This window comes from Peptoniphilus sp. oral taxon 386 str. F0131 (assembly GCF_000090945.1).
Classification (GTDB): domain Bacteria; phylum Bacillota; class Clostridia; order Tissierellales; family Peptoniphilaceae; genus Anaerosphaera; species Anaerosphaera mikwangii.
The window spans coordinates 766,711-818,037 of the sequence record NZ_GL349422.1 but is presented as its reverse complement, the minus strand read 5'-3'; the positions used below and the strand labels follow the sequence as shown (position 1 = coordinate 818,037).

The 51,327-nt window shown below is 31.8% G+C and carries 38 protein-coding genes and 1 pseudogene; 3 read left to right on the top strand and 36 right to left on the bottom strand.

The features are described from left to right. Positions 1 to 1,091: 1,091 nt before the first annotated feature. From ppsA to HMPREF0629_RS08180, 18 genes are all read right to left on the bottom strand, one after another. Positions 1,092 to 3,446 (bottom strand): phosphoenolpyruvate synthase, encoded by a 2,355-nt coding sequence (gene ppsA, locus HMPREF0629_RS03880; protein ID WP_009222061.1) that lies wholly within the window; start codon positions 3,444 to 3,446, stop codon positions 1,092 to 1,094. A 49-nt stretch (positions 3,447 to 3,495) separates the two neighbouring features. Next, positions 3,496 to 4,044 (bottom strand): class IV adenylate cyclase, encoded by a 549-nt coding sequence (locus HMPREF0629_RS03875; RefSeq protein ID WP_009222060.1) that lies wholly within the window; start codon positions 4,042 to 4,044, stop codon positions 3,496 to 3,498. Next, the gene (locus HMPREF0629_RS03870) at positions 4,041 to 4,724 is read right to left on the bottom strand and encodes a metallophosphoesterase (RefSeq protein WP_009222059.1); all 684 of its coding nucleotides are present in this window, start codon (positions 4,722 to 4,724) and stop codon (positions 4,041 to 4,043) included. Before HMPREF0629_RS03870 ends, HMPREF0629_RS03875 begins: the two co-directional genes overlap by 4 nt. Positions 4,725 to 4,726: 2 nt before the next feature. Beyond that, positions 4,727 to 7,045, bottom strand: coding sequence for an ATP-binding protein (locus HMPREF0629_RS03865; protein ID WP_009222058.1), 2,319 nt, complete (start codon positions 7,043 to 7,045; stop codon positions 4,727 to 4,729). After that, positions 7,035 to 8,075 carry a DNA repair exonuclease gene (locus HMPREF0629_RS03860; RefSeq protein ID WP_009222057.1) on the bottom strand — a complete coding sequence of 347 codons (1,041 nt, stop codon included), beginning with the start codon at positions 8,073 to 8,075 and terminating at the stop codon, positions 7,035 to 7,037. The genes HMPREF0629_RS03865 and HMPREF0629_RS03860 overlap by 11 nt, the downstream gene beginning before the upstream one ends. 484 nt (positions 8,076 to 8,559) lie before the next feature. Then, positions 8,560 to 11,667, bottom strand: coding sequence for a Cna B-type domain-containing protein (locus HMPREF0629_RS07835; protein WP_009222056.1), 3,108 nt, complete (start codon positions 11,665 to 11,667; stop codon positions 8,560 to 8,562). A 639-nt stretch (positions 11,668 to 12,306) separates the two neighbouring features. Then, a complete protein-coding gene (locus HMPREF0629_RS03840) occupies positions 12,307 to 13,686 on the bottom strand; it encodes an aldehyde dehydrogenase (protein ID WP_039856588.1) in 1,380 nt (459 codons plus the stop codon). Between the two features lie 255 nt (positions 13,687 to 13,941). Further along, a complete protein-coding gene (locus HMPREF0629_RS03835) occupies positions 13,942 to 14,238 on the bottom strand; it encodes a hypothetical protein (protein WP_009222054.1) in 297 nt (98 codons plus the stop codon). A 352-nt stretch (positions 14,239 to 14,590) separates the two neighbouring features. Then, positions 14,591 to 15,409, bottom strand: a complete 819-nt coding sequence (locus HMPREF0629_RS03830; protein ID WP_255263844.1) for a C1 family peptidase — start codon at positions 15,407 to 15,409, stop codon at positions 14,591 to 14,593. 153 nt (positions 15,410 to 15,562) lie between these two features. Further along, the gene (locus HMPREF0629_RS03825; protein WP_039856587.1) at positions 15,563 to 17,335 is read right to left on the bottom strand and encodes a DNA/RNA non-specific endonuclease; all 1,773 of its coding nucleotides are present in this window, start codon (positions 17,333 to 17,335) and stop codon (positions 15,563 to 15,565) included. A gap of 464 nt (positions 17,336 to 17,799) precedes the next feature. Next, the gene (locus tag HMPREF0629_RS03820; protein ID WP_009222051.1) at positions 17,800 to 18,210 is read right to left on the bottom strand and encodes a DUF6608 family protein; all 411 of its coding nucleotides are present in this window, start codon (positions 18,208 to 18,210) and stop codon (positions 17,800 to 17,802) included. A 45-nt stretch (positions 18,211 to 18,255) separates the two neighbouring features. Next, positions 18,256 to 19,014 carry an EFR1 family ferrodoxin gene (locus HMPREF0629_RS03815; protein ID WP_009222050.1) on the bottom strand — a complete coding sequence of 253 codons (759 nt, stop codon included), beginning with the start codon at positions 19,012 to 19,014 and terminating at the stop codon, positions 18,256 to 18,258. Continuing rightward, a complete protein-coding gene (locus tag HMPREF0629_RS03810) occupies positions 19,015 to 20,157 on the bottom strand; it encodes an alpha/beta fold hydrolase (RefSeq protein ID WP_009222049.1) in 1,143 nt (380 codons plus the stop codon). 62 nt (positions 20,158 to 20,219) lie between these two features. Then, on the bottom strand, positions 20,220 to 20,309 hold the full coding sequence (locus HMPREF0629_RS08135; protein ID WP_255263843.1) for a hypothetical protein: 90 nt from the start codon (positions 20,307 to 20,309) through the stop codon (positions 20,220 to 20,222). 449 nt (positions 20,310 to 20,758) lie between these two features. Then, a complete protein-coding gene (locus HMPREF0629_RS03805; RefSeq protein WP_009222048.1) occupies positions 20,759 to 21,265 on the bottom strand; it encodes a hypothetical protein in 507 nt (168 codons plus the stop codon). Between the two features lie 190 nt (positions 21,266 to 21,455). Beyond that, complete coding sequence (locus HMPREF0629_RS03800) at positions 21,456 to 22,442, bottom strand: hypothetical protein (protein ID WP_009222047.1); 987 nt, start codon at positions 22,440 to 22,442, stop codon at positions 21,456 to 21,458. Then, positions 22,426 to 23,229, bottom strand: coding sequence for a protein-ADP-ribose hydrolase (locus tag HMPREF0629_RS03795; protein ID WP_009222046.1), 804 nt, complete (start codon positions 23,227 to 23,229; stop codon positions 22,426 to 22,428). The genes HMPREF0629_RS03800 and HMPREF0629_RS03795 overlap by 17 nt, the downstream gene beginning before the upstream one ends. Positions 23,230 to 23,233: 4 nt before the next feature. Continuing rightward, entirely contained in the window at positions 23,234 to 23,308 is a 75-nt protein-coding gene (locus HMPREF0629_RS08180; protein WP_083763158.1) for a 4Fe-4S binding protein, read from the bottom strand. A gap of 236 nt (positions 23,309 to 23,544) precedes the next feature. Between HMPREF0629_RS08180 and HMPREF0629_RS08080 the strand changes: the two genes are divergently transcribed. Then, positions 23,545 to 23,700: a hypothetical protein gene (locus HMPREF0629_RS08080; protein ID WP_009222045.1), complete on the top strand. Its 156-nt coding sequence runs from the start codon at positions 23,545 to 23,547 to the stop codon at positions 23,698 to 23,700. Positions 23,701 to 23,852: 152 nt separating this feature from the next. Here HMPREF0629_RS08080 and HMPREF0629_RS03785 read toward each other — a convergent pair whose 3' ends face one another. From HMPREF0629_RS03785 to guaA, 10 genes and pseudogenes are all read right to left on the bottom strand, one after another. Next, positions 23,853 to 24,404: a flavin reductase gene (locus HMPREF0629_RS03785; RefSeq protein ID WP_039856583.1), complete on the bottom strand. Its 552-nt coding sequence runs from the start codon at positions 24,402 to 24,404 to the stop codon at positions 23,853 to 23,855. Positions 24,405 to 24,659: 255 nt separating this feature from the next. Next, positions 24,660 to 25,271 carry a hypothetical protein gene (locus HMPREF0629_RS03780; protein ID WP_009222043.1) on the bottom strand — a complete coding sequence of 204 codons (612 nt, stop codon included), beginning with the start codon at positions 25,269 to 25,271 and terminating at the stop codon, positions 24,660 to 24,662. Positions 25,272 to 25,437: 166 nt separating this feature from the next. Beyond that, positions 25,438 to 27,372, bottom strand: coding sequence for an AAA family ATPase (locus HMPREF0629_RS03775; protein ID WP_009222042.1), 1,935 nt, complete (start codon positions 27,370 to 27,372; stop codon positions 25,438 to 25,440). A gap of 288 nt (positions 27,373 to 27,660) precedes the next feature. Beyond that, positions 27,661 to 29,784 carry a hypothetical protein gene (locus HMPREF0629_RS07820; protein ID WP_050747991.1) on the bottom strand — a complete coding sequence of 708 codons (2,124 nt, stop codon included), beginning with the start codon at positions 29,782 to 29,784 and terminating at the stop codon, positions 27,661 to 27,663. Further along, entirely contained in the window at positions 29,781 to 31,421 is a 1,641-nt protein-coding gene (locus HMPREF0629_RS07815; RefSeq protein ID WP_050747990.1) for a hypothetical protein, read from the bottom strand. The genes HMPREF0629_RS07820 and HMPREF0629_RS07815 overlap by 4 nt, the downstream gene beginning before the upstream one ends. Positions 31,422 to 31,424: 3 nt before the next feature. Beyond that, entirely contained in the window at positions 31,425 to 34,034 is a 2,610-nt protein-coding gene (locus tag HMPREF0629_RS03765) for a DEAD/DEAH box helicase family protein (RefSeq protein ID WP_039856581.1), read from the bottom strand. Between the two features lies 1 nt (position 34,035). Then, positions 34,036 to 36,018 carry a site-specific DNA-methyltransferase gene (locus HMPREF0629_RS03760; protein WP_009222040.1) on the bottom strand — a complete coding sequence of 661 codons (1,983 nt, stop codon included), beginning with the start codon at positions 36,016 to 36,018 and terminating at the stop codon, positions 34,036 to 34,038. Next, a complete protein-coding gene (locus HMPREF0629_RS03755; RefSeq protein WP_009222039.1) occupies positions 36,019 to 36,237 on the bottom strand; it encodes a helix-turn-helix transcriptional regulator in 219 nt (72 codons plus the stop codon). 167 nt (positions 36,238 to 36,404) lie between these two features. Beyond that, positions 36,405 to 36,759, bottom strand: a pseudogene (gene mobC, locus HMPREF0629_RS03750) (plasmid mobilization relaxosome protein MobC). 504 nt (positions 36,760 to 37,263) lie between these two features. After that, the gene (guaA, locus tag HMPREF0629_RS03745) at positions 37,264 to 38,781 is read right to left on the bottom strand and encodes a glutamine-hydrolyzing GMP synthase (protein ID WP_009222038.1); all 1,518 of its coding nucleotides are present in this window, start codon (positions 38,779 to 38,781) and stop codon (positions 37,264 to 37,266) included. Between the two features lie 124 nt (positions 38,782 to 38,905). On the opposite strand from guaA, the gene HMPREF0629_RS03740 reads away from it, so the two are divergent. Then, positions 38,906 to 40,042 (top strand): YibE/F family protein, encoded by a 1,137-nt coding sequence (locus HMPREF0629_RS03740; RefSeq protein ID WP_009222037.1) that lies wholly within the window; start codon positions 38,906 to 38,908, stop codon positions 40,040 to 40,042. Positions 40,043 to 40,104: 62 nt separating this feature from the next. On the opposite strand, the gene tkt is transcribed toward HMPREF0629_RS03740, so the two are convergent. The 6 genes from tkt to HMPREF0629_RS03710 form a co-directional block, all read right to left on the bottom strand. Continuing rightward, entirely contained in the window at positions 40,105 to 42,054 is a 1,950-nt protein-coding gene (tkt, locus tag HMPREF0629_RS03735) for a transketolase (RefSeq protein ID WP_039856579.1), read from the bottom strand. 11 nt (positions 42,055 to 42,065) lie between these two features. Continuing rightward, complete coding sequence (locus HMPREF0629_RS03730; protein ID WP_039856577.1) at positions 42,066 to 42,821, bottom strand: WecB/TagA/CpsF family glycosyltransferase; 756 nt, start codon at positions 42,819 to 42,821, stop codon at positions 42,066 to 42,068. Positions 42,822 to 42,824: 3 nt separating this feature from the next. Next, positions 42,825 to 43,925, bottom strand: coding sequence for a polysaccharide pyruvyl transferase CsaB (csaB, locus tag HMPREF0629_RS03725; protein ID WP_039856575.1), 1,101 nt, complete (start codon positions 43,923 to 43,925; stop codon positions 42,825 to 42,827). Continuing rightward, positions 43,915 to 45,996, bottom strand: coding sequence for a DUF5693 family protein (locus tag HMPREF0629_RS03720; protein ID WP_009222035.1), 2,082 nt, complete (start codon positions 45,994 to 45,996; stop codon positions 43,915 to 43,917). The genes csaB and HMPREF0629_RS03720 overlap by 11 nt, the downstream gene beginning before the upstream one ends. Before the next feature lie 109 nt (positions 45,997 to 46,105). Continuing rightward, positions 46,106 to 46,450: a type II toxin-antitoxin system PemK/MazF family toxin gene (locus HMPREF0629_RS03715; protein WP_009222034.1), complete on the bottom strand. Its 345-nt coding sequence runs from the start codon at positions 46,448 to 46,450 to the stop codon at positions 46,106 to 46,108. 64 nt (positions 46,451 to 46,514) lie between these two features. After that, entirely contained in the window at positions 46,515 to 47,669 is a 1,155-nt protein-coding gene (locus tag HMPREF0629_RS03710; protein ID WP_009222033.1) for an NAD(P)H-hydrate dehydratase, read from the bottom strand. 315 nt (positions 47,670 to 47,984) lie between these two features. Here HMPREF0629_RS03710 and tyrS point away from each other — a divergent pair, with 315 nt between their 5' ends. Beyond that, positions 47,985 to 49,211, top strand: coding sequence for a tyrosine--tRNA ligase (tyrS, locus tag HMPREF0629_RS03705; protein WP_009222032.1), 1,227 nt, complete (start codon positions 47,985 to 47,987; stop codon positions 49,209 to 49,211). A gap of 156 nt (positions 49,212 to 49,367) precedes the next feature. Here the strand turns inward: tyrS and HMPREF0629_RS03700 are convergent, their stop codons facing one another. Both HMPREF0629_RS03700 and HMPREF0629_RS03695 read right to left on the bottom strand, forming a co-directional pair. Continuing rightward, positions 49,368 to 49,898: an isoprenylcysteine carboxylmethyltransferase family protein gene (locus HMPREF0629_RS03700; RefSeq protein WP_050747989.1), complete on the bottom strand. Its 531-nt coding sequence runs from the start codon at positions 49,896 to 49,898 to the stop codon at positions 49,368 to 49,370. A gap of 150 nt (positions 49,899 to 50,048) precedes the next feature. Continuing rightward, positions 50,049 to 51,296 carry a glycosyltransferase gene (locus HMPREF0629_RS03695; protein ID WP_009222030.1) on the bottom strand — a complete coding sequence of 416 codons (1,248 nt, stop codon included), beginning with the start codon at positions 51,294 to 51,296 and terminating at the stop codon, positions 50,049 to 50,051. Positions 51,297 to 51,327 lie beyond the last annotated feature (31 nt).

Here is a 51,327-nt window from a genome sequence, read left to right as displayed (position 1 = left end):
GTTGTTTTCCTTCTACCTTCTTAACTTCTTCTTTCTTTGTTTCTTCAGCGGCGAAGACACTTGTGAATGTTCCTAGTACCATTACTAATGCAAGTACTAGTGATAAAAATTTCTTGTTCATCTTGTCTTTCGACCTCCTTAAAAATTTTGTAGACCTACAAAAGTCTTAAACTTTTGTTTGCTGTTTGAACGAAACAGCTTAGAGGTAGGCAAGTAAACATTAATTTTTGCCAATTAATATTTAGTTGTCATTGTTCCTCTTTGTTATATTATACACTACTTGAAATAAAAGTAAAATTACAGTTGTATTACAAATTTATATCAATTTGGCAAAGTGATTCGTTGGCTGTTTTTCAATGTTTTCAGGTGTTTTTTCTGTTGTTTTATTGAAGTGTTTTTTACTTTTTTTGTCATCTTATAATACTTTTTTGTGTTGTTATTGTACCCCTCATGTCATCTCGACCGGAAATGAACGGAACAAAGTGGAGTGAATTGGAGTGGAGAGATCTCTTGTATTAGATACATTTGACTTGCTTCGCTCGCTCAGTATGACAAAAAAGTATCATCATTTATCATATTTACACTTCTTTTATTAATGTGAGGGGGCGAAGGGAATTGCGATTCTCCCTCATGCCCCCTCACGCTCCCCCATTACACCCTTAAAACGCTTTTGGGGTATTTTTTATAATACTCTTTTATTGAGATGAGATTTCTCCATTTCATGCCTGAAGGCATTCCAGTCGAAATGACAAGGGTAGTATGTCATCTCGACCGGAAATGAACGAAACAAAGTGGAGTGAATTGAAGTGGAGAGATCTCTTTTCTTTTGTCATTGTATGAGATTTCTCCATTTCGTCCTTTCAGGACTACAATCGAAATGACAAGGGAAAAAATGCTAACAGCATTACAGTCGAAATGACAGAAATATAATGACAACGTCGAAATAACAAAAAACAATGTCATCTCGACTAAACGCCGAAGGTGTGCATGGAGAGATCTCTTCAATTAAAATAACAAAGGAAATAATGATATTGAAATAAAAAAATAGCAAAAGCTGCTATATCAAAAGCTCTTGCTATTTTTTTATTTAATTACATATTTCTAAGTTTTTTTAATATCATTTTTTGTTCAACACTTGCTACAAGTCTTCTTGTGTATTCTACTGTGTCAGGATTTACACTCATTGATGTAACTCCACATTCAACTAAATATTCTGCAAGTTCCGGATATTGACTTGGTCCCTGTCCGCAAATTGAACAAGTTTTTCCTTTTTTGTTACAAGCGTCTATTAATATTTTAAGTGCTCTCTTAACCGGTTCGTTTCTTTCATCAAAGTAACCCATATTATTAAGCACTCCTGAATCTCTGTCTGCTCCCATTACAAGTTGTGTAAGGTCGTTTGAGCCTATTGAGAATCCGTCAACTAATTCTGCAAATTCTTCTGCTTGGAATACTACTGCAGGTACTTCCGCCATTATCCAAATTTTGAAGTTCTTTGATTGTTTTAATCCTTCGCTTGCCATTATTTCTTTTACTGTTACAAGTTCTTCGGGTGTTCTTACAAACGGCAACATTGCAATTACGTTTGTCAATCCGTATTCTTCTCTCACTTTTCTCATTGCTTTACATTCAAGTCTGAAGCCTTCTTCGTATTCCGGCGAAATGTATCTTGAAACTCCTCTCCAACCAATCATCGGATTTGCTTCTATAGGTTCTACTTCATCTCCGCCTTTTAATCCTCTGAATTCATTTGTTCTGAAGTCACTCATTCTAACTACAAGGCTTCTCGGATAAATTGCTTGTGCAACTTTTGATATTCCTTCTGCAAGTTTATCTATCATTAAATCGTGTTTGCCTGTTTTTACTAAATACATAGGGTGAGCGCCTATCATATTTGTAAATATAAATTCTGTTCTCATAAGTCCTATTCCGTCAAATGGAAGGTCCTTATATTTTTCAATCAACTCAGGTTCTCCAAGATTCATATAAATTTTTGTTGCTGTTACGGGTGCTACCAAGTTTCTTAAACTCATTGTCAAATCTTTTGTAACTTGTAATACTGATTGACCGCCTGTCGATTGTTTTTCTTCTTTATTTTCTTCTTTTAAAACGTATCCTTCGTAAACTACTCCTCTTGTGGCATCTACTGTAACTTCCATTTTATCTGTTAGTGTTTTTGTTGCATTTTTTGAGCCTACAATACATGGTATTTGTAATTCACGAGATACTATTGCAGCGTGGCATGTTCTTCCGCCTTCGTCTGTTACTACTCCTGCCGCTTTTCTCATTGCCGGTACCATGTCAGGGTTTGTCATTTCTGTTACAAGTATATCCCCTTCTTGAACTAAGTTTATTTCTGAAATATCTTTTATCAGTCTTACTTGTCCTCTGCCTATTCCCGGTGATGCAGGAAGTCCTTTTACTAACGGTTTTAAAACTTCTTTCTTTTCTTCTTTTAATGTTGTAATAGGTCTTGACTGTAAGAAGTAAAATTCTTTAGTGTCTCTGTCAAATCCCCATTCTGTATCTTGAACACTTCCATATAGTGTTTCTACTTTTATTCCTCTTTCAATTAGAGTTTTCAGCTCTTCATCTGTCAAACATTCTTTGTTTATATATTCTTCTCCAAGATGCTCTTTTACGTCTACTTGTTCTGTTCCGACTCCGATTGATTTTTTTATTACCATAAATTCTTTTGAGGCAATATTTTTTTCTACTATTTCTCCGGTCTTTTTATTTATTATATATTCATCAGGCGTTACTATTCCCGAAACTACAGCTTCTCCAAGTCCCCAGCTTGCGTTAATCATCATTTCGTCTTTGTTGTTATTTATCGGATTTGCTGTGAACATAACTCCTGATTTTTCAGAGTTTACCATTTTTTGTACTACTACCGACAATGATACGTTAAAGTGATCAAAATTTTGTTTTTGTCTGTAGTATATTGCTCTTGATGTCCAAAGTGATGCCCAGCAACTTCTAACGTGTTTTATAAGTTCTTCTTCGCCTCTGATATGAAGATATGTGTCTTGTTGCCCTGCAAATGATGCGTCCGGAAGATCTTCCGCTGTTGCTGATGATCTTACTGCCACTTCAGGATCTACTACATTTATACTTTGTGAAAATTCTCTGTATGCACTAACTATTTCTTCTTCTAATTTAGGGTATATTTTGCTTTCATTGATTTTCTTTTGAATTGCTTTGCTTACTTCTGTAAGAGAATCTACATTATCAACATCCAATGATTCCATCAAAAATTTAACTACTTCATCAAGTTCTGCGTATTCTATAAATTTATCATATCCTCCTGCTGTTACACAAAACCCCGGTGGAACAGGTAAATTCATATGAGTTAATTCACCAAGGTTGGCTCCTTTTCCTCCAACCAAAGATATATCTTCCTTGTTAATTTCGTTAAACCATTTAATATAAGTATATTGTGACATTTTAATCCCCCTTTACTTTGTAACTATTATATCATATTTATTTAATATGTCATACTATTTTTACAGATTTTTTTAATTCTGCAATGGACTTTGTAGATATAGCCTCTTTATCTATTCCGAGCTCATCTATTATACTATATAATTCCTGCTCATTTTTTGACTCTACTTCAATGAATGGATACGGATATGTGTTTTTATCCCATGTGTCAATATCAAATCTGTTATTTTTATACATATATGATACTCTATTTTTATATCCAATGTCATATATGTCATAGCCGAGCAATTTTAAAATGCTGATCATTTGCTCTTTATCCGTTATTTCAGATGTATGTTCTATATTTTCTCTAACACCTTTGTTTGTTATTTGTTCTTTAAATGTTATATAAATATTTTCTTCGTTGTTTAAAAGATTTTTTACATATCTTATTCTAAGATAACCTTTTGCATTATTTTTTATCGGGTTTACACTTGAGTCTATATTCAAATTTTCTTGATATTCTCTTGCTATCAAAGTTGCCCCTCTTTTTATAAGTTCTTTTTCAACTTCATATATATCAAGTCCAAGCAGTTTTACTTCTATTTCTCTTTCAATCATATTTTTAACTCCTGCACTTTAAAGTCTACATAGTCGCTGGAAACACAAATATATTCTACTCCGTTTATATTTCCCTCTACAACATATTTATGTCCATCTGCGTGAAGATGTCCATAGATGCAAATATCTATTCCGTATTCACTAAAAAGGTTTGAAAATTCATTTGTTGTAAAATCTTGATTAAACGGAGGATAATGTATCATCGCAATTTTTTTCTTTGCTCCGGTTCCGCTCTCAAGAGAATTTTTTATTCTGAGAACTTCTCTCTGATATATTTTTTCATCATTCTTACTGAAGTCCTGAAAATCTTTTGGCATCCAGCCTCTACTTCCAAATATTTCTATATCATTATAAACATAGCTGTTATTGTTTAAAAATTTTATAGTTTTTAATCCCAAGCTATTCATTTTACTTAATGAACCCCACCAATAGTCGTGGTTCCCCTTCGATATTATTTTATTTCCTGGAAGTGCGTCTATCTTTTGCAAGTCAGACAGTGCATCTTTTAATTTTAAGCCCCAACTTATATCTCCCGGCAATAATACCAAGTCATCATCAGATACTTTTTCTTTCCAATAGGAAATGATTTTGCCCTCATGATTTATCCATTTCTTTCCGAATATATCCATGGGCTTATCTCCTATCGGATCAAAATGTAAATCCCCTAATGCCCAAATCATAGTTACCTCATTTCTATATAATTATAGTTTGCTCCGATTTTATCAAGAGCGCTTTTTTCTCTATTTGTTGCAGAAAATATTACTATTTGTCTTTTTTTGCTTTCTTCTTCTATAAATTTTAATGTATTTAAAAATCTTTCATCATCATATTGAATAAATATATCATCTAAAAATAAAGGTGCATCTTTTATTATCATATCTAAAAGAGCAAGCCTGAAACAAAAATATAGCTGATCTAATGTTCCGTTGCTCAGATTTTTTGCATCTATATATGATTTTACGTCTTCATCAAAGACTTTTATATTAAATTCATAGTCAACAATTAGCTGCGTATATTTTTTATCGGTTATTAATTTTAAATAGTGTGCTATATTTTTTGTAAGCTGCGGCAAAATTTCAACTTTGCTTTTCTCTGAAAGTTCTTTTATTTTTTCTATCGCTCTTGTTATTGCATTTTTATGTTCCGTCTTTTCCGAAAGTTCTTCTTTTTTATAGTTCAAGTCCTCAACCAGCGACTGCTTTTCTTTTAATTTTTCTTCGCAAATTGAAATTTCCTTTTCAAGTTTAGCTTGTTCTATTTCCAATTCTTTAAGTTGGTCTTTATCTGCTTTAATTTCAATATCGCAGACATCTATGCCATGATTTAAACTTTCTAAATTGCGTCCTTTAAGAGTAAGCTCTATTATTTTATTAAGTCCCTGTATTTTTGTTTCTATAGATGATGAATCCATATTATTTTTAAATTTTTCTTTTAATTCTAAAATAGTAGATACGTTATTTTTTACACATATTCTTTGAATTTCAACTTCTATCTTTTCTATTTCATTTTTTAAAAATTCTATCTCTTTTTGTTTTTTAGCAGTTTCGGTTTTTTTCAGTTCTATCCTTATATTGTGTTTTTTTGCTTCATCCCATTTTGATGATATTTCATCTTCAAGGTTGGCTATATCATCTACATTGTACTTATCTAAAAATTTTTGGAATTCCACATCCATTTTTTTCTTTTCAGCAGTTTTTGCATCAGATAATTTATGGTATTCATCTATTCTGCTTTCTACTCTTTTGACAACATCTTTTGAAATTTTATACTCAGCTATTCTGAGATATGTGTATATTAAAATAAATATGCTGATTACATTGATATAATACTTTTTAAATATCAAAGATGATACCGCTATTAGACCTACTAAAAATAGTGAAAAAATTATTTTAGCTAAGTTTTTATTGGCTTTCGAAGTACTTACGATAATGTCTCTTGAGAGTATTTCCATTTCCTTTGAATAATTTATACTGTTTAATTCTAAAATTCTCTTATTTAATCTTTTTACTTCGTTATAATCCGATAAAAGCTGATTGTAATATCTCCCGTCTATACTTTTATCTCCTGTAACATCCTCAAACTGCAATTCCTTCAGCTTTTCTTTAAAGTTCTTTGATTTTTCGTCAATTTCAACTATTTTCTGATATTCTTCCGCACTAATACCTGAATTGTTTTTTTGGAGTTCTTTCAGGTGTTTTAACTCTTCTGTCATAGATATGATATTATTATAGTCTGCTTGTTCAGAAAGTTCTCTTTCTATGCTTATATTTTTCTTAGATGAATCTATTTCCCTATCAATCGATTTTTCTCTTTCTTTAAGCTTTAAGTATTCATCTTCTGCTCCGTCATACTCCAACAGTTTTGCATTTAATCGATTTACTTTAGAGTTTAATACACCAATCTCACTCTTAGAAATACTTTCCCTTCCAATAGTTTTTAATTTTTCTTCAAGAAGTGATATTGCAAGATTTGCATCATATTTTTCATCACCTGCATTAGCAAATTTTTCAAGTTCATTTCTTATTGATTCATAAGAATCGGAATTTATTTTTAAGTTCTTTTGTCCTATAAAAAATGTATTTGAAAAAACTTTGCTGTCAACATTGAAAAAATATGCTCCTGCCTGTTTTACCTTAGAAAATGTCGTAAACTCATCTCTATTTTCTAATTGTTCTCCTGTATTTAAGTTTAATACCGAAAGTTTCTCTTTGTTAAAATCTTTCTCTACAATATACTCGGTTTTAGTTTTGTCGTCATATAACTTTAAATAGCCTCTGTAATCATCACCAACCCAAGGCTTATATTTTTCTAAGTCTTCTTCAAAACTTCTTCTATTTTTTGACGGTTTTGCAAATCCATAAAGTATTCCGTTTATAAATGAAAATATAGTCGACTTTCCACTTTCATTCGGTCCCTCTATAAGATTTAATCCATCATTTAATTTTATTATATGTTTATGAAATTTTCCAAATTCTACTAATCCTATTTCTTTAATTTTCATTTCTCGCCGCCAAAAGTTCTCTAACACCATATTCAAGTGCAAGTTTATCCGATTGCATCTCCAATATAAATTTCCCCATCAAATTATTTCTATTATTTTCTAAAAGTTCCTCCATACTGTATTCAACATGAAGTTCATCTAAAAATTTTACATAAAAATAATTAATTGATGCTTCTAAATAACTAATCAAATACTCCGGAACACTAAAATATCCTTTCAATATAACCGTATTGAAATTATTTTCACTTCCGTTTAATAATTCTATTACTTTATTTTCTACATCTGTTACGCTCATTTCCATGTCTATATTAATTTCAAATTGTCTGTATTCTCTGATAGAGTTATCTATTTCTCTAACAGATATATTTTTTCCGGATATATCCGCAATTATAAATCCTCTCTTGCCGATGTCCTTAAAACTGAGAGGTTCAGGTGTTCCGCTATAATAACATCTCTCCGACATTTTTTGCATTACATGAATATGTCCAAGTGCTATATAATCAAATTTTGAAGCTTTAATAAAAGTATTATCTATTCCAAAATAGTTTTTATCATCTACCATGCCATGCAGCATAAGCAGATTTGTATAATTCAAATCAAGTTCCCAATCCAATTTTGTATCAAAATCAAACTGTCTGTCCCATGACCTTCCATATACCCTCAAATTCAAATGTGGAACTTCAAAATAATCCTCGTCCTTGAATATGTGAACTTTATCTGAAAAATTGACATTAAAAAACAAGGAATTATCACTTAAATAATCATGGTTGCCTGCAATTATAAATGTTTCTGTATTTTCCAACTTATCAAGTAATTTTTTAAACCTAAGCATATCTGTAGCGGTAAAAAAATCTCTCTCATACACATCTCCACAAATTAAAAGCACATCCACATTATTACCTATTGCATATTCAATTGTATTCTCAAAACTTTTCCAAAGCTCTTCACGTCTTAAAATAGCTATATCTTTCGGCAATTCACCTCTATAAAATCTACCTAAGTGAAGATCTGCAGTATGTAAAATTCTCATTTAATCACCAAAATAATTATAACATATTATATTAAATAAATTTTAAAAGTAATTAAGATAAGTAAATAAAATTTGTATTTAATTTTTATAGTTTTGCAGAATATAATACTTTCTTGTTATTTCGACATTATCATTGTTTTTTTGTCATTTTGACGTAAGAGATCTCTCCATGCACACCTTCGGTGTTTAGTCTAGATGACATTCTTTTTTTGTCATTTCGACTGGAATCCTGACAACCTACCACTCTTGTCATTTCGACTGAAGTCCCGAAGGGACGGAACGGAGAAATCTCATCTCAACTCAAGAGATCTCTCCACTACAATTCACTCCACTGCATTCCGTTCATTTTCGGTCGAGATGACATAAACATGGAAAAAGGAGGACTTATCCACTTTAATGAATAGTCCTCCAATTACAACAATGAAATTATTTTCTGTTATATGGTTTGTTTTAATTGTTTAAAAAGGATTTGTTATTTTCCCTTTTATTTTGATTGTTTTTTACTTCTGTATTCGATTAGTGCCAGTAATGTTCCTGCCGCTAACATCAATCCGATATATAGAGATATGTTTGTTATATCTCCCGTCTTTGGTATTGTCTTGTTTATGTTTACTTTCGGTTTGTTGTTTGGTGTGTCAGGTACTTTCTTTTCCGGTGTTATCGAATTGTTCGGTTTTTCAGGATTCTTTGGTGTAGGCTCTTTTGGTGTCGGATTGTTTGGTGTCGGTGTTGGAGGTGTTTGCGGGTCTTCTTTTTCATTGGTTATTGTGAAGCCGTCTCTCATGTTTCCTCCATAGACTACTTTGTATAGTTTTCCGTCAAATAAAATTGTATTGCCGTTTTCTCCAATTTCTTTAACTGTGTATCTGTAGTAGTCTGTGCTTCCAAGTCCGTTTGCCACGTCAAGGTTTTTGAATACTCCACTCCAGTTATTACTTGCACTTAGTTCAAGTGTTCTTCCTGTAGCTTTTCCGTCTTTGTATAGTTCTACTATAATTTTATTTGTTGGCGGAATGATTGGGCTTTCGTTACTGTTTACCCATAGCTTTGTTACCTTGACTTCTCTTGTAGGCGGTTCCATTGGTGTCCATGGTCTTTCTTTTTGATTAGTTATAGTGAATCCGTCTTTCATGTTTCCTGTATAACTTACGTTAAACCACTTACCGTCGAATTTTATTGAGCCTGCTGTTTCGCCTACTTCTTTAACTGTGTATTTATAGTAGTCTGTACTTCCAAGTCCGTTTGCTACTTCAAGTTTCTTAAATACTCCGCTCCAATTATTACTTTCGCTTAGTTCAAGTGTTTTTCCTGTAGCTTTTCCGTCTTTGTATAGTTCTACTATAATTTTATTTGTTGGCGGAACTATTGGGTTTCCGTTACTGTTTACCCATAGCTTTGTTACCTTGATATCTCTTGTTGGTGGTATCATCGGTGTCCATGGTTTAAGTTTCTTATTAGTTACAGTCAATCCTGTTTGTTGGTCTCCACCGTAAGTAACCTTGTACCAGTTGCCATCAAGTTGTATATTGTTTCCGTTTTCGCCTACTTCTTTAACTGTGTAAACATAATCAATTCCATTTTCATCTGTTTTATTAAGATTTGTCCAAATATGAGTTGTAGTTCCGTTTGTCAGTTCAACCGGAGCGCCTTCTTTTTGTCCATTTTTTAAAAGTTGTAATTTAATGGTAGGATAATTTTCTGTTATACCTTCCCATTTTTTCGTTACTTTTACTTCTATTTTATTTTGTGTATTCTTAATTATACAAGTTCCTATTGAATCTACTCCATAGCTAACTGTATATCCATTCGGTACGGTTTTTTCTACTACCCTGTACTCAATAAGTGAACCGTCCGGTGCATATTTATCCAAGTCTTTAAATGTATGTTTCCAATTTCCGGCTGCATTAAGCTCTTTTTCTTGAAGTACAGTTTCATCGCCAACTTTCTTAAGTTGTACAGTTACGGAATTTCCTACTGCACCGACCCATCTCTTTTCTACAGAAACATCGACTTTCTCTACATTTTTATTTGTGATTATAAAGCCGTTTTCCATTGAACCTGAAACAGATACTTCATATCCATTCGGTACAGTTTTTTCAACTACTTCGTATTTGATTTCTGTTCCATCATTTTCATATTTTGGTAAGTTTGTAAATGTATGTTTCCAGTTGTCGCTTGCTTTTAATTCATATTCTTGTAAAACATCGTTACTTCCAACTTTTTTAAGCTCTACAAGAACAGAATCTTTGGCAGGTCCAACCCATTTCTTTTCTACAGAAACTTCTACCTTTTCTTCAGGTTTATTTTCTATAGTTTTGAGTGCGATTTTGTTATCTCCAAAGTCACTAACTTTGACTTCAATAGGCTCTTTTAAACGTTGGTAACCTTTAGGAGCTTCGGTCTCAACAAGCTTGTACTCATCTTTGAGTAGATTTCCAATTTCACCACTTCCATTTGAATCTGTAGTAATTGTTCCGACTGTTTGATTGTTGCGAACACGAATAACATCAAACTTTGCACCTGCTAATGGTGTATTATCCTTACCTGTCTTTAGTATCTGGATTTTATATACATAGCCTTCGCCAGTACCGCCGGCATCTTTAATTTTATAAGTACTTTCTTGACTATAATTATCTTCGCCATATGTTAATTTTGCTGTGTTTTTAATTTCTTCACCAGCTACCGGTTCATAACCTAACTTAACTTTGTACAGAATTTGAAAGCCTCTTTTTTCATTTGATTCAGGATAATCTCCAATGTCAATTGTAAGTTTTTTACCGTCAAATTTAATTTTACCGGCATCCTTAAACTCTTGAGTAACATCTTTCTTGCCTCCAAGAACTACATAAGAGCCATGATTTTCCCATTTTCCATTCCATATTTCAAGACTATCTTGAATGAATGAAACATTTTCAGATTGAATTGTATCTTCAAACTTGGCTTTAACAAGAACTACATTGTCTTGGTTAATTCTTATATCATATTTCCCTTCAGTTTTATCACCCGTCATCCAACCTGCTTTACTAAATTGAGTATTAGTAAAATGTGGTGGATTATAGTCAACCTCACCCGCAGGAATAACTTTTCCATTAACAGTTAAAGTTACCGGAATCTTACCTGAACCCGTTTGTGTCTCAGCATTAACAGATACATTAAAATAAAATTCTCCTTGAACACCGGAATGTTCTTGTACATATTTAGTATATGTAAGGACTATTCTTCCGGGTTTTTCGTTATACAAAGTTGCATTGGCAATGACTTTACCATCTGCATCCTTTATCTGGAATGTGCTAGGTGCTGAAGTATTAAATCCTACAGGCAAAGTCATCGTAGTAGTATCACCCTCTTTTACTATATTGTCAGGCAATTTAAATTTCGCATATACCCTGAACGGTTGCCATGCTCCAATTTTTTCTCCCGGTTTAAATGGAACACCTTCTCCATTTGTAACCCTTGCCTCGGTGATTACATCTCCTTCTACTTCTTTTGCATATACCATACTGCCGGTTTGTGTCGGTACAAAAACTCCACACAGCATTAAAAAAACCAAGAAAAAAATTATTGTTTTTTGTAATTTTGTTTTCTGTCCCATTAATTTTTTATTCTCCTTCCTTGTTTTTTTTCAAAGTTCGCTATTTAATTTTGGAAATAGACTTAAATTTTAATTTACAGTTAATCTATAAATTAAATATTACCTCCTCATATCAAAAATCCATATTAAATCGCACAACAATTTTATTGTAGTCATAATATCATAAAATTACAGCAAAATCTATTATTATTTACACTTAAAGTATACTTTTTTACAGTAATCAAATATATGTTAAATACTTTTAAAAAGTTGATAGGATGAGAATGTCAAGAGATCTCTCCACTCCAATTCACTGCACTACGTTCCGTTCATTTCCGGTCGAGATGACAAAGCATTATAGAAAACAACCCAAAAGCATTTTAAGGGTGTAATGGGGAAGCGTGAGGGGACATGAAGGAGAATCGCAACTCCCTTCGCCCCCTCACAATAATAAAAGAAGTGTAAGTATGGTAAATGATGATATGAAAGAGATCTCTCCATGCACACCTCCGGTGTTTAGTCGAGATGACAGAAAAATATATCGAGATTACATTACCACCCTTGTCATTTCGACTGAAGTCCTGAAAGGACGAAATGGAGAAATCTCATCTCAATTCAAGAGATGACAGAGCAATATAAAAAACATCCATACATTATACATTACATCATACCTTTTATTTTTTTAAACTTTGCTTCATTAAACGGAGCGTATCTGAATGGTAAATCAAAGATTGTTTTATTCCTTACAACTCCTTTTTTATGGCTTAATATGTCAAATCCACTTTTTCCATGATAAGCCCCCATTCCACTGTAACCGACGCCACCAAATGGCATATGATGGTTTGCAGTCTGAAGAATTACATCATTCACGCATCCCCCTCCATAAGAAATACTGTGAATAATATAATCCGAATTTTTCTTTTCCTGTGAAAAAATATAGCATGCCAATGGCTTTTCTCGTTCTTTAATTATATGAATCACTTCGTTTATATCATCATACTCAATAACAGGCAGTAAAGGTCCGAATATCTCTTCCTTCATGATTTCATGGTTAAAATCCACATCGGGAAAAATAGTAGGTCCAATCTTTCGCTCTTTATCGTTTTTTTGACCGCCAATTACATTTTTCTCTGTTTTTATGAGATTCAATAGTCTCTCATAGTGACGTTCATTAATGATTCTCGGATATGTATCATTATTTACAGCATCAAAGTATCTTAATCCGATTTCTTCTTGCAAAGCTTTAATAAACACATCTTTTATGCTGCTATGCACCACAACATAGTCAATTGATACACATGTCTGTCCTGCATTTAATAATTTCCCCCATGCAATACGTTTTGCCGCAAGTTCGATATCTGCCGTCTCATCAATAATACATGGACTTTTCCCACCCAACTCTAAGGAAACAGGAATAAGATTATCACTTGCTGCACGCATTACAATTTTCCCCACTCTCGGACTTCCTGTAAAAAAGATGTAATCATACTTCTGATAAAGTACCTCATCATAATCAATATTTGCATCTACACAAAAAATATAGTTTTCTTCAAATGTTTCGTTAATAATTTTTTCAATAACCTTTGACGTATGGCTGCTCTCTTTTGAACATTTGATAACCGCACAATTTCCCGACACAATCGCAGCTACTAATGGTGCAATTGCCAGATTGAACGGATAATTCCATGGTGACATAATAAGTACAACACCATATGGTTCAGAATAAATATAATTTCTTGCCGGAAATGTACTGAGAGTTCCCTTTACTCTCTGTGGTCTACTCCATTTCTTCACATTTTTCAGTGCTTCATGTATTTCACCATATACCATTGCAATTTCCGTCATATACGCCTCCGCTTTAGATTTTGAAAGATCTTCATATAATGAGGAAAGGATAACTTCCTCATGGTCTTCGATTACCTTTTTCAACTTCTGCAACATCTCGATTCTATATGCAACAGGCTTTGTTGTATTGGTGTTAAAAAATTTTTTCTGTTTTTCAACAATATTTTTTAATTCTATATTTTTCTTTTCCATCATAGGTTATTTCTCCTCATTATATCTCTTTATTCTTTCACCTGCTTAAACGAATTATATCATATATTTTTCAAAAATGATTAGGTATAAAGATTTTCAAAGCGGATACATTTTCCGATTTATTGATGTTTATTTCAATTTTCTTTCCGCTTTTAAACAACAAAAACAGTAAATCAATTTGATTTACCGTTTCCTAAACTTACTATATTTATTAGGTTGTTCAGCTCTGCAAATTTGGATTTATTGATATAATTAATACTAAATTAAAGCCGAATAAAATGGAATCAGCAAATGAAGTAAAATTATCCACAATCCATAAATACCACCCATCAAAGCTCCGAGTGTCAACAATGAAATTACCATTAAATTCAAAATTATAGCCACAGCCTTATAAATCTTTGATTTAGACAAAATACAAACTATAATGCAACCGTAAAAGCCACACCACAGCCAGTTATACAAATGACCGACATTAATACCGTTAAAATCCATTAGAGTTACTATCGGTAAAATAGCACTGAGAATTATCCCGACATACTTACATCCTTTTTTCATACTCCTCCACCTCAAATTGAAATTTTTTTCTCTAAATATTTGCCGGTATTATATCATATTTCAGCTTCGTTTATAAGTTTAAACAAAAAATACGGACTTATTGTTTACTCTGTATGTTCAGAGCATATTACTTATAACTGTTTATTTTGAAACTCTATTGTATTCATAAAAGTATTTTTCTACAACATAATTTTTCGTAATAAAGTATGTGGTTTTTATTTTATGCATTTTTCGTACTCAAGTGTCTAAAACTATAACAAAAAATCTGCCGACTACACAAGCCGGCAGATTTTTACTTAACACTGTATACTTAATCTTATACTATTCGGTAAATATAGATATTTTATCTTTCTCAACATGATAGGCCGAATTGCTTAGTGTCTATCCATTCCATTGAAATAATAGACCAGAAATCTTCTGCAAGTCCGTCCAATATATAATCATATGGAATCCAGCCATAACCGTTTTGTCCCCAAGTTTTTCCCCATGAATTTCGTATCATCAAAGCTCCCTTTGTTTTCTCATTATTCTTTGTATTAATAATAACTTTATCATCATCATAGCCCACTGCCATCACAGCATGCCCCCATTCCGCCTGTTCATTTTTACAAGGATATGGAATTGAGCCCGGAGAATCCGAATTCTCAAAAGATGGAAAACCAAAAAATCCGAACACGGACGGAATACCTGCGGCTAAATATGTCTTTACATTTCTTAGAACATCTTTTTTCGACGTTCTTTTACCAAGCGGGTCATGACAGAAGTAATTAATAGCCGAGTAATGATTTGCAAGCGAATAGAGGAAAGCATCGGGTTCGCTGTCCCAATCCGGATTCACATTTTTTCCGTCAAATGTGTACGGAAAATATTTTTCATCAGGAACCCCAAACAATACGAGAGCACCCATCGCCGAACGAAGCCAAGCTCCCGAATCTCCAGTTGAAAGCATGAGCTTTCTCGTTGCTTTATATACGAATAACCTGGAACCTTCGATATGGGTTCCGTATGCTCTCTTTTGAAAATACTCCACCATGCCGACAACGGCGTTTGCCGTACAGGAACCTAAACTAAGCTGATCCTCCACAGGCGAGCACCATTCTCTAAGATCAACACTGTCGGGAAGGCTGTTTGCGATTTCCGTTTTGTTTGATCCGTTGATACCAAGTTTCATAGAAAGCTCGGATATAACAGGGTGTTCATTCGAGTAGTCTCTCATATCAGGAAGAGGAGGTAGCCAACCTGTAGTAAGCGGTTCACCGGCCTTATCGCCCATCATAAATCTTCTTTGTCTATAAAATACTTTCATAAATATAATTACCTCCTTTTAGAGCTTAATATGTTCCGGAGCTCTAATTGCCATACCTGATGATTCAATGTTTGCAATCGGATCATATTTTGACAGTTCACCAAAGTCCAATCCTGTAATTTCCTCTATGCGAGCAACGGGAACCTGATAGGTTTTGTATTCTCCATAGGCAAATTCAAGATTTTCAATCATATTTTTCTGAGTTTGAAGGTATGCAGTAGCAGACATCTCTCCATTGTCCTTAATCATAACCGCAACTTTCCAAAATTCTGCAGGTATCTTAAATTTTCCTCGATAGATCATATCGTCACTTCGAAATATCGGACCGGTGAAAACAGAGACCTTAAGGTTATGATTTTGCGCATTTTGCAAAATATAATTTTCTAAATCAAGCCAAATCTTTTGATTTAAGTTCTTGTGCTGAGGTGAGCTGTTTGTAAAATGAAAAGTGTCACTATTTGCCTGCATAGCATTATCTCCCCAAACCGGATCCAATCTTCTTACAAGGTGACCACGATCTAAATCATTTTTAGCATATAGTTCATCTCCATACTGAGCTTCTTTAGGAATTCTCGGATCGAAATTCCAACTATCTCCACTTCTTTTAATATTTTTAGCTTGATTTCCGTCTATATTTACAGCAGTGAAATAAGCAAGGCAACGCGAACGACACATTACAATTGAAAAATGTGTATAATCTAAAACATAGCTCCCATTGTTCATGCAGGAAACATCCTTCTTCATCTCGTCAGAGAGTTGCGGAAGTTCAACCCTGTGCTCCAATCCAAGAAACGTGCTGTCGTATCCCATATCTCTTTGAGAAGGAGCAGGTTTTGTAGAATCCGGCTCGCTGCAAATATCCAAGTTTGGGAAAATTTCCCTAATGAACATCTTTTCTTCTGCAGTAAAAGTGTCGAATTTCTTTGCAAAATAATTTGAAATGGAACTGATGCGAATTCCCTCATTTGCAATCCATGCATTCTTTTTATTAGGATTAGGCACTCCCGAATGATGAAGTGCTACAACAATCCATTGATCATTGAATACCGGAGACCCTGAGGATCCGGGTTCGGTATCGGTTAGATAGTGTATGAAGTCATCAAATATAGAACTGACCTTATTCTCACGGATGGTGACCGCCTTCGGTCCTCCGTTTGGATGTTGAATAATGGAAACATATTCTCCCTCAAGAACTTTTCCCTCTTCAGAAATAAGGTGAAGATGACCAAAATCTTTAGGACTTTTCTCGCTTGAAGGATTATCTTTAAGTGCAACCAATGTAAAATCAAGTTCCTCATCTGTAATAAAAAATTGTTCGGGGTTTAGGCGAAAAGAGCACGTAGTACAAGGCATAAAGTTCACATCATCTTGATAATTAAACTCAGCGAGGGAATTTAGAGCAGTTCTCATACTATCAATAACATGATTATTAGTCATCAGTACATTTTCCGAAACTAAAAATCCGGTTCCAGAACCAATAAAACTCCCTTTATCATCACGAATCTGAATGCGACATATAGAATCTCCGGAATTGATTCCCATCTGCAAGTAGGAAATTGGAAATAGATCACTTTTCCCCATAATCCGCTCCATAGCAATCGAATCATATTCATTAAGCACCTTTCTTCTTGATTTTAAAATATTATTCTTAATACTCAACTCTTCAATAGCAGTATCCCTTTTAGAATTATTTTCAACAAATCGCTTTAAAGCCTGCTCCTGAATTTGATTCTGTTTTGCTTCAAATCTTTCTTTAGAAATTTCCTTTTCTTCAATAATACCTCGCAACATAAAACCACTCCTTTCTTTTATGAACATTACTAAAAGTTAAAACAAACTTTCAATAATTTAAATAATATCTGTTTAAATTTTTACAATTTGAAAAATTCATATTGTCATATCACATAAATATTATATTTTTTAAAGATAAAATATAAATTTTTAATCAAACAATATTCCTCTTTCTATTATAATAATACTATATATTTTGCTTTATTGCAATAAACCATAAAACTTTTGAGTATAATTATTTACTTTTTTTCTCAATAATTTGATTTAATTCTACTTACAAATTATTCATATCCAAATAAAATAAACATAGAAAAAGCACATAGCTGAAAGATTTTAACCTTAAAACCATGTGCTTCGTTTACTATTCAATTATTATACAAATTAGTGTTTCTACAAATCTTCTCCAAAAAATGGCGGAAAACTTTCCAAACAATTTACTTAAATCCAACAATTCTCCTTCAAACCTACTTTTTCTCATTGTTCTTAGGCTTAATATAAGTTTTTATCCTTCCGGCTACTGAAACAGCCACATAACCCATCGTATAATTTATGAATATATCTCTATATGCAGAGGGTGCCAAAGGTTCCCTAAGTCCTGTCATCCAAACATATCCAAACACAAGCAGTAGTGTTGGAATATATACGGCAATAGCTTTAAACCAATAGTTTTTCAATTTCAAATTTTTAATCAACATGTATGCAAGAATCATGATAAATACAATAATTGCTCTATCCAATTCATGCCAATTACCATTAGGGTCTTCGTATTGCCCGTTCAAAATATATAATGCACTATTAGAAATAGTTGCAACTGTGTATAAAACAGAATAAATAAAAACCGCTTGCTTTAACCAATTATTCCATATAGATTTCATAATTCTATCTCCATAAATTCCAATTTGCTTTATTCTTTAGATTAATCATTTATATTTTTCATATCGACATTGTTCAATTACCTGATCTCCAAGCAATGTGATTGCTTTTTGAGGACATAAACTTATACATCGGTAACACATTGTACATTGTTCTCCTGAAACTGCCTTCTTATCTTTTATTTTAATATTTCCCATTGGACATTCTCTACTGCATAAACCGCAACCAATACATGCATCGCTTATTTTTAATTTATCAGTATATCCCAAAGTTTTATGATAAAACCATAATCTTTGTCCAAAGAGTCCCTTAATATGTGCTATGAACGATAGCCCCTCTTGAGGATATTTCCCACACCTGATTTGTTCTGCAACTTGTTCAATACGCTTATCTGCATTTTTAACAACTTGTCTGTTTTCTTCAATATCTTTTTTCAACAACTTACTATCACAAACAGAATCAGGCATTTTTATTTGTAAACCCCCAAGGATTTCTGCGCCATATTTCTTTAAAATTCTTGCTGTACACCCTGTTCCGTCACCGCTAAAAAGCCCCATTGTATTTACACAAAACACCTTTTTTCCTTTCCATAAAGAACTGTTTTTCTTAATAAAATCACGTACCATAAATGGAGCATTAGAAAATTGCGTCGGATATCCTAAAACAATTATGTAATGCTTCTCTAATATATGCACAATCTGCGGATGTTCTAACGGAAGACACTTTGATTTATCATCTATCAAATATACCAGTTTCTCAACACAATGTTTCGTATTTCCGGTTCCACTTAAATAAATTCCTATCACTTATGTGTTTTCTCCTATAATTTTCAATTCATCTATATCATCTAAAAATTCTATTACTTTTTTTAAATATTCCTTTGGTTTTTCAATATGAATATTGTGCATAGAATCAAATCCTTCAACTAAAATGCTACCATGAATCAACTCTTTGACAAGTTTGGCATCTTTTTCATCCATTGCAGAAATCAGAATTCCTTCTTCATTATAATAAGAAGGAGCTGTGTTTTTTGGTGGCTTTACATGAAAGATACAAGTTGGAATGTGAATTTGTTTTAACAATTCCCTTTGTTTTATGCAATTAAAAAAACTAAAATCATAGAATGTACTTCCAAACCTTAAATCATAATCACCGGTTTTATCCTGTAAATTCGCTGTCAATTGAAGTAAAGTATTAACTCCTAACTTAGGAGTATAGTACCATATAATCGGTATCTTTGTCATATCCTTTCGAAATATTTTCATTGCAGGTTTAGCCACAATTTTATTCCAATTATCTTTTCCATCCTTGTTAAACAATGCACGCATCGGATCATTGTTTAAGTAATATTCAAAGTAAGTGATATTAGGTTTTTCAGCTAAATAATTGTAAATATTTTGAAAAGTTTTATAAGAAAATGTGCTCTCTGCACGTACCTTTTCTGTTGCAAAAAACGGTCCGTCCTCTAAAATAATCGCTTTTAAATTTTCCGGATATTTAGCAGCGATATAAGCTGCAATCAACGCACCGGATGAGTGTCCCGAAATAATAGCACTTGATCCGATTTTTTCTTGTATAAACAAGGCAATATCAGACCCGATACGCTCAATATTATATAAATCAGGATTCTTACTTGATTTTCCATGTCCATAATAATCAAGTGCAAAGACATGAAAATCTTTTATCAGTTCAGGTAATACAAAGCGATAATCTTTCCAATCTACCATTTGTCCGTGCAATAATAACATAGCCGAACCATTGTTTGGACCTTCTACATAATTTATGACATTTCCATCATTCAAATAAAACTGTTTTTCTTTTAACCCTAAACTGAAAGCTCTGCTTTTTCTAAACTTCTCTCCGGAATAATCATAACTTAAATTTCTAATTGCATAGAGTACGACAAAAACAACAAGAAGCAAAAGTAATACAGCAATAATTTTTAGCATATCGGCTTTCATCTCCCAAATCTTCTTGGATACTAATCAAAACTTTGTTGCAATATCGCCATTCATAATTGCAACTCTCTTCTTTCATCTCCAAGTATGAGCAAATTATCTCCAGGTTCTATAGAAAAAATTTCTCTATCCTCTTTCGGAATAACAATTTGTCCCTTAGTTACTACTTTTATAGTTCACGCATGTAATTTTCTATCTTTTTTATTTCACATTTACCTTCCATACATAGTATGATAGGTATGCAAAATTATACTTAATTATACTATGTTAAAATTCATAATACAAGATGCCATGCTACATCTATATTTATCTTCATAGATTACACAATTGATATTTCTTATATTTCCTGTCAATAAGATTACATTTACAACATGCATAAAATATAAACCGATACTTTAATGTCGATTTACAATATATTTGAAAAAATTAAGATATTATTTGAATAAATAAGTGTGAAATTTTATAAAGACGGTATAAGTGTTAAAGCTTCACCGGATATAAAACCTGCACGAAAAAAGCACATAGCTGAAAGATTTTAATCTTAAAGTCATGCGCTTTATTTATACTATTCAATTATTACACAAACCGGAATCTATCTTCCTAAAAAGCCGACAAGCAAAGCCTGAATTGCCGATATAATAGGTATAAGTAAAAAAGGTGCTGCTAAAAAATGTTCCTTAACCGCCAAATGTTTCATCCAATTAGTAAATTCATAATCCTTGTGTCCCTCTGTCCCGGGAATGACAATCTTTTGCTTATATTTCCCCTGAAATAATAGACAGTCCAACAATAAAAAATCTCCTAAGTTTAATAAGCTCCACTGAATATATCCCATCCAAAATATGTTCCAAAAGCCAATAATTCCCGTATGTAAAAGGCTTGTTATCGAATAAATGAAACAAATTCCAACAATAATGACGGTTATTATACTATTTATATTTTTCTCTTGTTTTGTCATTTGTTCGGGCGCAGCCTTCTGAACGGCCTTTGGGTAAGAATCAAAAAAGAATCTTGGATTAATGAGTACCAAAGCGGCCACTGCTCCGTTAAAGATAGCAGCTATGGCAATACCATCAAGAATCGCCTGAATTATATCCATAAAATTCCCTCCTCTGTAAAACTCTAATTTACCAACCACAATTTGCACAAAGACTCCCGGCAAAACGATGGAAGGCTTTTAAAATAATTTACCTAAATTCAACAACCCACTTCTTCTTATTTTTAGTATCAAAACAGTATCAATCATGATACTAACATGCTGTCACTACTTTATCATTTTTCAAGTTGGATTATTCTATATCGTTTAATACTTCTCCTATATCTCCATCTATGCAAATGCTCCTACCTTCAATTTCTTGCGGACAAAATGCCTCTCCACAATTGATACACGCATATATAGCTTTTTCATTTGTCATTGTCATCTGCCAAAACGGATATTTAATGATAACAGGAGTATTTGACCCAACTCCAAATTCCAGGAATAAAACATGTTTGTTTCTATTTTTCTCAAGGAAATTGTAGTATTTTTCAGATGCTTTATGCCACCCTTCATCTTCTACAAAAGAGTCATCAGCACGAAGATTCATTGTTACATCTGAATTATCATCAGGGCATTTTGGAATGAGACTTGATGGAATTTGCATTGATATTCTTCCATCATCAGGTACTGAGAATACACCATTTTGATCTTTAACAAATCCTTGAGCTTTCATTGCTTTTATAACCCAATTTTTATTATCATAAGTCTTTTGATTTTTGGAATTAATACTTTGAAATAAGCCGAAATCTCCTTGGGTGTAGAATAATCTGTTTTTATCAAATCCTGCTCTTTGGAATTGATGGTCAACATTTGTTGTAATCACAAAGTAATTTTTATTTTCCAAAAGAGAAAGCAGCTTTCGATAAACCGGTATTGGCGGCTCAACATATCTGTTGAAGTATATATTTCTTGCCCACCACGCCCATTTTGTTTCACTATCAGGAAACGAATAAAATCCTCCTGAATACATATCTTTTATTCCATATTTTTTCGCAAAGTCAAAGAAATACTTTTCGAATCTTTCACCGCTGTAAATCATACCGGCAGAAGTTGATAAGCCTGCACCGGCACCAACTACGACAGCTTCTGCATTTTGAATTTCATTTTTCAATATTTTAAGTTGTTCTTCTTTTGTTCCTTTCCCTATAGATATACTTCCGCTGAAGCTCCTAACTCCAATTAACCCATTCTGAATTGTTTCTCTATACCCATCCTTTTTATCACAATAATTCTTCATAATATTTCTTGTCCTCATCTTTAAATACATTGAAAATTATTCTTTCCATTGAGTTAGGGTGCAGCAGCAACCACTTTTCAACTGTTTTTACAGCAATTTCTGCCGCTCTTTTATTCGGAAAGTGAAATACACCGGTTGATATACAACAAAATGCAACACTTTTTAACCCATTTTCCAAACACATATCTAAAGTATTGGTATAACAATCTGCCAAATCTTTTTCTAAATCTTCAGTAAGCACACGTGATACTATCGGACCGACAATATGAACTACCTTCTTTGCAGGAAGATTATATGCATCTGTAAGCATAGGAATGGCTGTGGGTTGTTCATAATTTCTTCCATATTTTTCTCTTAACTTATCCATCTGATGATTACACTCTTCTCTAAGCTGTATCCCTGCAAAAGTGTGAATTTGGTTGTCAATACAAGTGTGCATCGGAACAAAACATCCAAGCATTTGTGAATTCGCCGCATTAACAATTGCATCGACTTCAAGCCTTGTTATATCCCCTTGCCAAATAGATAGATTTTCTCTAATCACAGGAATATCCGACAACTTTACGATTCCTTTTTCCTTAGCACAAAAAGATAAATATTCATCTTGCACTTTTATCACTTCATCGGACATTTTTTTCGGCATACGGACATTCATAAGAGAACGGAGAATGTTCCGTTTCTCACTTATATTATTCGGAATTTCCATATTCTTATATCTATCAGAGTCAGCTTTAAATTTCTCTAAAAGATAGTTTAATCTTTGCTCTTGCATTTCATTCTTATTCATAACTTCACCTTCTTTTCACTTCATTTACCGGACAAACTGTTAAACAATTTCCACAGTATAGACAATGATTATTTCTTATACTATTTAAATATTCCTTCTAACATAATATTACTTACTGCTTTTTTTTAACTCCAGCATCTCTGATTCGATATATTCATTCATTGCAATCATCCTTTAATGTAGTTATTGTATCATATTTGGGACATTCATATAATATAAACCGACATTTTATTGTCGCATTTTTATAGATTTTAAATTTTTCGTTATATTAATGCTTCCCTATTGAAGTGAATAAAAGACCTGTTATCGTAAATTATGGAAATCCCGAATACACCGGCTAAAAAAGCATTACAGGATTGGAAGAAAAACTACCCTGACAGCCTGAAAAAAGATTATGTTCCTTTTGAAGAAAGCAATGTAAAGTTTTATAGAAAAGGTATAACCGCTAAAATTCCACCGGATATAAAATAGGCAAAGAAAAAGCACATAGCTGAAAGATTTTTAGGTCTTAAAGTTATGTGCTTAGATTTTTATACTGTTCGATTATTTATACAAAATGGAATTTGATTTATAGTTATGGTTCAGGCAGGTCATTTACCTGCCAAATAACATAAAACTAAAATTTATTTCATAAATTCTCTAGTTTCAATGATTTCCCCGATAATCATATAATGCGGTTCCCAATCATCTTCCGTTCCATCAGGTGTGACGTTGGGATACACTTTCGGTTGCTCTGCATAATATTCTTTAATCTCATCAGCCAAATCATCCTTGGTAAACTGATGCATATATAATTTACGACAAAGAAGTGTGAGTTTTGCTTCTTCATAAGTTATACCCTCACCAACAGCAACAGGTGTCAACCCCGCCCCCATCACTTTGTTCTCGTTGTATCCTGAGTGTGAACCCATATATACCAGTGCTCTTTTATATTCTTTACCATAGAAGCTAACTGTAAACATATCATACTTCTTTAATAATTCACCGGTGTATCGTGCAGGATGGATATAAACTGTAACAATCGGCCTGTTTTTTCCCACATGATTCCAAATATTCCCAAGACTCCCCCATGAAACCGTACAGGAATTATAATCAGATTTATTTCCTGCAGTAACAAGTGCCCAATCCTTATTAAACATCTCAAAAACTTTATAATCTTTCTGCTCAAATTCCATATTTATCTACCTCTACAAATTACCACTTTTTTCTTTTACATACTATCTTACAATTTCAATTTGCTTTTCTCGATTTAATCCTTTATAGATGCTATTACTATCTTATTTCCACTCTTTTTTTCTACCATTCACTGTGTCTAAAAGTGTTTAAATGGCATACTTTCCATTCTTTAAGCACTGGAAAAAATTGTCTAATTTAAGCTCTTTTTTAAATTATTTTACCCGCTCCAGTACCAGTTCCAATCGTCCACCTAATTATTTCTTTTTATCTTTAGGAAGATAATCCTTAATATCATTTACAAAGAAAGCCAAAATATCCCCTTGTTTTAATCCACTCTTTTTTTGTCCCATGTCTTTTCTAATTTCAAAAATAATCTCTTCAAGTATAAAAAGATTATCAGTTGGATTATCATTTTGTTCTTGGCTTATCTTACGAAAAGCAAGCCACTTTCTAATTACCTTGCTCGAACCCCATAGTGTTAATTTTTTAGAAAAACTAAATATATCATCTAACATTTCCTTATCATTATGTTCTTTGTTTTCCTTAACATTCTCTTGTATTTTATACACCATCTCAATAAATTCTGAATATGGTTCTTCCTTTTTCTCATACAAGTATCTTTTTATATTTTGTCGATACTCTATTATTTTAGATACTATCGAACTAATCACAACGCCCAAAATTGATACACTACCAGTTATCAATGCCACAATAACAACGGCATCCATATTACTCAATCTATTAACAAAACTTTCTACATAGTCTATGAATAATCCTAACAGCCAAACAATAATATATCCTATTATTGCTAACGTTAATATGCCTATAATTATATCTTTAATAGAACTCAATTTGTTTTTATTCAACTTATCATCTCCTTTTCAAGCTCCTCTACTCCCACTCTTCTTTTTCTACTGTTCACTTCATCCAAAACTATTCAAAATAAAGGCTTTTCGTTTGTTATGTGCTGGGAAATTTGTTTAATTTAAGCTTGTTTTTAGATTTTTTTACCCGTTCCAGTCCCAGTTCCAGTTAAATAGAATTAAATACATTTTTTAAATCTTGGATTAAGGAAGAACAATGCATTTCTAATTCTTCTTTGTTTAGTTGATCTATCTTCTTAAATCCAGACCCTCCGATAATCCCTCTGAATTTTTTAATCAATTTTTTTGTAAAACCATATTTTCTAACATATTCGAATTTTTCATTATCGGATAATGAACTTATTTCAAACTCATCCAATCTTTTTTTCTTCCTACCATCCAAGCAATTATTAATTTCTTCTTTATTGTCATTTATAAATTGTATTTTTCTTATAGCAAACTCTTCATCTGTCATATTATTTTTTAATAAATCTTTTTCAAATGTATAACACTCTAACATACAGTAATTAGTTAAAATAATTTTATTATTCATATCGTCCACATTTAATTCTTTGTCATGTTCTATTATTTCTGATACGATTTTATTTTTAATATCTTGAGATTCTCCTCCATCCGAATCTGCAATATATACACTTTTCGAATTTGTATTAATATACTTTAATACACTGCAATTTACAGCCATTTGTAGTTTACTTACACTTGTCATAATCATGAATTTTGAGCTGCATTCAGCACCAAAAATTTTATTAATCAGATATTCATATGCCTTCTGATCTTCTTTTCCTTCAACAAAAATAAGATAATCTTTACCTAAAAGATAAGTAATATCATACCCTAATAATTTCATTGCCTCTAAACTAGAGTCTATTCTATGGATTCTAGTAACCGGCAAAGCATTTTTAGTTTCATTTTCTCTATAAATTTTAAACAAAGATCCTTTCTTGAAACTCACAATCGACATATGAGAGTGCGTCGTTACAAACACTTGGTTATCCCTAGCAATATCACAAATAAATCTTGACATTTGTTTTTCTAATTTAGGATAAAGATACAATTCAGGTTCCTCTAGTAAAAATAAAACTGGCTCTGCTTTATCTTTCTGCATTTCTAATAATGTTTGTAACAGGACTATCTTATACATACTTCTTGTTCCAGAACCAACCGATTGAAAATCAATATTAGAATTTATATTAGAAAACTTGAAATTTGTTTTTATGTTTATGTTTTCAAAAAGCCGGTTTGAAAATTGCCATTCTATTTCCACATTATCATTATATGTTTCCTTAAAGTTTCTATTAAGCTCAGCAGTTACCTTTTGTGCTTCAGTTTGAATTTTTTTTAATAAATATTGATTAATTTGTGGAATTGATAATTCAGAAATAGGAGTTTCCTCAACTGTCTTATTTTCCAAATCTCTTTTAACATTCATAGAGGGTAACAACAAATTAAACAATTTATTAGTTGTACTGTCTGTTTTACCTAATCCTTCTTCATTGAAATTTCTTTCATCGTGCAAATATGCATACCTAGGTTGAATAATTCTTTTAATCTGTATTATTTCTTTTTCCTTTAGTTTTATTTCTTCATTTTCTTTAAAATCATAAGTTGTTAGGTGAATACTATTTCTAACACTGCCATCTTCTCTATAATATATTACTTTAAAATATGCTGATGTACTGTTCCTTCCAAATCCCCACTCTTTTTTTATATTTTGTCTTAAATCATTTATATATGATTTGCTTTCTTTATTTCTAGTCCTTTGACCTTTAGAATTCTCAAGTGCATTAGCATACCATAATGGCTTATTCTCATTTAATTCTAAATCATACAATATTCTCTTAATCTCTAAATCATCAAAATCTAATCCGATCCCTATAACAATTTCTTCTTCACGATTTCCATCTTTATCAAATCTAAAGTCTGAATCTTTTACATTATATTCCCCTAAAAAAGCTAAAACAGCAGATAATATAGAGCTTTTTCCTGAACTATTTTCGCCTATTAGTCCTAAGGAATTAGAAATATTATTAATTTCTATTTTTTTAATGGATCGATAATTTTTAATTAATAATTTATTTATCATATTAAAACTCCTAAAACTTCATCTTACTATTAGATAAACTATTAGAAACATCTTCTAAAAACATACCCTTAAGTTCTTTATTCATTCTATCATCTTCCTTCTTTTTCTACTGTTCGCTTCATCCAAAACCGTTCAAAATAAAGACTTTTCGTTTGTTTTGTATTGGAAAATTCACAATTTAATCTCGTTTTTAGATTTTTTACCCATCCTAGTCCCAGTGTTGTATCAAATCAAGAAAAACTATGAGAAATATATGTGTAAGAAGATAGATAGGTGACTATCTACTTTTTATAATAAATGGTCTTCTACTTTCTTGGAATTTCCTTTCTTTCGTTCCATTATTCTTACACAGTCCCTATCATTTCTTCTGCTGACATATCCAAAATTTATTAAAGCTTCTCCTACCTGCTCTTTATAAAAATTATTCAATGCCGGTCTCTTGTTATTCCATACATCTACTAATTCTGCAATATCGTCTATACTCGAGAAAATTTCTGCTAATTCATCTTTATTAGCGTTACCTTTTATCTTAATTACAGCAATATCAATTTTTGAACTGACCGAAACATCTGGTCTAGAAAGAGTTAGCTGAATAAAATCAGGATTAAGATTTTCTTCTCTAATTTTGCTGAACTTATTATTCGAATCTAAGTATTTTATAAATTCATACTTGAGTTTAAAACTTTTAAAGTTTTTGCATATATAATTTATGTTAACATCAGACAAACCTCGCTCCATTACATATTCAATAACTGATACTTTTTCGAAATCAATTTTCTCAATCAGTACATCATCAATTATCACGCTTATCAATTTATTTGCATTTTCATCTGAAATATTACTGTTAACAAGTTCATATATTAACGCTGGTGTAGTTGTTAAACCTAAAATCATAGCAACAGCTTGATCTTGTTGCCCATTCAATTGCATATTAACAAGTTTTACTATCTCGTGATTAAATTTGTTGTTTAACAAAACATTAAGATTTTCATTAGTTAGTGAAACTAATTTTTTATTAATTAGTTTCATAACTCTTTCTTTACCAATGGTTTCATCAATATTGTCAATTTGCTTATTTGCACACTTTAAAGCATACTCAAACACTTGCTCACTAACAAAAGAGGTATTTATAAACGAATTGCTAATCGCTATATTTCCCGACAATATTTCTTCGTAATTATAATCATTAATATTTTGATCGAAATACTTTGTAAACGCTTCATCATATTCATCAATGGATTTCCAGTAATTATTAATATTGTCTAAGTTAAACAACATCTTATTTCTAGCGATTAATGCCTCTATTAAATAAATATTCTGTTTCAATTCCTCTATTTTACTAATATCTGAAACAATTATTTTATTTCGTTCAATATATTTTAACTTGTACTCTTTGGATAAATTAGAGTTCATTATTTTAACTACGATATGTTCATTATTTCGGTATGCTTCATTCATTATATTTTCATCTATATATTGTCCAACAAATTTAACAAAATTACTTTCTAAATATTCTTTTGTTGAAGCAAGCGAATCAGAAGTAAAAATATCACTTAAAAGATTTCCATAATCACTCTTTAGTCCTAATACTTTCTCAGTAATATATGTTATATTTTTTACATTTAGCCTGTAAGCTTGAGTCTTTTCAATTTCTTTAATTCTTTCTGTGTTTGCTTCCGACTCAGCAATATCATAGAATTTTATTTCTGCTAAAGAGATATTGTTTATAAATCTTTCAAATTCATCATTGCTAATTAAAGATACAACATTCTCATTTTGTTCTATATATGAACTAAATAACTTTAAAGTATCTATATTTGTATAAATGTGTGTACAAATCGACATAAGCAAATTACCAAAAGTAATAGAATTTTTAATCATGCTTTCTTCCAATATCTCAACAAGTTTTTCTTCATTAGTTCCCATAATTATGCTTACAAATTTTTTGATTGTTTCATATTCGTATGCATCTAAAATAGGCATTAGTGACTCATAATTGTCGTTTTCTCTTACAGAAGCGATTATTGCAATCAATTCATCCTCACTACTTGATATGATGCAAGATTCCAAAAGTTTTTTATTAAGAATGTTGAATCTATGAAAATCCTCCATATCCAATCTATTTTTTACTTCCATCGGATTTTCTAAATCAAGAAAAACGTCTTGTTCTTTAGATTCTAATAGATTTTTTATAAAAATTGTGTCATTTTTTCCTAAGCTTCCTTGATAGAAACAACCTTTATAATGCCAATACGTTTCATCTATTAATCCTTGCATAACCAAAAAACGAATCAAAGGGAAATAGTGGTTTTGTGTAATTATATCTTCTGTTTCTGTAAATACTTGGTTTACTTCGCTAGCTTTTAGTATTTTCAACTGATCTTTTACGGAGTACAAACTTATTTCTCTCATCTGTTTTCAAGAGAGTTCTTTTCTTGCAATAGCTCTTGAATACGAGATTGACGATTTTCTGGCAAACGATCCACTACATCCTTTCTCTCCTGTGTCGTTAAAACAAACTTTTCAATAAATGTCTTATAATTAAAATCATCCCAAGTGGAATTATTCCCAGTATAGAGATAACTTATTCTAAATGAACAATCTGGATTCAATGACTTATCCTTTAGAAATTCTGCCCACGAAGAGCTGTTATCATATTCATATCTGCATACATTAGGTGAAACCATTGATGCCATTGCTTCAAATTTGCTATTTTTATCTCGCCCATTAAGAAAATTTAACTCATCAGAGACATCTTTCAATCTATCATTTAATTCACTCTTAGCTTTAATCTTATACTTCTCTGAATTCTCAAAAATACTATGGATGTAGCCTTTATCTTCTTGCAATAAGTCAAACTCTCTAGGAAAAATATTCTTTAAAACAATCAATGCCAGAAGCTTATTTGCATCCAATTCAAGTTCTTGAATTGCTATAATATTTTCATAAACTAGATATTCATTTACAATATTTTTCAACAAACGCATATCATCGATATAAAGCGATATTTTCGCTATAACTTTTTTATCAGGCACATTAGTTGCGACTTTTATAGCTTCATTTAATTTATTTTCTGAGTTCTTTGAATCAATCACCGGAACAACAGGAACTATAAAATCAAAAAACTTTGTTCTGTTTTTTGATAGGAATAACCCATCACGCAACATATAAACAAATCTTATGTTTTTCTTTATCTTGCTATCTTGCATTGATAAAAATGAGTTTAGTAAAAAATTTAATTCCCTTAACTTCGTGAATATCTCAACATTATCATAACGATCTAGATCTTCAAACACTACAATTTCCGTACCTGAGCAATCCAAAAGATATACAATTTCTTTCATATCTCTCTCTAAGATCGTTTCATCTCCATAATCTAACTCATTAAAATTTGCTTCAGCTCCCTTTACATTTATCTTTGATAAATGTAAACGATTAGAATTGAAAAATTTATAACTCCAATACATGATTGGATATAAAATTAAAACTGTTGAAATTATAGTAATTTTTCCTATTCCAATTGGATATAAAATTAAAGCTGGGGAAAGGACATCTTTGGACATCCAAATTCCAATCGATAACATAAAAGATATGATTGGCAATATATTTTCCAATATTGAAATTACATCTTTATTCTTCTTGAATGCGTACTTGCTTAAAGGAATATTTTTTGGTTCAACCTGCGATAGTATCTGGTTAATTATCTGTCGCTCAATTCTATTATTTTCATTTTTATCTGTGTTAGGACTTGAGATTTCGACTACTTTTCTATTATTATCTTTTGATTTTTCTTCAAGTTCATCTTCATTATCTAAAGAGATATCATCTTTATATTTCCCTAGCGAAACTGTGATGATATTTTTTAATTTTCTTTCTTTTTCATAAGTTTTCCATACAGTACTTTTCCCTGCACCATATATACCAGTAATAGCGATATTTTTTATATCGCTATTACCCAAAGCATAATCAAGTGCTTCTGTATATATTTGCTTATTTTCATTTAGCACTTCCGAGGTAAGAGCATTAAACTTATTTTTTTCATTTTCCATAAATTACACCGTCTCCATCCATGTGTTAATCGCTTTCTCAAATTCCTCCATCCTATTATCATTATTAAAGAACGGAAATCCGATTATTTTGTAATCATTTGCAAATAGACCTGAAACCGAATGCTCCTTTTCAATCTGCATTGAAAATTCCTCTTTCCAAGCATCATTATCCAAGAGTTGATTACCTTTAGGTTCAACATATCCTTGATAAATTAGACTACCTTCGCTTCTTTGCTTTCTTACAAACAGTAAAAAGTCAGGTTCAAATCTCTCTCCAGCTTCAAAAGAATATATAGCCAATTCAGGAATTCTTTCATTCCTAACAACATAGTATTCCAGATTCTTTTCCTTCAGTTTTGGCTCTATGTGTGTTTTGAAATACTTTACAAAAAGCTTTTCTTCGCTTGTTCCGTAGTTATCATTAAATACATACCAACTCTCATTTGTTAAGTCTAATCTGTATTCTTCATTGGAGCAATTGTTTTGTGAATTACCCTTTCCGCCATTCCCCTCAACTGATCCTAAACTGATTTTCTTATCTTTCAAAACCACTTTAAGTTGTTTAGGTTCAAATTCTTTAGAACCAACATATTCGGATTTTATAGCCATAACATGCGACTCAATTTTTACTAAAGCGTGTTTTAAAGCTGAAAATAAAATCTTTCCATTTACCTCATCTTGAGAATATGTTATTTCCACATTAGAGTTTCCGAGATACTCATCTGAAGTTAAAAACTCCCTCATTGATTTTAGAGATGGATATTTCTCTTTAAGTATGTCAAAACGAAGCTCCTCAAAGCATTCTATAGCCCCCAGTAAAATATTATAATCTATATCCTTGAATTTAACACTCTTCAGGTTTGTCTTAATGGTACTTGTGCTTGGAGTATCATCACCTACAAGATTTACTATATTCCCCTTACCTGAAAGGGCTGTATAGTAATATGTTTTTGTCCTCATACTCGGTTCAAGAGAATGTACTTCATCTCGTCCCTTCAGCAATCTCTTATTAGAAAACACATAGCTCTTCTTATAAAAATCACTGTCCTTAAACTCATCTTTCAATCTATACTCCAAGATGATCGGATCAGGTGCCTGCAATCCTGTTTCTATAAGGGCATTCTTTAATTCTGATATATATCTTGAGTCGTTTTTACTATGAAAGTACATTGTTTCTAAAATACGATTCGGATTCGATATATCTCCATCAAATTTTCTTTTGAATTTAAGTTCCTCATCATCTACAACAAATGGGCAATACCTCGCACCTCTTCCGATAAGCTGTGCTTCTTTAATTGTATAGCTTCCTATCTTTCCACCCGACTTACTTTGTCTTGTGTCATATAGACGGACTATATCAAAGAGGTTAAGTACATCCCAACCTTCATTTAACATATCTACCGCAAAAATAAGCCTAATCGGATTATCAAGGTCTTCCAAAGAATTAACTAATAACTGGTTTTCCTTGTTATTATCTGAAGAACCATTCATTATTATCGAAGTATCTTCGTTAAATGCAGTCTTAATTGACTGCTCCAAAAGCTCCAGAGTATCATCCTTTTCCTTGAAATAATTTATCGCTTCCGTTAATTTTTCAATTCCGACTAATTCCAAATTCTGAAGTTCGTAGCTCGTCAATTCCTTTACTTTCTTGAAAAACTCATCATAGAAACTTTTTGACTCATCTATTTTTTGCGATTTAAGCATAACCACAGGCTTAATATTGAGTTTTAAGTCAGCAAACAAAAACCTTCTGTATTCACTCATTACGAGAGCCATAAGTGTTCTTGCCCACAAGTCGGTATCTGTTGCGAAGTTCTGGAAGTCTTTTGTATATCCGCTTTCCCTAAAAGAAATAAGCGGATAGTTAAAGATGATTTTGTCCTTATACTTTTGTAATACATTTGCATCTTTTAAATCGCAAGTAGCCGTAAATTCAAGCATAATACTATCTCTATTTCGTGACAAAGCATTTGTAACAGAGTATTCCCAGCTTTTAGCAGCTTCTTCTTCGTCTTTAGTAGGTTTCTTAGTTAGTGAATTGATATGATGGCTCTCATCAGAAATAAAAACCACTTTATTATTTTCAAAGTCATCATAGGTCAGCGAATTTTCTTTCGCTTCAAATAAATCCATATGAAGCTTTTGCGTAGTAGTAAACAATATTTCGATGTCATCATCTAAAACATTACCGCTAAAATTTTCAACCCTTTTTATCTTAACCTTTTTCCCCAAGTACTCTACAACATCATTGAATAGATACTTATTTGAAAGCGGATTGATGAAATTATCAATCGTTTTTTCAAGAACATTAGTCTGATTTACGAAGAATAAAAACTTTCTATACCCCTTTATATATAAGTACAATATCAAGCCTGCCATAATGACAGTTTTACCGCTGCCTGTCGCCATATGAAAAAGAGTATGGACTTGCTTATTTTTTCTTAATCCATCATTGTCAAAATATAAAGCAAAGTTTGTAAAGGCATCAATCTGATACTCTCTTAGAGAGATTTTCTTTGAGAGTCCACTTTTGATAATTTCAGGAAAATCGATACTCATACCAACTTCTTTTGCGACATCTAATTTTTCGTATAAAAATTGTTCCGCCATATTAGACCTCCGCATAGAAAGATTTGGTGAACGCCTTATCCGACTCACTTACAGCATAGCTTTCATCCTCTATATCCGAGTAATTGACATATAGCTTATTCTTATCAACTAAGCTGATAAGAGCCTTTTTCTTCTCTTCCAATTCTAATGAAGCAAATTCTTCATCAGCGTTCTTAAGCTCTTCTATTGTGATATATGGAACAATGCGTTCATCTATATAGATTTCATTCTTTATTTCAGAGATTGTTTCTTCTGAAGCCGCTTGAATTTTTTCAATGAGCGTACTTGCGTTTTCAAGAAGCTCACAGTAAACAAATGAGCCTCCACCTTTCCAATCTACAGCTTTTGATATGCCTGTAGAATCACCTTTTATAACAGACTCAAGCCTAACAGTTGAATCATCCTTTCCATACTTAAGTTGCTCTATACCGATATACTTGCGTCCAATTTTATGTGCAACTGCACATGTTGTTCCACTTCCTAAATGATAATCAAGAATTAAGTCTCCTTTATCGGAAGCCATTTCAATAATTCGGCGAATTAACTTTTCCGGTTTCTTGCCACCTTTTAGAGTTACACCACCTTCGTTGGCAATTCCCTCATATGATGTATCTGTCCAGATATTTGAAACTTGCATTGACGGAACAATTTTCCCATCCACTTCATGTAGTTTTTTAGAATAAAATGCAATTTCTTGACCTTTATGCACATAAACTGTATAATGCCCATCACGTTCAACAGTAAATATCTTTTCAACTTCTTCTCTTGACTTATTTCTTGTATTCACTACTATTTGACCTGCATTATTCCCAATCGCAGTATAGCGAAAAACAGAATCCGCATTATTTAATGCATATTCTGCAACAAGCTCATCTACAACTAACTTCCCAAGATTATCTCGCATGTCTTTTGCATTATCATAACCACGTTCTTCCGCTAAAATGTCAACGATATTCCTTATTATCCACTTTTCAGCCGGATCATTCTTGTTAACTACGACTGATTTATAATTAACATCGTAACCACTTTCAACATATTGAATATTGTATTTCCAATTTCTCTTATTTTTAGCAAATGCAAGAATATATTCTGCCGTTTCAAAAACTCCTGGATTTACAGAAGCAAAGCCTGACGGTGATTTTGTTTTAACAGTAATCTTGTTAATGAAATTTTCTATTCCAAATATGTCTTTCAAAAGACAATGAAGTTCACCAACACCATCATCACTTATCTGTACGAATAATGCTCCATCATCCGAAAGTAATCGTTTCGCCATCTCAAGTCTATTTTTCATAAATACAAGCCAAGAGGACAATTTGAAATTGGAATTATAAGCAAATGTGTCTTCATCTTTGTTCACACTAAAGTAGTACGGTGGGTCAATGTAAATACATTTAACTTTTCCTTCATATCGTTTCAGTAAGCTTGAAAGTGCAATCAAGTTATTTCCTTTAATAATTAAGTTATCTTTCTCATCAAAAGTAATATTTTCTTCGATGCCGTCTTTCGTATATCTCTTTGCGTTCGTAAAAACTTTCGGAGCAAGCATTTTACTAATCTCATCGCTCGCAATAGTCTCGTTGTAGAAAATCTCTTTACGCTTCTGATCTTCCTTATCCTGACCACCTTCAAGTACACAATCTTTATACGGAAAGTCTAATACCACATCATTCGACTTAGAAATGAAGTCTCCTCCATTAGTTAATCCGATTTTATTTGTGTATCTCGTATATGAGTCCGGTAAGAATTCTTTCGACTCAATAAACCAAGCAAACTTCTGTTTATCGAAAACAAGAGTTCCGTTTATATCCTCAAAAAAACTTTCTTTGATTTTTTCATTAGATAAAAGTAAAGATAACAATTCTTTATCCATTGTCATTACATCGCTATAAACTATCGCCTTGAGCAATTTACCATCATCAGAAATATATTTTGAATTTGTCTTTAATACTTCCACGACTATTTCAAAAATGTTTTTATTCATTTATTTATCCTCCAAGCTATTCTTTTCAATACAGATTAAATCCCCAATATCTGTTCCAAGCTCTTCACAAATTTTCCCTATTACAGATAATGAGACGGCTTCTCCTCGAACCATTTTTGATATTGTTGTTGGAGATACACCTGTTCTATCAACCAAATCTTTTTTCTTCATGTTCTTATCTATCAACACTTTCCAAAGACCATTGTAATTAAATTTCATTATTATTCCTCCAAATTCCAACTTGCTGGATTTTTTATACATAAAATATATCACAAGTCCAAAGTTATTGCCAGATATTAAATAATTAGCTTAATCTTAAGACTATCACTATAAGTTTTACGCAATCGCTATATTTAATATATACAAGAAAACTAAAATATATGCATTTACTCGCTGGTTTCTTTCTTCCTATTCAGCAACGGCAAATGTATAGCCCCTTGCTCTTTTGAGAACTTATCAATAGCTTTTTTTCATATCATCGATGTCGTTTTTATAAATCACTCCTGTCCTATTTACCCTCTTGGCAATCTGATTTAAGTTGTTTGTAACGATGGATAATGTTCCGTATAAATCTCTCAATGGTTCTAAGTCCACTTCATATATCTCCTTTTCCAAAACAGTTTTGCGTATAAAGTGACTCATGCTTTTAGCTCCGCATTCTTCTTTTTTCTTTTCAAATAATTCTCCTTCTTTATCTGTCAAGTCAAATCTCAACCTTATATTTCTTTTTCCATCTTCCATCTTAAATATCCTCCTTCTATTAAGTTTTGAGGTCTTAGGGTTCTCCCTAACAAGCTAAAAAATATACCTCATATTAAATAAACTATTTAATTGTCGAGGTCATTTTTCCGTAAGTGTACACACACTTACTGTGCTTGCTCATATACTAATAGTATAAGAACAGCTCTAGTGTCTTAATTCCATCGGGATATTTTGTTTATACTGTTCCGTCTTTATCATATTGTTCTCCAATCTATAGTTGATGACAAACTATTGAATTAAAATGCAAACAGTTTCTACAAATTACGTTTTGCCTATATAAAATTTGCATCAAACATTCACTTTCAAAGGCACTAAAAGACCATAGCAAGTTATGCTACGGTCTGATTTTTTTATTCAATTGTAAAGCCACTGGGAGCTATTACTCAATTTATTCTTTTTGAAATCTTTGCCCAATTTTGTCCCAGTTGCTTGTTTCAACAGGCTATAAACCTTGAAAATAAGCCATTTTCTATAAAATATCTTCTACTCCCACTCTATTGTTGCCGGTGGTTTACTTGTTATATCATAGACTATTCTATTTATATTATTTACTTCGTTTACTATTCTATTTGATACTTTATCCAATATTTCGTAAGGTATTCTTGCCCAATCAGCAGTCATAAAATCTGTTGTTTTTACTGCTCTTAGTGCAAGTGTATAATCGTATGTTCTAAAGTCACCCATTACTCCTACTGTTCTGTTATTTGTAAGTACGGCAAAGTATTGATTTATTTCTTTTCCAAGTCCCGCTTTTTCTAATTCTTCTCTGAAGATATAATCTGCATCTCTTAATATATCAAGCTTATCTTTTGTTACTTCTCCAATTACTCTTATGCCAAGTCCAGGTCCGGGGAAAGGTTGACGATCTACTAAGTAGTCCGGTAGTCCAAGTTCTCTACCTAAATTTCTCACTTCATCTTTAAACAACATTTTAAGCGGTTCTACCAAATCTTTAAAATCCACTACTTCCGGTAGTCCACCTACATTGTGGTGTGATTTTATAACTGCCGCATCTCCAAGTCCGGATTCTATTATGTCCGGATATATTGTTCCCTGTGCAAGAAAATCTACAGATTTAATTTTTCTTCCTTCGTCTTCAAATACTCTTATAAATTCTTCGCCTATTGCTTTTCTTTTTGCCTCAGGGTCTGTTACTCCTTTGAGCTTATTTAAAAATCTATCTTCAGCATCTACTCTTATAAAATTCATGCCGGAATTTTTAAATGCAGCTTCAACTTCATCCCCTTCATTTTTTCTCATTAAGCCATGGTCTACAAATATACATGTAAGTTTGCTGCCCACTGCCTTTGAAAGTAATGCTGCTGTTACTGATGAGTCTACTCCTCCTGATAGTGCAAGTAATACTTTTCCGTCTCCAACTTTATTTTTAACTTCTTCTATTGCCATCTTTGCGTAGTTTGACATATTCCAATTCTGCTCAACTTTACAAACTTCTGTTATAAAGTTTTTAAGCATTTCATTGCCAAACTGTGAATGATTTACTTCCGGATGAAATTGTAATGCATAAAGTTTCTTTTCTCTATTTTGCATAGCTGCTATAGGACAATTATCAGTATTGGCTATTGTTTCAAATCCTTCCGGTAATTTTTCCACTCTATCTACATGACTCATCCAAACATAATTTTCATTCGGTATGCCATTAAAAATCAAAGAATCTTTTATATTCAGAATCGTTTTTCCGAATTCTCTTTGCTTTGCCGGTTTTACTTCTCCTCCAAGTGTATGTGCCATTATTTGCATTCCATAGCACAATCCAAGTATCGGTATATTTCTCTCAAATATTTCTTTTTCAATTTGCGGTGCCTTTTCTTCATATACTGAATTAGGTCCGCCTGTAAATATAATTCCCTGCGGTTTTTTTTCATCTATACTCTTAAGAGCTTTATTATAAGGTACAACCTCACAATATACATTCAAATTTCTTACTCTTCTTGCAATTAATTGGTTGTATTGTCCTCCAAAATCTACGACTAAAATCATATACCCTACCTCCTTTTTTATATTATATGATAATTTTGAAATTTTTTCATTGTTTTTTAATGTGTTTGCCATCTATTTATGTATTTTTTATATATTAATGTTAAAATAGTTGTGGGGTGATTAAATGAAGCTCAAAAGTTTATTTTTACTTATACTCTTAACTATAGTTTTCATTTTTCCAAGCTATAGTTTTGCAAATTCTTTTAATGCAATGGAAAATATAAATGTCACACAGAGTTTTGAAGATGCAAGATATGAAAAGGCAATTATAATTAGTGTGGATGATAAAGAGGAACCTGACGAATATGGAAACATAGCCCAAAATATTAAAGTAAAGCTTCTTTCCGGAAATGATAAAGGAAAATTTATAAATGTAATAAATTACATGTCCACTTATTTAAATACCAATTTAGATTTAAAGGTAAATCAAAAGGTATTAATATCCATTGATAAGGACATGGACGGAAATGATGTGTATAGTGTAAGTGATTATTTAAGAACTGATTATATTTATATATTGATGGGAGTTTTTATTTTAATCTTATTATTTGTCGGAAGAAAGAAGGGTCTTCTTACAATAGTATCTTTAATCATAACTCTTGTCATCATATTTTTTGTTTCTATTCCTCTTATTATTAAAGGTCACAGCCCAATTCTAATTGCTGTAATAAGTTCATTTATTATATCATTTATCTCTCTCTTAATTGTCGGAGGTTTTAATTTAAAAACTATCAGTGCAATTTTAGGCACAAGCTTCGGTGCCATTCTTGCCGGTGTAATTGCATTTTTAGTAGGAACTAAAATTCATCTTACCGGTCTTTCATTAGATGAAACTCAGATGCTTCTATATCTTCCGGATGATCTTGTTTTAGATCCCGGCGAGCTGTTATTTGCAGGTATAATTTGGGGCTCCATAGGCGCTGTTATGGACGTTGGAATGAGTGTTTCATCTTCTATACAAGAAATCTCAAGAGCAAATGAGTCATTTGGATTTAAAGAACTTTTTAAATCCGGAATGAATGTCGGCAGAGATATTATGGCAACTATGAGTAATACATTAATTCTTGCATATATGGGCAGCGCTCTTCCACTGATACTTCTTGTAATAATTTATCAGGAAAATAATTTTAAAATTTTAAATCTTGATGTAATTGCAACTGAAATTGTACGTTCCCTATCGGGTAGTATAGGTCTTATTTTATCAATCCCGATTACAGCTTTAATTGCCGCTTTTTTAATAGAAAAAAATTCAAATAAATAAGTTTTTCATACTTAATATGATTTATAAAAAATTCCTTTGCAATATATTGCAAAGGAATTTTCTTATAGCTCTTCTATTACTTTTTTAATGTTTTCAGTTGTTATTCCAAAATGTTCAAATACCTTAGAGCCTTCTCCTGATGCTCCAAATCCGTCTATCGAAAGTATTTTTCCATTTGTTCCTGCGTATTTATACCATCCAAATGAGCTTGCAGCTTCCACAACAAGTCTTTTTTCACAGCTGCTCGGAATTATATTTTCTCTATATTCTATGCTCTGTGCCTCGAATAATTCAACTGAAGGCATACTTACTACACGAACATTCTTTTTATCTTTTGCGGCATCTATTGCAAGCGAAACTTCAGAACCTGTTGCTATTATAATTTTTTCAAGTTCATCTTCTTCAGCTTTTACAATATATGCTCCGTTTGCAGCATCTATTGATGATTTTTCAAGATTTTTTAAAGTCTGTCTTGAAAGAATCAAACATACAGGTGTCATTTTAGACTTCATTGCAACTGACCAGCCGACTGCCGCCTCTACTGCATCTGCGGGTCTAAAAACTATATTATTAGGTATCGACCTTAACATGGCAAGGTGTTCTATCGGTTGATGTGTAGGTCCGTCTTCTCCTACTCCGATTGAATCGTGAGTTAAAATATATGTTGCAGGAAGATTTTGAAGTGCACTTAGTCTAATTGCAGGTTTCATATAATCCGAAAATACTAAAAATGTAGCTCCGTATCCTCTAAGTCCTCCATGAAGCATAATTCCGTTTACAACTGCTCCCATTGCATGTTCTCTTATTCCAAAGTTTATATTATTTCCTTTCGGATTAGTACTGCTGAAATTATCCGAGTTATTCATCATTGATTTATTTGACGGGCCTAAATCCGCACTGCCTCCAAATAAAAGATTGAATTCTTTTGCAATTCTATTTAACGCCTCTCCTGAAGATGCTCTTGTAGCCATATCCTTTTCAAACTTCAAATATTCTTCCGTTTCAAGAAAATCTAAATTGAATTTACCGTTAAATGAATCTACAAGCTCCTTATATTCCTTCGGATATTTTTCTGCATAGAGTTTTTCAACTCGTTTTTCTTTTTCATATTCAAATACTAAGTCTTTATTTATATCTTCATAGTGTAATCTTACTTCATCTTCTACATAAAATTCTTCTTCAGGGTATTCAAAAAACTTCTTTGTTTCAAGAACACCATCTACTCCAAGCGGTTCACCATGTGCCTTTGATAATCCGACTCTCGGAGATCCGTATCCTATTTGTGTTTTTATTTCAATCAAGGTCGGTCTTGTTTTTTCTCTCTTTGCCTCTTCAATCGCCTCTTTTATTTCAGACAGATTATTTCCATCTTCAACAAGAAGTGTTTGCCAGCCGAGTGCCTTATATCTCATAGATACATTTTCTCTAAATGCAAGGTCAGTTGAACCTTCAATTGTGATTTTATTTGAATCATATAATACTATTAATTTTCCAAGTTCAAGAGTTCCCGCAAGAGATGATGCTTCATTAGAAATTCCTTCCATTAAATCTCCATCTCCGCAAATTACAAATGTATTATGATTAATTATTTCAATATCCCTGTTGTATATTGCAGCCAAATGTTTTTCAGCCATTGCCATGCCGACTGCCATTGATATACCTTGTCCGAGAGGACCTGTTGTAGCTTCTACTCCAACTGTATGGCCGTATTCAGGGTGTCCCGGTGTTTTGCTTCCAAGTTGTCTGAAGTTTTTTAAATCTTCTAATTTAAGTCCGTATCCAAAAAGGTGCAGCAAAGAATATAACATTGATGATCCATGACCTGCAGATAGAATAAATCTATCTCTGTTTATCCAATTCGGATCCTTTGGATTATGCTTCATTGTCTTCCATAACATATAGGCTGCCGGTGCTGCTCCTAACGGTAATCCCGGATGACCTGAGTTTGCTCTTTGAATTTGATCGATAGAGAGCATTCTAATCGCATTTACACTTTTTTGTTCAATATTCAAAATATTCCTCCTCACTTTACTGCATTTTTATCTAACATAACTGAAATTAAAAACTTGGGTATTGCAACCTGCCTTTTTATTCTCGACGGGTCTGAAATTAATCTATAAAACCATTCAAGATTTAGTTTTATAAATATATCGGGAGCTCGTTTAACCTCTCCTGCAATTATATCTATCACTCCGCCATTTCCTATTATCAGTTTTGAATTTAATTTTTTTGCGTTTTCTTCAATCCAAAGTTCCTGTTTAGGATAACCGAGCCCTAAAAATATTATATCAGGTTTAAGTCTGTTTATCTCATCTATTACTTCTATCTCTTCATCATGTCCCGCCATTCCAAAATGTGTTCCCTTAAAGTAGCCATGATGATATCCTATTACATTCAATTCAGGTCTTGTACTTTTTAAATTTTCATATGCTTTTTCTACAACTTCGGGCTTAGTTCCGAGAAGATATACAGAATATCCCTCTTCTTCCGCAATATTTAAAAGTTCCATTGAAACATCAAAACCCGTAACTCTCTCTTTTAAAGGTTTACCCCTCATCTTTGAACCATATATAAGCCCTATTCCATCTGCAATTGAAAGATCCGCTGAATTTAATATATCTCTGAGTTTTGCATTGTCTCTTGCATCTACTACTATTTCAGTGTTTGGAGTAACTATTGTGTGAATTTTATCTTCTTTCAAAAATTCTTTTACTATATCTATTGCTTCTTTAAAGTTTATATTAAAAACATTTACTCCAAAAATACTTACCTTATCCATAGTTCACCTCTCAAGAACAAACTTAACCGCCTCATTGTGTTTATCAGTTAAATTATAAAATTTTTTAAGATGTTCTCTTGTTTCTTTCTTTAATTCGTCTAAATTATCTATCGAGTTTAAAACCTCTTCCGATAATTTTTCCGAGCAGAAATCTCCTACATAAAATCTTTGAATTCTTTCAAGTTCTTTCATAAATCCATCTATTTTAGGGTCATAGCTTATTCCTATCGGGTAAACTCCCATAAGTGTCGCAAATATAAGTCCGTGCAATCTCATAGAAACCATTATATCCATTGTTCCGATTAAAGATAAATATTCCTTGACGTGTAAATATTCTTCAACCAAGTAAATATTCTCATATTTTTCCTTTAACAGGTTGTAAATTTTCCTCTCGATTTCAAGGTCTAAATGATAAAAAAACGGCACAAAAATAATATTTACATCTTTTTCTTGAACAATCTTCTCTATAGTAGAAACTATTTCTGAAATTGTCCTATCTCCATAATTCTTCCAGTTCATTATCGTAAAGCAAATATTCTTTTTATCTTCTCTTACATTTAATTTTTTTAAAATGTCCCTTCCGAAATCAAGATTCGGTTTATTAATTCCAAATACGGTATCTGTTGTCACAAGTATATCTCGATTTACTCCAAGTTCTCTTAACTCCCTCGCCGAAGCTTTATCTCTTACGTTTAAAAAGTCCACTTTACTCAGAATATTTCTTGCAAGATATTTATTTCTTTTTAAATTTATCGGTCCTATTCCCTGTGAGTATACAAATGTCTTTTTCTTAAATAACATTCCGAGCTTTAATATTGCAAGATAGTACAAAATTGATTTTTTACTTGTAATATCTTGCATTAAAGAACCACCACCTGACAATACCATATCACAATTTCTAACTGCACTTATTATTTCAAACAAATTAGAACGATTTACGCTTTTCACATTATATTTTTTTTCTGTCCAATCAGGATTTTTCGACAATACTACAATTTCAGCATCAGAATGTAAAGATATTCCGTCTACGAGACCCTTTAATATTGCCTCATCTCCTATATTATTGTATCCGTAATATCCCGATACTAAAATTTTATTTCTCAATATATTTGTCGTACCCCTTTCTTACAAGCTCTGCCGCTATAAGTACAAAAATTGAAACAATTAAAGCTGTTACAAATTCTATTGCAACTCTCATAAAGCTTATTGTAAGCGGAGTTCTAATATGAGAAAAAGTATTTACTATATCCGCCATTCCTATCGCCGCAAAAATTGTCAATAATATAGTTAAAAGCTTTCCTCTTTTTTTATAAGCTATATACATAAGCAGAATTACCGCAGGATATCCAATAAAAATTGCCTTTGTTCTCGGTCTTGCAGGTAAGTATTGTTCAAGTAAATTTCTAAATAACAGCTCCATTCCCGGAACTTTTGTATTTGAATTTCCTCCTCTTACTATAAATACAGCAAGCATTCCCAAAACCATAATTCCGAGAACAGCTTCCCAAAGCTTTACATTCTTAGAAAGCATATTTGTTATTTCATATGGTCTTATCTTAACATCTGTTTCCTTCTCTCTTCCAAATCCGATATATGCCGCATATATAAATATTGATACTAATAGCGGAAGAAGCTGAGAAATTTTTACTCCTCTAAATATATTTAATTCTACAAGATAATTAGTCCCGCTCATAAATGAAACTTCCATAAACGAGCCTATCATAGAAATTAATATACTTATCAGTAAAACCGCCGAACCATGTATAAATATTTTTACAATCCCCGCTTTTCTTCTGCTTCTTGCAATTCTGTTGTAATTCTCAAGTATAGTACATATTGCAAGTGAAGGATAGGTAACTATAGCGGCAAGATTAAACAAAACAGTTCCGGTAGATTGCATCTTACCAAGAACAAAGAATACTACAGAAAGTAAAGTCCCTATTACAAATATCACTATTGCCGCAATGCTTGATATTGAAAATACAAGCTTTAATAATAGTATACTTGCAGCTACCGTTCCTATTGCAATAGGAAGCATTCCAATTGTTCTATTCGGATTCCAGCTTCCAATAGGATTTACATTTCCGACTTCATATCCTTTATTATCAAGTCTGTCCTGCAAATTTTCAAGAACGGCTCCATATTTTTCAGGATCCGATATTACTAAATCATTTTTTATAAACGGTCTTATAAATATAGCAACAATATTTCTCTCAGATATTGCTCTATAATACACATTTGTAAGTTCTTCTCCATTGTGATGCATGGGAATTGCATAGTCATATTCTCTTTGTATATAATCCCATGTAGTAAATACTCTAATTTTACCTATACTATCCCTTCTTATAACTGAATCTATACCGTCAATTGCTAAATGACCTCTTTGATTTGATGCCTCAATCATTCCCAAAGCTATTTTATTTTTACTTAACCAAGATGCAAAATCATCTTGAACTTTCGGATCTTCTTCAGAATTTTTATAGAACTCTTTACCTGAAAACACTACATATCTTTGAGATTTATTGTATTTTTCAACTGCTTCTGTAAATCTGTTCATACACGCTCTTGAATCTTGATATCTTGAATAAAATGTAGGTCTTAAATTAATCGAAAGATTCTCAATTCCTTTAACATCTTCAATCTTTCTTGTATTAAAGCCAAGTCCTATATATTCAAGAACCGAACCTCTGATACCGTCATCACCTATTCTGTTTTGAAAAACATCATAGGCATCCGATTTATAATTTACTATATCTTTCGGACTACCTTGAATTTGCATAGTATTATTATCTATAAATTTTATTTTTCTCTGCTCTTCTTTTTTTAATGCCTTTAATCCGTTTGCTATGAACTTGAGATCTTCTTCACTTCCCTTTACAATTAAATCATTTCCGACAAGTCCTGTTTTTATTTTAGAACCTTGCATTTTCTTCATTGAATTAATTGTAGATTCATTAATTGTGACATTGCTTACTCCATTTTTTGCAAGAGCAGTAAAATATTCTCTTGAGGTATTAAAATAATCATATCCTATTTTTGAAAATTCATCATAATCAGCTAATATATCATAATTCTTATAATTACTTTCCGCCTTCAATCTACCTGATACAAAGTAGAATGAACTTACTATTGAAATTAAAATCAACAATATCCATATATTCTTTTTGTTAAACATAATTACTCCTTAAAATTTTAGTCTTATATAATTATACTATGAATCTAATAATTTTTACACAGCAAAATAGGCTTTTACTACCGCAAAAGCCTATTATATGTACCATAACCTACACAATACTCAAGCTAACCTTAATAGCTTTGTCAATTTCGCTCATAATATTGCCCTCAAACCTACCTATTCTTTCTCTTAATCTCTTTTTATCTATTGTTCTGATTTGCTCCAAGAGTATAACCGAATTTTTGGGTAGTGGAACTCCCTTTGCATCAACATTTATATGAGTAGGTAATTTTGCCTTATTGAGCTGTGATGTTATAGCTGCCACAATTAATGTGGGTGAATATTTATTTCCTATGTCATTTTGAATGATTACTACCGGTCTTACTCCTCCTTGTTCCGATCCTATAACCGGGGAAAGGTCGGCATAAAAAATATCCCCTCTCTTTATTAACATTGCATCACACCTTCAATAGATTAAGAGAATCTATAATCATTATAGTTTAAAATCTCAGATAATGTCAATAATTAACAAGTACTTTTGACAAAAAAAGTATAATGTCACTTGCAATAACCGATTCTTCAGAAAGTGCATCTCTGGCAAGATCACCTGCAGCTCCATGTATATTCGTCGCCATAGATGAAGCCTTGAACAATTCAATTTTTCTTCCGACAAGTGAAACTAAAATCCCGCTAAGTACATCGCCGCTTCCCGCTGTTGCCATTGAAGGGTTGCCTGTTTTATTTATATATATATCTTTTCCGTTTGTAACAACAGTCCTGTTTCCCTTCAAAAGTAAAATAACCTTATATCTCTTGGCAAATTCCATAGCAAGTTTTTCTCTGTTCTTATTTATCTCATCATGTGATATTCCCGTAAGTCTGCTGAATTCTCCGACATGAGGTGTTAAAACCGTACTGAATTCTCTTCTGTTTTCCAACACGTTCAAATTTTTCGCTAAGTGAGTAAGACCGTCTGCATCAACTACTATATTTTTATCCAATGACAACACATCTTTTACTTTTTTCTCGGAAGTATCATCAAGTCCGATTCCGGGACCTATTAAAATTGAATCCATATTATTCAAAAAGTCCAACATATCTGAATTTTTATTAAAACTCTTCACAATAGGTTCAACATATTTTATACTCATAATCTCCAAAATATCTCTTGGAACTATATTATATACAAGACCGCTGCCACATCTTAACGCAGCATTTGATGCCAAAAACGCACTTCCTGTCATTCCCATACTTCCGGCAACTATTGCAACACGTCCGTAATCTCCCTTATGAGTATTCGAATTTCTATTGTTTAAAATTCCTTTAAATTCGTCGTCAATTGCAACTTTATCTTTTATTGCAACTGCCACTGCAAATCCTCCGTCATGAGATATGCTCAGCTTATATATATATCCCCTGCATATTGCATATGGAGATGAATTCTCATAGTATATTTTTATGTCTTTAAATGAAGTAGAACCTATACCTGTGCCAACTGCCTTTGATACGGCTTCCTTTGCCGCAAAAAGACCTGCAATAGACTGAACTCTGTTATTTTTATACTTTATATATGAAATTTCCTCATCGTTAAATATTCTATTTAAAAATTTTTCATCATATTTTAAATATATTTTTTCAACTCTGCTTATTTTTACAATATCGATTCCTACCATCTATAACTCCTTTAAAATTTTTAGACAATTTCAATTTAAATTAATTTATTTCTTATATATATTATAGATTAACCAACCAATTTTTAAAAATAATTTTACAATTTCTTTTGAATTAATTGACAAATTTTTTCCAATAGTATATATTATTTATAATTTAATAAAGGCGATGACGATATACAGTAGGTTATTCCGAATTACAATATCTGAGTCTTAAACAACTGCGTTTAAACAGTAAGAGGCTACGAGCAAAGAAAGGTGGTACCACGAAAGCGTCCTTTCAATATTCGTAGTTATTTTTATTTTAAGGAGGAATTTATGAAAAACGTATATGATATTTTAGAAGAACGTGGATTTATAGATCAAGCAACTTACCCCGAAGAACTTAAAGAATTATTATCCAAAGAATCAGTCCCATTCTACATCGGTTTCGATGCAACAGCAGATTCATTAACTCTCGGTCATTTCTTACAAGTAAGAGTTATGCAACACATGCAGCTTGCCGGACATAAACCCATTGCCCTACTTGGTGGCGGCACTACAATGATAGGTGACCCGTCCGGAAAAACCGACATGAGAAAAATTATGACTAAAGAAACTATAGAATATAATGCAGGCAGATTTAAAGAACAACTTTCTCACTTTTTAGATTTTTCTGATGATAAAGCAATTTTTGTAAATAATGCTGACTGGCTTTTAAATTTGAATTTCTTAGATTTTATGAGAGAAATAGGTGTTCACTTCAGTGTAAACAGAATGCTTACATTTGATTGCTATAAGAACAGAATGGAAAAGGGACTTACATTCTTTGAATTTGCGTATATGCTTATGCAATCTTATGATTTTTTAGTTTTATATAGAAAATATGGATGTAAATTAGAACTCGGCGGTTCAGATCAATGGTCCAATATGCTTGGAGGATATGAACTTGTTAGAAAGCTTGAAGATGACAAAGTATACTCTATGACATTTAAACTTCTCACAACTGCTGCAGGAATAAAAATGGGCAAAACTGAAAAAGGCGCTGTTTGGTTAGATGCTTCAAAAACTTCTCCTTATGAAATGTATCAATATATGAGAAATTCCGATGATAGAGATGTAATAAAATTTATGAAATTATTGACTATGCTCCCAATGGAAGAAATTGCAAAATATGAATCTCTTGAAGGTGCTGAATTAAATACAGCTAAAGAAGTATTAGCTTATGAAATTGTAAAAGATGTTCACGGAGAAGAAGAAGCCAAAAAAGCAATGGATGCTGCAAAAAGTCTTTTTAGCGGTGGAATAAACAGTGAAAATATTCCTTCAACAGAAATCAGTTCATCCGAATTTGAAAACGGAAAAAATATTGTCGAGCTTTTAAAGGAACTTAATCTTATAAAATCAAATTCTGAAGGAAGAAGGCTCATTGAGCAAAACGGAATTACAATTGATGATGAAAAAGTTAAAACCTTTGACCAAATGTTAAGTTTATCCGATTTTAAAGATGGAAAAATTTTAATAAGAAAAGGTAAAAAAGTATATCATCAAGTAAAACTTATCTAATATAAAATCCCCTTGAATTATATGTTCAAGGGGATTTATAGTCTCTACTCTATTACTGTAAACATCTATTTAATCATATATTATTTTATAAATATATCCAGCAACTGAATTATTTGAAATTTAAGTTAAATTCATCTCTATATATTTACAAGAATTTTATTTTTGGGGAAACCATGGAATACATCTATTTACTTTTTTACAATAATTTTCATATTCTTCCCCATATAAATCTTTAAGCCATTTTTCTTCTGTGTGTTTCATAAAAATTGTAAGAAATAACCAGTATGCAACAGGTAAAACTAAAAGCAACGCATTGTTTACAGTTAATAATATCCCTGTAAAAGCTATCATAAAAGCTGAATAAATAGGATTTCTGACACACGCATATATTCCGGTTGTAACAAGTTTATTGTTCTTTATTCCATCATCTATTTTTTCAACAATAACCGCCTTAATCCAAATAAATATCCCTATAAAAATCATAAATATTCCTAAAATTAAATTTGGAATTTTAAAAAATCCAAAACTTATAACTTTAATATAATTAAATTTAGAAAGCAAAATTCCAACTACAGTTACAAATAAAATTATTAAAACATAAATCGGCCCTACTCCTATTACCGGCAAATGTTTTTCTCTATCTTTTTTCAAATTATCACCTTCTGTTATTTTGAAAATATCTATCATTATTATATCATTATATAATGTTTTTTTGTCAATTTTGACATTAAAAATATTGATTATATAAATCTCGTATAAATAAAATAATTATCTATTTTCCAAAATTTAACAAAATTTATTTTGATAGTTAAAAGGAAGTACTTTCGTAGCACTTCCTTATTTTATATATCTATTCACAATACCTTTCAGTTTTCTAAATTGTCTTTTTGTAGCTTTTTTCACTTTATAGACCCTTCTTTTTACAGTTGGAATATATCTATAATTTGAAATAACCTCTTCATATAAATCATATACTGATTTTGCAAAATATTCTTTAGAATACTTTTTAGATATTTCCTTGGCATTTAAAGCAAATTCTCTTCTCAAGTTTTCATCATCCGCCAATTTTAATATAGACTTTTCAAAATCCTGTCCATTATTAAAAAAATATCCATCTTTTCCATTAATTAATAATCCATCCAAACATGAATCATATTCGCAAACAAGCGGCAATGAATTTGCGGCAGCCTCAACAAATGTAAGGCCTTGAGTTTCGCTTTTTGATGCGCACACAAAAACATCCGCAAGCTTATAATACTTATACACTTCCGACGGATCCACCATACCTGTAAAAAATATCTTTTTATTTTTAAGTGTATTGACCTTATTACTCAGTATTTCTAAATAAGGTCCGCCTCCTACAATCAAAAAGCTTATATTACTTCTCTTTGAAGATAAATTATTATAGTATCTGATCAGCTCATCAATATTTTTTTCTTTGGCTATACGACCTAAAAATAAAATAACAAAATCATCCTCAGGTATATTTATATCAGATTTAAGTTCTAAAATTTCCTCTTTACTAAAATCCGTTTCAAATCTAAAAAGGTCTATTCCGGTGGGAATAATAGATATGTCATTTTTGATTTTATATCTCTCAAGATTTTTCTTTACCTTTTTAGTAGGAGCAATTATATGATCACATTTTTTTAGGAGCTGTTTCATGACCTTAGATATTAATTTTTTGCCCATTCTTTCATTTTTAAAAATATATCCAACACAACTTTCATACATTGTATGATAAGTATGCACTATGGGACACTTAACTTTCTTTGCAATAATCTTGGCAAAAATAAGAGTTGAAAATTCACACTGAGTATGTATTATATCAGGTGCCCAATTAATTAACTCTTTTAAATACCTATCCTTAACTGCAATAGATGCTCGTATATCCGGATATATATTTACCGGAAAAGAACTTATAAAATATACATCTCCTTCATTATATGATTTCATAGTTTTAGAAAGAGTTAAAATTCTAACATCTACTCCAAGTTCTTTAAGTTCTGTATATAAATTTAAAACCGAAGTTACTACGCCATTTATTTGTGACTTATATAAATCAGTTGTAATTAAAACTTTCATAAATATACCCCCATAAATATTTTAACAAATT

Bases quoted from the DNA above. Each gene is read 5' to 3' on its own strand.
- ppsA (WP_009222061.1), bottom strand. From the start codon at position 3,446: ATGTCACAATATACTTATATTAAATGGTTTAACGAAATTAACAAGGAA.
- HMPREF0629_RS03875 (WP_009222060.1), bottom strand. From the start codon at position 4,044: ATGATTGAAAGAGAAATAGAAGTAAAACTGCTTGGACTTGATATATAT.
- HMPREF0629_RS03870 (WP_009222059.1), bottom strand. From the start codon at position 4,724: ATGATTTGGGCATTAGGGGATTTACATTTTGATCCGATAGGAGATAAG.
- HMPREF0629_RS03865 (WP_009222058.1), bottom strand. From the start codon at position 7,045: ATGAAAATTAAAGAAATAGGATTAGTAGAATTTGGAAAATTTCATAAA.
- HMPREF0629_RS03860 (WP_009222057.1), bottom strand. From the start codon at position 8,075: ATGAGAATTTTACATACTGCAGATCTTCACTTAGGTAGATTTTATAGA.
- HMPREF0629_RS07835 (WP_009222056.1), bottom strand. From the start codon at position 11,667: ATGGGACAGAAAACAAAATTACAAAAAACAATAATTTTTTTCTTGGTT.
- HMPREF0629_RS03840 (WP_039856588.1), bottom strand. From the start codon at position 13,686: ATGATGGAAAAGAAAAATATAGAATTAAAAAATATTGTTGAAAAACAG.
- HMPREF0629_RS03835 (WP_009222054.1), bottom strand. From the start codon at position 14,238: ATGAAAAAAGGATGTAAGTATGTCGGGATAATTCTCAGTGCTATTTTA.
- HMPREF0629_RS03830 (WP_255263844.1), bottom strand. From the start codon at position 15,409: ATGAAACTTGGTATCAACGGATCAAACAAAACGGAAATCGCAAACAGC.
- HMPREF0629_RS03825 (WP_039856587.1), bottom strand. From the start codon at position 17,335: ATGTTGCGAGGTATTATTGAAGAAAAGGAAATTTCTAAAGAAAGATTT.
- HMPREF0629_RS03820 (WP_009222051.1), bottom strand. From the start codon at position 18,210: ATGAAATCTATATGGAATAATTGGTTAAAGCAAGCGGTTTTTATTTAT.
- HMPREF0629_RS03810 (WP_009222049.1), bottom strand. From the start codon at position 20,157: ATGCTAAAAATTATTGCTGTATTACTTTTGCTTCTTGTTGTTTTTGTC.
- HMPREF0629_RS03805 (WP_009222048.1), bottom strand. From the start codon at position 21,265: ATGGATATAATTCAGGCGATTCTTGATGGTATTGCCATAGCTGCTATC.
- HMPREF0629_RS03800 (WP_009222047.1), bottom strand. From the start codon at position 22,442: ATGAAGAATTATTGTGATAAAAAGGATGGGTATAGAGAAACAATTCAG.
- HMPREF0629_RS03795 (WP_009222046.1), bottom strand. From the start codon at position 23,229: ATGAATAAGAATGAAATGCAAGAGCAAAGATTAAACTATCTTTTAGAG.
- HMPREF0629_RS08080 (WP_009222045.1), top strand. From the start codon at position 23,545: ATGGAAATCCCGAATACACCGGCTAAAAAAGCATTACAGGATTGGAAG.
- HMPREF0629_RS03785 (WP_039856583.1), bottom strand. From the start codon at position 24,404: ATGGAATTTGAGCAGAAAGATTATAAAGTTTTTGAGATGTTTAATAAG.
- HMPREF0629_RS03775 (WP_009222042.1), bottom strand. From the start codon at position 27,372: ATGATAAATAAATTATTAATTAAAAATTATCGATCCATTAAAAAAATA.
- HMPREF0629_RS07820 (WP_050747991.1), bottom strand. From the start codon at position 29,784: ATGAGAGAAATAAGTTTGTACTCCGTAAAAGATCAGTTGAAAATACTA.
- HMPREF0629_RS07815 (WP_050747990.1), bottom strand. From the start codon at position 31,421: ATGGAAAATGAAAAAAATAAGTTTAATGCTCTTACCTCGGAAGTGCTA.
- HMPREF0629_RS03765 (WP_039856581.1), bottom strand. From the start codon at position 34,034: ATGGCGGAACAATTTTTATACGAAAAATTAGATGTCGCAAAAGAAGTT.
- HMPREF0629_RS03760 (WP_009222040.1), bottom strand. From the start codon at position 36,018: ATGAATAAAAACATTTTTGAAATAGTCGTGGAAGTATTAAAGACAAAT.
- HMPREF0629_RS03755 (WP_009222039.1), bottom strand. From the start codon at position 36,237: ATGAAATTTAATTACAATGGTCTTTGGAAAGTGTTGATAGATAAGAAC.
- guaA (WP_009222038.1), bottom strand. From the start codon at position 38,781: ATGATTTTAGTCGTAGATTTTGGAGGACAATACAACCAATTAATTGCA.
- HMPREF0629_RS03740 (WP_009222037.1), top strand. From the start codon at position 38,906: ATGAAGCTCAAAAGTTTATTTTTACTTATACTCTTAACTATAGTTTTC.
- HMPREF0629_RS03730 (WP_039856577.1), bottom strand. From the start codon at position 42,821: ATGGATAAGGTAAGTATTTTTGGAGTAAATGTTTTTAATATAAACTTT.
- HMPREF0629_RS03720 (WP_009222035.1), bottom strand. From the start codon at position 45,996: ATGTTTAACAAAAAGAATATATGGATATTGTTGATTTTAATTTCAATA.
- HMPREF0629_RS03715 (WP_009222034.1), bottom strand. From the start codon at position 46,450: ATGTTAATAAAGAGAGGGGATATTTTTTATGCCGACCTTTCCCCGGTT.
- HMPREF0629_RS03710 (WP_009222033.1), bottom strand. From the start codon at position 47,669: ATGGTAGGAATCGATATTGTAAAAATAAGCAGAGTTGAAAAAATATAT.
- tyrS (WP_009222032.1), top strand. From the start codon at position 47,985: ATGAAAAACGTATATGATATTTTAGAAGAACGTGGATTTATAGATCAA.
- HMPREF0629_RS03700 (WP_050747989.1), bottom strand. From the start codon at position 49,898: ATGATAGATATTTTCAAAATAACAGAAGGTGATAATTTGAAAAAAGAT.
- HMPREF0629_RS03695 (WP_009222030.1), bottom strand. From the start codon at position 51,296: ATGAAAGTTTTAATTACAACTGATTTATATAAGTCACAAATAAATGGC.